Genomic DNA, 57671 nt, shown 5'->3' with positions numbered 1-57671 from the left:
CTGAGGCAGTCCTTCGCCTCCGACGAAATAGAGTGTGATCGTGCTCTGAGGATCGGCGTCCATTACTCCTACACGCATCCCATAATTGAGGCTCAGGTATTGCGCGAAGTGGGCGGCCGTCAGCGATTTGGCAGTCCCCCCTTTCTGGCTCGCGAACGAAATTACCGGGAGCGGGTCGCCGGGCTTTCTCCAAGCCAAATAGTCATATGGCCGCTTTGCGGATGCGGCCAACAGAGCTCGGATATGCATCAGATCGACGAGCGTGAATACTCGCTCTCTGCCAACATACTCACCGGCCGGAAAGTCACCATTCTCTCTGGCAAACTTTGTAAGATATTGAATGCTGACATTGAGAAAGCGGGCGCACTGCCGCATGGACCAAGATCGTTTGATCCGATTGCGAATGGTCAGGTCTTTGTTGACCGAAACCATTGTCTTATCGAGACCGCGCGAAAGGTCGTTCAAAAATTGTTCTAGGGTACCGCTCATGATACTTACCACTGCTTCCGATTCTCTTATGGAATCGATTCTGCTCATGTAGTAGCACGGTTTGGTATATGATGTATAGATATGACACTCCTATACTAAATAGACGCTCTTTATGGCCTATACCTGAGCAAGATGGGTATCTTGAATACATTCAAGATCACAGTAGTGGCGCCGCTTGGCCCCTCACTCCTCAAAGCATCCCAGCCATAATCCGCCATGGGCCGAAGCCGCGTATAAGTGATAGCCGGGCGGGCCGACCCCACGAGTTTCGACCGCACCAAGCGCACGACATTCTCGAGCGCGTAGTTGAAGTAACTCGCCCCGGTGAACCCAGCGATCGCAAACACCAGCACGGCAAACGTCCACCAGCGGATATGGAAGACGAACAGGACGATGAAAAAAATCAGGCGCGCGTCGAAGAACGCCAGAAGCGGCCGCGCCATGGCGTAGCGCCAATGCACCGTCGAGCGATAGATGTTGTATCTGTTCTCAGCCATGGTGAACCTCCAGCCCTTAACGGTTCGGCAACACGACGCTGCTGGTGAACAAGACGCCGATGATCTGGCGAGAGCGCAAAGAGATCAGCGGTCCTTTTGGGGCGCTTTGGACAAACTCCCCCGCGAGATCGTGACCAATTTCTGCGAGACCCTTGTAGAGGCCTTGCTCAATTGTTGGCGCCGGGCGGGTGACACCCGTGACACCGCCAAGATCGATCAGCGATGTGCCAGGATCTGAGAGGGCGTCGCCGACCCCCGACACGAATGCCGCCGCGACGCGCGGCGCATAACGTGCAAAAAGACGGCGATCCAGATCGGTGCGTACCGCAAGCGACTTCTGACGAGCATCGACCGCGTAGGCGGATATCGGGATCTGCGTGCCGTCTTCGAGCACAGCCGCGTTGAACCGGACGATGAGATGGGTGTCGTTCTGGTTTGCCTCGAATCCGCCGAGCAGGCGCGCGCCTCTGAGCGGCCCTTTCCTGATCTGCGCGACCACCGGGCCGGGCGTGTCGCTGTCATTGGTGATGATGGTCGAGGCGAGAACGACGTCGCCCGCGCGAATAAGCGGCTCCGAGAGGGCAGGGGCGCCCGATTGGCGCGTCCTGCCATCGCTGGTTCGGGAAGAGGTGGTGTCTTCGCTGGGAACCAGGTCTTCCTCGACGACAACTGTGACGGCCGATGGCTGAGCGCTCCACGCGCCGATCAGCCCCTGCTGCTGGGTCGCCATCAACTGGGCGAGCTGGTTGATACGGGCGTAGTCCGGGGGTTGAGACTGGTCCGGCATTGGTCGCGCTTGTTGTTGCACCGGTTGCTGGCGATCGATCACCACGGTTCTGGGTTGTTCGGTCTCGACCGGGGCGTTCGCCGGGGGTAGCGGGCGATTCGGGTTTGGCGCCGTGGCGGGTGGCTTTTCATCGATCTGACGCAGAGGCTCATCCGGTGTCGCGATGAATGACGTGTCAGACTCCTGCGCCTCGCGGGCACCGTCCTCGTTCTGCTGTCGCAAATTATCCTGATAACGTTCTGAGGTGCGCAGCTGATCACCGGCTGGCGTATCATCGACGTTCGGCGTTCCAGCCAGCCGGCTCGGGCCGATCAGTTCCGGGTTCTTCCAGAGCTCATAGCCGACTGCGCCACCGACGGCCAAAATCGTCAGCAAAGCCATGTTTCTGAATGACAAAAGCCCACCCTTGCGTACGCGGGCAACACGGCCTGCACTGGCTCGGTCCGCCGTGTCGCTCCTGTCACCTGCAAGTCCAATGTCTGCTTCATCATTGTTTTCGTTTGGGTTCTTGGACTCGCTCATTTGGAGATCCTCACTTTGGAGACGCGCCCGTTGGTGGAAATCAGCGCAACGGATGTGGGCCTGATTCGATAGGCTTTGACCTGGCCGGGCCCGGTCAGGATCCCGGAGGCGGGCGGCGAGATGATCGCATCGGCAGATTGCAGATAGATCGCGCCGTCATAGCGCCAGGCTTTGACGGCTCTGTTGTCCGTGGTGAGACGCACAGCATTGCCCGGAATGTCGGCACCGGTGGCGAAGGCCATCATCACGTCGTTTGAGGCCCGCGTCACCGGTTCGCTCTGTCGGGTCTGAAGGGGCTTTGATGCAGCGTTTGGCCCCAACCCGTGCACCGTGAAGTCGCGGCGATAATGCGTGTTGAGCGAGTTCGTGCGCACATCGAAGACCAGTGGTCGGCTTTCGCCGACGAGAGACACCACGATGTTGGAAAACCCGTGGGCGACCAGCGGCGTCACCGCCAGTTGATTCGAGCCCTCCTGCATCGCATAGACTTGGAAACTTTTTGGTTTACCGATCACGTAGGACGCGATCGGCCAGGCCGCGCCGGTCTGATCGTAAAAGGCCATGACACTGACCGTATCAGGCCCGGTCAACAGGACCTCCGGCTCCTGCGCCGAATTCAGCGTTATCCGCTTGGCATCTGTGATCGATTTTGGAAACTGACCCGATGGCGGGGTGGCGGCGGCCTTCTGGCTCTCATCAACACGCCTGCGATAGTCGCGGATCATCTCCGGGGTCATCGGGAACTGGCTCTGGATCGCCGCGCCATAGGCGGTGATCTCTTCTGGCGTCAGCGGGCGGTCGAGATCGTCCAGACTTTGCAGCAACTCTTTCGCGCCGACGATCGGGAGATCGCCAGTCGGTGTCTGCTGTTGCTGATCTGCCGGTTGTTGCCGCTGATTGATCTCGTTCTGGGTGAGGGGGTCGGCGCCGGTGGGCAGGGTCTGTTGACCGGGTGCTGGCTGACTGCCATTCTCGATGGTGACCACCGTGGTCCCATCGTTCTGACCCGGCAGGGTCGCGGTCGGACGGTTTGCGGGCTGGGGCAGGGGGGTCTGAACCTCGTTGCCGGGCGGAACGGTCTCATCACCACCCGCATCCCTCAGCACCTGTTGCGCCTGGCCAGATGAGAGCATCAGGCCGAATAAGACGGCGGCGCCGACGGTCGTCGATAGGCGAAACTGTCGCATTGATCGGAGTATATTACGCATCAGGCACCTCCGGAGGCCGCGATGAAGCGGGAGATTGCCATCGCATAGGGGGATTCATAGGTTTGCAGCCGTTCGATGTTTATGGTGATCATGAAGTTCTGACCTGTCACCTCGGAGGCGGATTGATAGGTCACGCGCAGCGGGATCTGCACGACCCATTCATAGACACCGCGGTCGTTGATGCCCTCGCGCACGATGACTGCGTTGTTGGCGACGGCGGTGGTGTTGAGGCGGCGGGCCTGCACCAGCTCGAGCATCTGGCTCTTCTGGACGGCCTCGACGAACTGGTTCCAGCCGGTGGGTTTGGTAAAATATTGCAGCGCGTTGTTGAAGTCGGCGCGGTAGTTGGCAAAATCGTAGGTCAGCGACGAGGTTACCGCCTTGACCGCGAAGTTGCTCACCTCGGCGGCTGACTGGTGCGGCTTGTCGAGAGGCACGAGTGGCAATAGCTGGCCGTCTGTCGTTGTCGCAAAATACCTTGGCTCTGGCCGGTTCACCGCAAGATAGGCGGTCGATGCAGCCAGCACGGCGGTCGACAGACCCAGACCGAGCGCGACCTTGGCCATGACCTTATAGGAAATTTCGAACGTGCGCGCCGAGCGCAGGATAGATTCAGCTGCGTTCAAATGTTCATTATCTGACAGCATCGACACACCCCGTCACTGGCTTGCGGCTTTGGCGACAGTCAGAATGTCCGGCGGCAGTTCCGAGAAGGCGAATTGTGCGCCTTGATCCGTATCAAAGAGGAAGAACGGCACGCCCGGCATCTTGTTTGCCCGCATCCAGTTGATGTTGTCGACGATCCCCTGGATGACGGCCTTGTCGGCCAGGGTCGTATCCATCTGGACGACGCCGGATGTTCCTCGGGTGTTAGAGGTCATATGAGCCATGAAGGTTTGCGCGATATCTTTGGAATGCAGGATCGACAGGGCCGTATTGAACCCCTGAACGCCGGTAACGGGAGCGAAAATGATCCGGAGGTCGACAGACCCGGATGCAATTGGCCCCTGCATTTGATCAATCGTCCACTGGCAATGCGGGCACTCCGGGTCGGTGAGCATGTAGACGACGGGCGCGCCAGGGTTCGGCGTTCCGGCAGAAAACCAGATACGCTCCTCACCGGCTTGCTTGAAGATCGTATCGATTCCTGCCTGAACATCGGCAGAGGGGTGTTCAATGGCGGTAATCGGTGCCGACAGGGTGGCAACGGCAGGTGCGTTCAGCGTTGCCGTGTCAGGCGGCCGCGGCGCTTGGGTCACGTCGCCAGATCGCAGGTTTCTCTGCAATTGATTTAACACAGGTGATGTGGCCCCAGTCGGTGCGCGCCTGGCGGTTTGCGGATTTGAATCTGGCGCCATCGCGCCTTGTGTTGAAGGCGCAGGTGTTGTTGTCCGTGCGGGTAACGAACGTGCAGGACTCGAAGTCTGAGACATCGATGCTTGTGCGATGGGCGGTTTCGCGCCCGGATCGGGCACGGTCGCTAGCAGTGCAGCCGAAATGTCCTCACCTTGTGGTCCAATGATGCGCCCGACAATTGTCAGCCCATCCTGTGTTGTCAGGGCGGTCGCGGGGTGTCCGTCTGCGTCCTTGATGGCCCAAGCCTGCATCTCGCCAATTTTCAGAAGCGGGCGCACCTCTGGGTCTGTTTTTGAGATGAGTGTTTCGATGAAGGGGGACGTTCCCGTGCAACCGGCAAACCCCTCCTTCCAGCTGTATTCCTGAGCAAGGCTTGCCGAGCCAGATCCCAGGATCATGAGGAAGGCGAGACCTGACACTGAGCTTACACGCGGCGAACGGCTTTTTTTGACAGCTTTCATCGGGAAATCCTTTTCTCGGAGGTATTTAGCAAAGGTCTTTACTGTGTCGTTTATATCGTTATATATAACGATATAGGATTAATGACCATAGCCGAGTTGCCGCAAGCCACAACACATTGGTTCGAGGCGGAAGGGAGTGACAATGTATCGGTCAGACACAGCATCAGGCGGCTCGGCACCATCACCTGTTGACGCTTTTGCCGACCGCTTTACCTTTGCCCGCCCGGCCCGGGACCGCGTTGCCGTCCACATGCGCGCCCGCGAAAGCACCGGTACCGCCTTTATCAACGGGCTGTGCAAGGTCCTGCTGACCTTCGCCGTTCTCGGTCTCGTCGCGATTGGCGGCGTCTTTGCATTCAACGCACTGGACCGGAAGACAGAAGCGGAAGAGGCCGTGGTCGAGTTTGCCTATCATCAGCAGGCCCGCGAACTCGATCAATTGCGATCCGAGGTGACTCTGCTCACCGAACAGAGCCTGGAACTGCGCTCGGAACTGGCGCTGTTGACGGGGCAGGGCGGTGTTTTGCCAAGGTTCGTTGCTCGGCTGCAGGACCAGCGCAAGGTCAACGGCGCGCATTCCAATGCCATACGGCAGCTTTATGCCACCACCGGCCTGATCGGCGCGTCGCTGCCCGCAATCGACGAAGGCGCAGCTTCCGAGAGAGCCGGTTCTCGCCCGGTACAGGTGACGCCTGTCGCGGCTCCCGTGACGGACACCCCGAAACGCGTTGTGCTGATCCCAGACGGTAACGCCGAAGCCCAGCCGAAAATAGAGGGTGGAGATGGTGAGTGATGAGGATGACAGCATATGGACGAGCTGACCGTCTTCTTCACGCGGGTGACCGACATCCTGCCACCGGCGCAGGCCTTCGTGGCAGCACTCTGTTTCGTTCTGGGCATCATCCTCGTCGTGATCGGCAGCCGAATGATGCTGGTGACGGCCGAGGAGCGCGCGCATGCCCATCACAGGCGGCACGGCTACTATCAGGCGCTGACCTACATCGTGTTCGGTCTGCTGATCATCTCCCTCGATCTGACGCTGTCCGCCTGGATCGCGTCACTTTACGGGGCAAGCAACACCACCGCGAGTGCCGCCAGCGAGATCATGGCCTATGCGCCGGAGATGCTCTCACCCGTTTCGGGCACGCCCGGCGAAGCCATCCTGATCGCACTCGTGCGGATCGCGCAATTCATCGGGCTGCTGGCGGTCGTGCGCGGTCTCTTTCTCTGCGTCAAATCGGCGGACATGCCGACCCAGGGCCTGATGGGCAAGGGCTTCATTCACATGATTGCAGGGATCATGGCGGTCGATCTGCCCCGGACCGTCGGCCTTTTCGAAAATCTCTTCTTCGGCTGAAACAAGGAACTCCTCCATGCGCAAGAAACAATCCCGCTCTCATAACCGCGTCTCTAGGCGACCCGCCATTGTCCGTTCTGCGCTCTCCCTCGGCTTTGGCACATTCTGGGCCAGCCAAACCTTCGCCCAGACGTTTGGCGACATCTTCACCGAAATGCGCTCCAGCCAGCTCGGGCCTGCGGCTGACATTCTCGGCACCATCTCCTTCGTTCTCGGCGTCGTGTTCGCGATCATGGCGGTCATGGCGATGATCAAGCGGTCGCGCAGCACCAATGACTCGTCCGTCGAGACGGGCCGCATCCTGATGCTCAGCGTCGCGGCCGCCTGCATGGTGGCGATCCCGACCTTCCTCAATGTCGGCGTCGCCTCGATCTTCGGCACCGGTGCGAACCAATCCTCCGTGGACGGTCAGCTCCGCTCGCTCAACTAAGGGGCATGTACTGATGGTCGCATTCTGGCATCAGGTCGCAGCCCATCTGGGCCGGGGAGCGCTGAAGGCCTCTCTGGACGGGTATTGCCGTCTGGAAACCGCGCATGGCGAGACAGCACTGGTGGCCGACGACGGCTCGATGATGTCGCTCTTCCGGCTCGACGGGTTCCGGTCCTTGCCGGGAGAGGAGGATGTCACCGAAGCCTGCGACCGGTTGCGGGTGGGCCTGTCGCCGTTCTTTTCCAAACCAGGACTGGCCCTGCAGTTCTGGTTCGGGCATTCGCCGGAACTTGGTACACGCGAGGTCGAGACCATCATCGATGACAGCGCCCGCGTTGCGCGTGACAATGCGCTCGACTTACATGATCTTCTGGACGAGCGCCGCAAACTGCTCCCATCCAAGCTCTATGGCGAGCGCTGTTATCTGGCGCTGTGGACACGCCCCTCCTTGCTGACGGCGGAAGATCGCAATGCCAGCCTGAAACGGCGCACGAAAGTGCTGAATGCCGCGCCACCGATCTCGCTTGGTCAGATCCCGGATACCGCGCTTGAAGGCCTGGCAATCCGCCATGACAGCTTTGTCACGGCTTTGGGGCGCGAGTTCAATTCGGCGGGTATCGCGCTCGAACTACTAAACAATTATGAGGCACTGAACGCGATCCGCAAGATCGTGGCGCCCGACACGTTGGGTCTCAACCACCCGTGGCGCGCGACATTGCCGGGTGACTATCTCAAAGCACGACTGCCGAGCCTCGGGCGCAACATCACACGCAAAGATATCTCCAATCTCGTGTGGCCAAAGCTGTCGGAACAGATCTTCACCGACCATGCCGAGGTGATCGACAGCAAGATCGTGCGCATTGGCAACACGGTGTTTTCCGGTTTCGACATCGTGCTGCCCCCCGAAATCGTTGTGCAGTTCAATGAGCTGATCAGGCGCGTGATCGCCAACGGCACCAGAATCTCATGGCGCTGTTCTATCCTGATGGAGAGCGGAGGGTTCGCAGGGCAAATGTTTCGCGAGCAGCTGGCGCGGCTGCTGGCCTGGACCGCCCCCACACATAACGGGCGCATCAAGGAGAGCTTCGAGCGTTTGCGCCAGACCGATGGTGACGGCAACACCGTCATCCGCTGGCGCGCCTCCTTCGCGGCCTGGGCACCAGCCGACGAAGTTGGCCAGCTGCGCGCCCACGTCTCATCGCTGCAGGAGATGGTAAAATCCTGGGGCAATTGCCACACCAACGCGGTTGTCGGTGACCCGCTGGACTGCGTGATGTCGTCTGTGCTTGGCCTTTCGACCGCCTCGACCGCCGAAAGCTGCGCTGCCGACCTGTTGGACGTCCTCGCCATGGCCCCGATCGTGCGGCCCGCCTGCCCGTGGCAGCGCGGGTCGATCATCTTTCGCACCGCGGACGGCAAGCCGTTCCCGTATCAACCCGGCTCGTCGAAACAGAATGCCAGCGTCGATATCATGGTCGGCACGCCCGGATCCGGTAAATCGGTTCTGATGAACGCGATCAATCTCGGCGTGGCGCTGTCGCCGCAATCCGGAAGGGGCGGGGACAACCAGGCGATCCTGCCGCGCATCGCCATCATCGATATCGGCCCGTCCTCGTCGGGCCTGATCAGCCTGATCCGCGACGCCCTTCCGCCGAACCGGCGACACGAGGCGATGTTCCACCGGCTGAAAATGGTGGACCGCGATGCCGTCAATCCGTTCGACACCCAGCTTTGTTGTCGAAAACCGTTTGCCCATGAACGCGCGTTTCTGGTGAACCTGATCGGGCTGATCTGCACACCTGAAGATGCCAACGTGCCCTATGACGGTGTCTCGCAGCTGGCCGAGGCCTGCGTCGATGAGGCCTATCGCTATTATTCCGATGAGGTCAGCCCGAAGCGCTATTCGCCAACCATGGATCGCCATGTCGATGAAGCGCTGAAGAAGCATCATTTCGAAGTCGATGAAGAGACCACCTGGTGGGAGATCGTCGACGTCCTGTTTGCGAAGAACGAGCATCATGCCGCAGCCCTCGCGCAACGCCTGGCCGTGCCGATCCTCGGCGATCTAATCCCGATCTCCAACGCAGAGACCGTGCGCGAGCCCTTTATCAAAATGCGGGTGCAATCGACCCAGGAACCGATGGTCGGCGCGTTCCAGCGTCAGATCACCGCCGCGATCAAGCAGTATGTGATCCTGTCGAACCCGACCCGGTTCGATGTCTCGGGCGCACGCATCGTTGCCTTCGATCTGGCCGGTGTGACCGAAGCGACCGGCAAGCGCGGGCGCAAGCAGACGGCGGTCATGTACATGATGGCGCGCCAGACGCTGACGTCTGACTTCTGGCTCGACGAGGACGAGATCAAGGGTTCCGATCTGCCCGACGCCGTGCGGGCACATCATCTGCTGCGCTTCCAGAACAACCGCCAGATGCCCAAACGCATCTGTATCGACGAATACCACCTGACCGGCGGACTCGGCATCCGCGATCAGGTCGTCGCAGACGTACGGGTCGGCCGCAAGGCTGGCGTGCAGATCTCACTCGCCAGTCAGCTGATCGGGGATTTCGACCATTCGATCCGCGAACTCGCCACCAACATATTCCTCTGCAACGTGCCGACCGCCGAGAGCGTGCGCACGGTGATGGACACCTATGATCTGCCCGCCAGTCTGAAACCGGTGATCAGCCGATTGAGCGGGCCGGAGCCGGGCGAGGGCGCGCCGATCGTCGCCATCTTCAAGCTGAAATCCCAGACCTATGTGCAGCACTTCTATAACCAACTCGGGCCCATCGAACTTTGGGCGCTGTCGACAACTGCCGAAGACACGGCGTTGCGCGCGATCCTCTACGAGCGGCTCGGCAGTCCCGAGGCGCGCCACATCCTCGCCCGTCGCTTTCCGGCCGGGTCGGCAAAGGCGGAGATCGAGGCGGAACTCGAGGGGCTGATGTCTTCCGGCAAGATGCTCGACGAGTCCGCACGCTCGAACGTCATCTCCCGCATGGCCGACGATCTCGCGAAAGGGGCATTTCAATGACATTGCGCGCAAGACACAGGCGGTCACCGCTCCTCGTCTATCTGGCTGCACTGCTGGTCACGTTGGGTGTGCTGTCCGCGCTTGCCGAGGACAGTCGCGAGAACAACCAGCCTGGCGGGGATATCGCGGTCCAGCAGCTCTCCTTCGCGCGCAACGATCAACAGGCGCTGAACATCGCGCGGCAAATGTATGGTCGCGATTTTCCTTACGTGAAGGCGATCCGGGTCTGGCTGGAAACGCCGAACGACGATCCCGAGCAACTGTTCCTGAAGATCGGCAAGAGCCGCAACTGCGAGACCGAGTGCTTTAACGTCGTGCTGTTCCACAACGAGAAATGGCTCGAAATCTATCGCAGGCCCGCCGTCGACGCGCTTGGGCTGTCAGTGGTCACACCGACCGGTATGCGTTCGATCCTTGAGGACGGGCGGGTCTGGACGTGGAGCGGTCAGGCCTACACGCCTCAACCCGATCAAACGGGCATGGTGGAACGCGAGGCCAATGAGGCGGAGCTGGCCCTCGTTAGCAAAGAGTTGGGGGCAAACATCGACGAGACGACGGCGACGTCTTTTGGGCCGCCCGAAGTCAGCGTCTATGAGGTCGAGATACTGCTCGGCGGCGAAAAAATCATTGTGGTGCGCTCACCCTATTATTGCGGTCAATCATTCTGTCCCGTCTTTCTGATCAACAATCTTGGTCAATCCTACCGGATGATCCAGGCGCTTGAGGGTGTGGTCGGCCTCTCCAGAACCTTACGAGACGAAAACGGCTTTCGCGGCATCGAGACGCTCAGCCGTGGCGGTGTGACGGTGATCTCGCCCTCGACCGGCGCAGTGATGGAGACGATCCCGACCCAGCCAGTTGCTATCGCAGGGACCGTTAAATGAGCCGCTTTCCCCATATCGGCTATCTTGGCATTGCGCTCGCCCTCTGGGCTGGAACCGCCCTGGCGAGCGACTATGCCGATCTGATCCGCACGCAGGAATCTGGCGGCAACTACGGAGCCTTGAACACGCAAGGCGGCACGGCGGCAGGTGCCTACCAGATCACCGCCGGGACGCTGGCGAGCCTTGGCTATGTAAACCATATTGGCGGGTCGTACGGCAGCTGGAGCAACTACGAATGGACGTCGCTGGCGACAGTACAGGGCGTCACATCCTTGAGCGGTTTCCTGACTTCACCCGCCGGGCACGCCTTGCAGGACCAGGCCTTCGACACCCTGACGACACTCAATCTTTCGGCGCTATCAACGCAAACACTGGGGTTGGTTGGTCAGACCATCAACGGCGTGACCTTCACGGAAAGCGGGCTGCTGACCGCGGCGCATTTCTTGGGAGCCGGCGCGCTCAACGACTGGGTCGCGAGCGGCTTTGATCCGACCGTGTTCCCGCAGAGCTATCTCGATGCCAACGGCTTCAGCTCCTACGCCGAGCTGCAATCGCACCTGATGAACCGCATCGGGGCCGCGTCCGACACAATGTACGCGGGCGGGACTGGTACGGGCGGCAGCTTTGCGCAGACCACAGGCTTTCCAGGCTTCGGCGCAAAACGTCCCATCCTCATTCGCGAAACACCCCCTTTCCAAGGGGAACGGACCAGTCTTGGAGGCACTCAATGACCAGACCATGCAGACATGACATGCGATACGTTTTGAGTGCGACGCTTATCGCGGGGCTGGCCATCGTGAGCGCGCCAAAAACCCACGCGCAAGTCGATGATCAAATCCTGCAACTCTTCCCGTCCGGCGGCCAGGGATGCACCGACACGGTGAAGCTGAACCTCACCAATGCGATCCGATCAGGCATCGAAGCCGAAGTCCTGCGCGGCGAAGAGGCGCTGAAAAAACCGCACTCCATCGCGGCGCTTGGATGTCTCGACAACCTGCTCGACGTCAACCTCGACATCGCGATCCAGGTGCCAAACCTGCAAGGCATCTTCCAGGCGGCGGTCAGTCAGGCGCAGGGCCAGATCTGTTCCTTCGCAGAAGGTAAGATGAACGAGCTCACCGCCCAGATCACCAATCTACTCCAGCTGCCGAGTTTCAACTTCCTGCCGATTGGCGGTCTGACAGGCAATTCGACAACTTCGATTGGCGGCGTGGATCTGAACACCGGCGGCGGTCAGGTGGGGCAGGGGGTGACGCTCAACGGCACGACGACCAGTCCGACCAATTTGGATGCGGTCTATGACCTTATCTATGGAGGCGGAAATGCCGAATAACATCCTGTCGAAAATAACGCTTGGAAAATGGATCGCGCTCGCGGTCGTTCTGGCGGCGATCGCATTCGTCTTGTTGATCCAATTCACGTCATTTCAGATCCCCAAGAGCGTGACCGAAGGCAGATCGAAACCTCAGGACCCCGCTGGAATCCAGAGCCAGGGGAGCACGGAGACGCGCACCAACCTCGATGAGGTCAACGACATCATCCGGGGCAAAAAAGGGAATGCTCGGAGCGAGGGAGTGGGAAATGACAACTGATCAACCGACGACGCATCAACCACGTGTGATGGGGAGCGCACTGTCGGTTTTTGCCGCGGCGTGGCTGTTCACGCTTTCAACGCCGGGATACGCCTTTGGCGGCTGTTCCTGTGGCGGCGTGCAAAACATCGTTCGCAGCGCGCGGATCAATGTCAACAATCACACCACGGAGGTCGGCAACTACATCGTCGACAACATCCTCAAGGGTGTGGCGCAGCTCTCGGCGTACTCCAAACGCGAAACCGAAGCCGCGAAGCGCATCGCCGAAGGACGCGACCAGAACGCCGTCCTGCTCGAGCGCCAGAAAATCCGGGCAGCGGCCGAAGGCGGCCGGTATGATCCGGCCACCTCCGCCTGCATCGATCTCTCCGGCGTGTTGAACTTTGGTGGCGGGCAAACCAGTCAGGGCGTCGGCGGTATCGACATCGCCAACCTGTCGCGCAACCGGTCCTACGGCAACGGTCCGGCCGGGGCACCGGTCCGCTCCGGCGGTCTGGCGCTCGCCCAAGAGATCAAACTTGATCGCGACACCCTGCGCAACGTCGGCGGATTTGCGGATCCGACATCCGATGTCCGGCTCTTGACCGAGGCCATCACGCTCGACACCTCCGACCAGCAGGTCGCACAGGCGTTCGCGCGGATGGTCAACAACATGGTCGATCCGCTGCCGCCGAAACCGGTCACCACCGAGGAAGCGAAAACACCGGCTGGCCTTGCGCGCATCGCCGCGCGCCAGATCGATGCGACACGCCGGTCGGCCTCGCACGCGGTCTTCACCTATCTGGGCGACATTGCAACCCCGACCGGCGGGACGGAACTTGCGAATTGGGCACGGGATGCGGCCGGGCCCGCCTATCCGAATGCTGTGGGTGACAAGGTCTCCTCGCTTCAGGCGGTCGACATCTTCGTTCATTCCCGGTTTGCCAACCCCGACTGGCATCAATCCATCGCGAAAATGTCACCTGATGCGGTGATGCGGGAGCTTCTTCTTACCCAGGCGCTCGATCTTCACGTCAACTGGATGCGCTTCGGTCTGGAACGCCGTGTGGCCGCGGTGGAAGCCGCCGCCCTGGCCTCAACCATTGACGGGACCGAGGGGGCGGGCGGCGGCGCCCCGCTCGGCAACTGACAGACAGGGCTGATCAAACATGGCGCGCAACCAGGATGACAATGAGCCAAAAAAGAGCCGTGCAAGACGCGCGGCCGGGTTCTTTGCGCGCCGTGGTGGCATTCACAGAGCCTTCGAGGCCAGTAGGTTTGGCGCGGATTTCATTTACGATCTTGCCGAACGGGTCCGGCCCAAAGCGCTGGATTCCAAAGGGCTGACAGGTCGCTACGATGACGGTGGGATCGAGCGGTTTCAGGAAATGGCCCGGTCCATGAGCGCGTCCCAGTTACAGCGGCAGTATGAAGGCTGGCGGACGCAGCGAAGCTGTTTCCTATACGCCGGGCTCGTGGCCGTGCTGGCAATCCCTGTTGGTCTCATCTTCTTTGATATCAGCCGGGTGTTTGTCCTCGGGCTTGTTGCGCTCTTTCTGTTCTCGATGTTCCGCGCGGTCCGCGCCGATTTCTTCGCCTGGATCATCGAGCAGGGCCGCTTCGGCGGGTTCTACGATTACATGACCTCGCGCCTGCCGCGCAACATGCAGATCATCCTCCCGCGCCGAAAGCGGGACAAATGAAAGCGATTCTGACCGTCACTCTGGCTTTGGGCCTGCTTCTGGCCTCCAGCGATGGCGGGTTGGCGCAGGCCATCAGTGTGCCGGACATCTTCAGCGGGCAGGGCGACGATCGCTCCAACACCTTCTTCAACCTGATCTTCGGAGACCTGTTCCCCGGGCCGACCGCGAACAACCGCACCGTCATCTCGCTCCTGATGTTGTCGTTCAACAACCTGTTCCTGGCGGTCGGCGGGCTCTTCCTGCTTTACAATATCTTTCAGGGGACGCTGGATTCCGCCCATGAAGGCATCGTGCTTGGCCAGAAATCGACGATCTGGGTGCCGATCCGAATCCTGACCGCCTTCGCCCTGCTGATCCCCCTCGACAATGGTTATAATGGTATCCAGCACGGCATCTCCTACGTGGTGCGCGCAGGCACCGCCGCGGGCACCTTCTTCTGGAACCAGACGGCCGATCTCATCGTCTCCGACGAAGTGCCTATCGTTGGCACCGATTACGTAGGCTCGGATGCGCGCTTCCTGCAGCAGCTCTGGCGCATGGAATTCTGCCGCGCGGCCTATAATTTCGAAGTCTCCAAGGGCGGCGATCTGCAACTCGTCAGCGGCGGTATCTGGTCCGACCTTGCCCCGGCCTCCGCCACCGATCTGATCGACGGATACACACCGCAGATCCTGACCTATTCCACGCCCACCATCACAAGTGCCTGTGGGTCGGTGACGCTGCCGCCCGCGACCGCGGCACTCAAACGTATCAGCCCGGCGACGAACATGGACACCATCAATACCGGCATGCGCGCTCTGATCGATGCACTCCGCACCGAGATGCGCGGCTCCGCCGAGACAGTCGTCGCGAAGATATCGGCCCGCGACACGATCGCACCGGGCGATTTCCCGAACCTCGCCGCCATGATGCGCACGTTGCGCCAGCAACATTCCGCGATCGTCAATCCGATCGTGAACCCGAGCGCGCTGTCCACCCTGGTTCAGACCGAGAGTGGGACGCCGATCAGCCTGCAGATCCAGTCCATCGGGTCGGACGGGAGCGGTGCACTGTCCGCACCAACCGCGATCGCGGGCGATCTCAAGACGGGCGGCTGGATGATGGCCGGATCCTATTACATGCTGATCAGCAAGATATCCGGCGACGCCAACGCGGTTGCGGGCATGTTTCCGACGGCAACGCCGGGCACGCTGATCTCGACGACGCTCAGCGGCGGAGTCCAGAACACGCTGGCGACCGAGCTCGGCAGGGCCTACTGGTTCCAGAGCAATGCGGACCGCGATGCGCAGAAGATATTGGCGGGGATCGGTGCGAGCTATAATGCGAGCGTGGCGGCCTGGAACGAGGCAGCCGCCAATGCCGGGCTGCGCGAGTTCATCACCGAGCGCGCCTACGCCGGGGACGATGCCTCCTCGCCGGAGAACTTCCTGCCACCACCGACCAACCTGCTGAAAGGTATCCAGCTGCTGGCCCCTGACACGATCACGGTCGATCCGATGATCGGGCTGATGGCCTACGCCTCGACCTTTCTGACCTATGCCGTGGTTGCGATCGGGGTGCTGGCGACCGCCTCCGCGGTTCCCCTGTTCGGTTCGATCCCCGCGACGCTTGCGTCGCTCACCAGCGGATTGTTCCAGATCGGCATCTTTGCCGCAATTTTCGTCGGTTTCGTCCTGCCCTATCTTCCGGCCGTCATTTGGCTGATCGCTATTCTGGCGTTCATGCTATTGGTGATCGAGGCGGTCTTTGCGGCACCGCTTTGGGCCGTGGCCATGCTGTCGATGGACGGGCACGGAATTTCGTCCAATATCTCGCGCAAGGGATGGTCTCTGCTGCTGATGCTGTTTCTCACCCCGCTCCTGATGGTGTTCGGCTTCCTGCTCGGGATGGTCCTGTTCCGGATCGCGGCTTTCTCGCTCAACGGTATGCTGTTTGCAGCACTGAGTTCACAGATGGCGGCAGATCCAGGTGCGTTTGGGGTCTTATCTCAGTTCCTGACTATGGCGGTGCTGACCGTGTTTGTCGGCTTGCTCTACGTCGTCATCATCGATTGGTCGTTCAGCCTGATCAACGTGTTTCCGGCGCGGGTCTTCAAATGGATCGATGGGATCGGTGACGATCTGGGGGCAGGGACCGCCATGACGGCGCGTGCGATTGGGGCGGGGGGAGCTTATCAAACCGGGGCTGCGGCTGGTGGCACACTTAGCCAAGCCGGCAATATCGGGTTGGCGAACAACCGCGCACGTCCACGACAATTGGGGAACAAAGCTGCCAAGGACAAGTAGCTATCGGCGAAACACGGACATCACCACCAGCGCACCCAAGCCGCCACTGTTGAACTTATGAGGCATATGCCAAGAACTACGATATCCCGCGCGGTTTACCGTCAGGTGCAAAACGAAGATGATCGATACCAATTGCAGGAAGTAAATCGGTTCCGAGATCAGATGCACAGGGATCGCGACCAAGCCGTCAACAAACCCAAAATGCTCTGAACGGCTTTCCCGCCAGGCACCGGCAAACACCTCCACTGAATCCAGCATGTGAAGCATGGCGCGCCAGAAATAGATCATCAGACCGACAGCCAGCCATTGGCCACCGAGATGTACCCAGTAGCCGATCTCGCTATGCGACTGTCGCGTCTTCTTGAGCCATTTGAACATATCAAAGTATGTCCCGGATGGTGCTTTTTTGCCAGCTTTTTGAAATGATATGTAACGTAATATTTAACGATATGCGTGATACTGGAACAATGACTAGAGCTTGATCTGACCCAGAAACCCGATCCCGGCCTGAATAATCCCAGAGACATCCGCCGCCTTGACGATCTTGCGCTGCACCAACTGCTCGGCGGACTGCGTCATCGTCCTGGCGACCAGGTTCGGATTGGAACGGCTGTCCGAAAATATCCCCTTCACGACGTTCACCCACGCCAGGGGAGGAACGCTCAAAAACCGGTCCCGCACGTTCTGATCAAAGACCAGATACTCGCGCAGCGCGACGCGTCCTTTGCCGTCTGCAGTTTTAACCAGCCTTTGCCAGATGATGAGATTGAGCGAGGTCATCAGATCGAAGGAGCGTGCCTCCTGCTCCTCCGACGGGAACAAAAAAGCCATGCGCCGGAGCGCCTCGGCGATCGATCCCGCATGTGTCGTCGTGTTCACCAGATGACCGGTGAGACAGGCTTCGATACAGGCCTCCATGCTTTCACGGTCCCGGCTCTCACCGACATTGATCACGGCAGGCGCACGCCGCATCGCGGCGCGGACACCTTCCGCGAAAGTGGGGATATTCCGGCCAACACCAATTTCCGACTGGCTGATAAAGGACGCAACATCGGCCGCGTCGGTGTTGATGTCGCGGAACGTGTATTCGATCGGGGCCTGCAGATCGATGATCTTGCGAGAACGTTGCCGGTTCTCCAGATGACACCGTGTCATCGCGGCCATGGTCGTCGACTTGCCGTGACCCGTCGCGCCGGCCACGACGATGATCCCGCTCGCTGGCTCCAACCGGTCGCGCAGCTCTTCTTCGAGCCCGACGTCATCCAGGGTCGGTGTTGTGTCGGGCAGGGCGCGCAGCGTGATCTGTACCCCGTTGGTGCCGAATCTTTGCTCACCTGTCGCATTCACCCGAAACCTCTGACTGCGTTTGCGATCAATCTTCTTTTCATAGGAAAAATCCAATGGTCGCCCGGCGCCCACAAGAGACATCGCGTCATTGGCTGACCACAGATGCGCCAGCATCGCCTGGACTTCCGTGATCAGCAGACGACGCTTCGTTGCAAGCTTCTGGTCGCCGTGCAGTTGAACTCGCATCCTCAGGTCCGCGCTGATATTTATGTCGGACGCTCCCTTCATCGCTGCCCCGACCAAAAAATGATCAAATGCCGACAGATCACTGTCGAACCGATTTGGCTCATCCTTCAGGATCGTGACCTCAGCTGCGTTCGGATCATCAGGCTCGAGATTGATCCTATCCAGATCAATCATTTCGTCACCGCATAGCGCCTCTGTAACGGCTTCCACTGGCTGGGATCGCGCACGAAACGGGCGGAGCTGACAATCTTGACCCGGCGCTCACCGATGAAAAGTTCGTCGCCGTCGCCAGCGGATCGACGCTCGCTGGACTGGATCACCAGTTCCCTGACCAACCCGGCCTGAACCATGCGCCGATACTCGATCATGCCAAGATAGTCGCGTTTCAGACGTACAAAGTTGAGTGCAAGCGCTTCGTCAGCTTGCTCGACGCCCGCCTGCCAGCCCTCGGCGGCGAAGCGGTCGAAGACTTGCTTTTCCTCCTTATCTTGCGGCAGGAAGTCATCGTCGGGATCGCTCGCCTCTTCGAGTGGGATGACAAGGTAGTCCCGCCAGGTCGGCACGATCGTGACGATGCGGCCGGGGATCTCGAGGCGGTAGAATTCATCGGCTGCCACAGCGGACTGTCCGCTCTCATCGACATTGATGGCAGCCGTGGCGCGGCTCACGACGGGGGGAAGAATGTATCCCGTCTCTCTCGGGGCGCTGTAGGAAATCCTGTTGAAGTCAAAGGTTCGGGATAGCTTTGGGCTGTCGCGTTCAAGCTGGCGCATGACTTCCCAGACCCGGTGCTGGTAGCCGGCCTGCGCCGAATAGGAGACGGCTGCTTCGCGCAAGAGATCGTAGCGCTCCTCGTCGACCGAGGTCTCATAATTCCCGCGCCGCGTGCGCGCACTGAACTCGGCGAAGTCGGCCGGAGGTCGGTTCGAGCGGTATTGGTCCGGACCGCCGATGAAGATCGGATCTGGCTCCTGAAGTTCGGAACCCAGCGGCTTGAGACTTTCGCACCCGGCCAGGACAAAGACAGCCAAAAGCGGCACCAGCGGTTTAAAACAGTGACGCATCATGTTTCCGTGTCCTCGATATGGGGCACGGGGCTGCGTTCCGGCCTGCTGTAGATGATCGTCATGGTCTTTGTGCGCTGATCGACGACCAGTTCCACCCGGTTCTTGGCTTGAAAGAGCGCCTCGCTCAGCGCGCCCATTGCGGGCAGGTTGCGTTGCACTAAGGTGATCAGGATCGGCGCGCCGGGTTTTTCGCCTTGGGCGGTGACCCGATATCCGGTCTCGAGCGCCATTCTGGAAACGAAGTCTTCGATGGGGCCGGTGAAGGCAGAATGCACGACGGTCATCAGGCGTTCGTCCGTCACGTAGTCCGGGTTCTTGAGAGTCGCGGTGCCTGTCGCGTATGGTTCCAGCACCCCATTGTAGAGCCCCGCATTGGCAATCTCCCGATCCACGACCGAGGTTTCCGCCTCTATCAGGGCGGACAGGCTGGTACTTTCAGGCTCTCTGGCAACCGTGCAGGCGGTGGCGCTCAGAAGCAGGAAGTTCAAGAATATGTTCTGGGCCAGTCGCATCCACGTCCCCATCGTTCGTCCCGTTTATCGGTGAGTTGATCCAAACCCTGTTGCTTTTATATCGTTATATATATTGATATAAAAGCACGTAAGGCAGCAACTTCATAGGTGAGCATGATGCAGACCGACCCGTTTGAGCACATTGCGCGAAAACTTGCCGCTCTTGCCGCAAAACCCGACACCAGCTTTGCGCTGCGACGATACCTTCAGTCTTCAGCAGACCGGGACATTGTCGATGTCATGAACGAAATCGATTGTCTGGCGCGCATCCTCGCTGAACACGCGCCAGAGGGCAGGGAGCCTTAGCCCCCGATCCTTTTGACCGGAATGCCCAGCTTGCGGGCTTTGTCGACGAGGTTCTCGTGAATGCCGGAGCCGGGGCAGGCGATGATGCCTTTCGGCATGGTCTTCAGGAGTTGATCGTTGCGCTTGAAGGGGGCCGCTTTGTTGTGGGATTTCCAGTCGGGCCGGAAGACCACCTGGGTGACGCCGCGGTTCTCTGCCCAGAGGCTCGCGATACGTTCTGCTCCGCTCGGTGTGCCGCCATGCAGCAGGATCATATCCGGATATTTCTCTCTCGAGCCGTCGAGGATCGTCCAGATCGCGTCGTAATCCTGATAGTCGCCGCCGGTGAAGGCGATGCGGGTGCCCTCGGGGCAGTGGATTTCGTTTTTCTTGCGGCGCTCTGCGGAGAGGAAGTTGCGGCTGTCGACCACCGAGGCTGTAAGGTTCTTGTGCGATACCCGCGATCCTGATCTTGGCATCCAGATCGAACCGGTCTCCGTGTGGAAATGGGCGGCTGAGGCGTCCCGCATCGCCTCATAGGCGTCCCGGTGCTCGACAAGTTTTTGTCCACGGTCGAGCTTGCGCTCCAATTCCAGGCTTTTGACCTCTGATCCGTCCTGACATCTCACCAGGTCGCGTTGTTCGCATTCATTCTCATCGAGCTGGCGCTCAAGGCGCGTCAGGCGGCGATGAAAGATGTTGGTGAGCGACCAGAGCATCTCTTGCAGATCCTCTTCGAGCTGTGTGTCGGCGAGAAGCATGTGGCTTGCCTCGACCATGGCGGTGATGGCGGCCTCGGTCTGGTCCTCTTCGGGCAGGGGGCGGTGATCATGTTCGTCTGCGGGGGGGGTCGCGCCGTAAAGGGCGAGATCGTCGAGGACGCTGGCTGTGGCGCTTGAGGCGGGGGTGAAGGTGGAAGATGCGAGGGTCATGGGCTTGGGTCCTTTTGTTGGCTTTGGGTTTCGTCCTGATCCGATTTGGATGGGGCGATAACAGGACCGTCAGCAGCCCGGCTGCACCCGCAGGGCCGTAGCACCGCGCAGGACGGGCAGGGCGCGAAAATTTGTCCCGCGAGGAATGGGCGCGCCCCGCGCCCAGGGGAAATTTACGGGGTCTGCCCGTTGCGGCTGGGATGAGGGCGCCTTTGCGCCCGACCTGCCGGTCCATCGACCCGGACATCCAAACGGAACAGGACGTCAACGCCGCGGCCTGAAGGGCCACGCCCTGTCCCTCCCTGCCTTCCGGCACCCCTTATGAGGGCCAGAGATCATGCTCGGAGGCTTGTGCGTCGATGAGGGCCACCAGCCGACGACGCAGTTCCGTGACGCCGCACTCGGCTAAGTCCAGATTGAAGTCGTTTCGCTCCGGAGTCAGGACAACCGGTTCGATCCCGTCCGCATCGGCGCGATCTGCAAGGCGGAATGCGGCGCGCGCGCCGGTCTTGTCATTGTCGCGCGCGATCCAGAGGCGCTGGATCGAAGATGGATAGTTGAATGCGGCGAGATGGTTTGCTGTCAGGCAGGAGACCAAAGCCGCGCTTGGTAGCGCCGTGCCGACGGACAGGGTGTTCTCTAACCCTTCGCCGACGAGAAGGTCGGTGCAGTTGGCCCATTTGCCGAACCGGACCCCGTTGCCATGCAGGCGGCCCAGCACACGTTTCGGAGCCTCGATGTCGGCCAGACTACCCGTCTCGAAGTTGAGAAAGACGCGCGAACATCCGGTGACCCTGCCCGCGTTGTCCGTGATTGCGGCGAGGAGCGCCGGGATTTCCAGACGTGTGCCGTCCTCGGCTCTGAGATAGACGCCCCGATGAAACGCGAGCGCCGGTCCGAACCGGGCGATACCGCGACCGCGCAGATAGGCCTCGGCCAAGGTGTTATTGATTGGCCCGCCATAAGAAAACAATCGGCGTCCTGCCGCCTGACGATTTGAAACCGCTGCCGGTTCGTCACGGCTCGGCCCGTCATTTGGCATCACGGGTGCCTCGCCGAGATAGTCAGTGGCCTGCCGCAACAGGTCTGGGTAGGCCACCGGCTCAAGCTGATGTTGCAAGAGATCGAGCAGGTCGCCATATTCCCCCGTCGCATGATCCACCCATTTTCCGGCTTGCCGTCCACCATGGGCTTTAAGCCGTACCGCAAGGCTGCGTCCCCTGGCGCCGGTGACGTCCGCCATCTGCCAGAAATTGCCGACCTTGCGCCCATTCGGAAACCAGTACCGGCAGAACGCTTCCGTGTCTCGGGCGAGACCGCTTGCAATCGCACCCGGATCCAGCTTTGCAAACCTGGTCATGCCGCACTTCTTTCTCCGGTTCCGGCCGCCGTGATCTTGTGTCGCGTCATGATCTGGTCGACGACATTGGTATCATCTGTCGGGACGAACAGCCGCGTCGCCCAGGAGATGATCTCGGTGAAGCATCCCATCGCCTTGTAGCTTTCCAACGCGGCACCATTGTAACCAGTGAGTTCCAACCGATACGCGCTCATCACCCGCGACCGGCGCAGAGTGAGACCGCCGGAGAGCGGCAGGCTTTGGCCACGTTTGAGGACGGCATCGAAGATTTCAGCGGCGGTGAGCTCGACCGAACAATCCAACCCAAGGGCGGCATAGACATTGGCCATCTGGTCCTGCGTCACCATACGTCCGATGGCGCGTTCACCGTCCTCGGTTTGCAGGCGATAGATGCGCATGTTGTCGGTGGGCAATCGGTCCCAGATTGGCAGCAACAGGCCCGAGATCAGAGTAAGTTTCGAGATGGACGTTTCCGGCACGGCGTCGACTTCTTTCGACCACGCCCGTTCGAACTCGAAGTCGTTGACCTCCTCCCAATGGGAGGCTGGCAGTTCGAGCTCCAGCATCCGGTCGGTCGCCATAGGGCGGCGCAACTCGACCCGGGCGATCGGTTCGCCCTCTTCGGTCATCAGGCTGGAGGTCGGTACAAGCACAGCCGCGCGTTCGGATTTTCGATTGAGCATCAGCCGCGCGCTCGACGATCCCATGCAGAACTCCTTGACCTTCTCGAGGGAGAGCGGATGGTTGCGGTCTGTACGCTCAACGGTCAGGGCCGTCGCGGTCGCACCCGTGGCCGCGTGCTCAAAGATCACCTTGCGGTCGATGATCTCGAATTTCTCGGCGCGCAGTGTCTCAAGGCCGACTTCATAGGTGCCCGCCGCGCTCGCATCATCAATGATGGCTTCGAGCAAGCCACCGAAACACTCAAAGATCGCATCCTGCATGTCGATGGTCAGGGCCAAACAGCGGTTGAGGAATTGTTGGATCGGCGGCAGTTGCTCTTTCAACGTGCCATCGCCGTCCATCAGCGAAAGTCCCGTCATCTCCTCGAACCGGGTCTGCGAGCAGGCGCTGATCCGGCCTTTGGTCAGATCCCAGAAGAAATTGCGCAGCGCCTTGCGGGCATAGGCACTTTCGAGATTGTCCTCGGCGCGGAACATGTTCTGCCCGCCAGTCTCGCGCTGCCCCTTGGTGATCGCCCCGAGCGTGTCCAGCCGCCGTGCAATCGTCGACAGGAATCGCTTTTCGCCTTTGACGTTGGTGGCACAGGGACGGAACAGCGGCGGCTGCGCCTGATTGGTCCGATTGGTACGCCCCAGACCCTGGATCGCGTTGTCTGCCCGCCAGCCGGGTTCCAAGAGGTAATGCACCCGCAGCCGCTGGTTCTTCACGCCGAGATCAGCATGGTAGGACCGCCCCGTGCCGCCCGCGTCCGAGAAAATCAGGATGCGCTTGGCATCATCCATGAAGGCCTGGGCCTCACCGATGTTGGACGACCCCGGCCGGTTCTCGACCTTCAACCGTTGATCCCGCGTGCGGACGATGCGCCGGGAACGTCCTGTGACCTCGGCGACCTGATCCTTGCCGAAATGCCAGAAGATCTGATCCAGCGCGCCTTGCACCGGTGCCAAAGCTCCGAGCCGTTCGACCATGGCATCGCGTTTGCGCGCAGCCTCGCGGCATTCGATCGGGTTCCCGTCACCATCAAGCGCCGGCCGGGATTTGAGATTGCCATCCTCATCCGTGTAGGGTTCAAACAGCTGGGTCGGAAAAGAATGCATCAGATAGTCGACTACATATTCGCGCGGTGTGATGTCGACATGCAGATCATGCCATTCAGAGGCCGGGATCTGCGCCAGCCGACGTTCCATCAACGCCTCACTCGTCGAGACGATTTGCACAACCGCCGACGCGCCGTTCTGAAGATCGCTCTCAATGGATTTTATCACGCTCGGGCATTTCATCGCGGTAATCAGATGGTTGAAGAAACGCTGCTTGTTGCTCTCAAAGGCAGAGCGCGCCGCAGCTTTCGCCTGAACGTTGAGCGTGCTGCCGTCTGCCGTGACGCCGACTGCCTCGAGCGCCGCTTCCAGATTGGTATGGATCACCTGGAACGCCTCGGCGTAGCTGTCATAGATATCGCGCTGTGCCGGTGTCAGTTCATGCACCAGCATTTCATATTCGACGCCCTCATAGGACAGGGAGCGCGCCAGATAGAGACCGAGGGCTTTCAGGTCGCGCGAAATAATCTCCATCGCCGCGATCCCGCCCGCCTCCATATCCGCGATAAACTGTTCGCGCGTGGCAAAGGGTGAATCTCCGGTTGCCCAGAGACCGAGGCGAGAGGCGTAGGCAAGATTGCCCACAATGGTCGCGCCAGTCGCCGAGACGTAAAGCACGCGCGCATCGGGCACGAGGTTCTGCAGTTTGAGGCCGGCCAGACCCTGTTGCGACGCCTTCCTGTCGCCCCGCCCGCCCTCCTTGCCCTTCTCACCGGCGGCGTTGGCCATGGCATGGGCCTCATCGAACGCGATCACACCGTCGAAGTCTTTTCCAAGCCAGGCCGTGACCTGATCGAGCCGCGAGGCTTTGAGGATGTCGCCCTGTTGACGCTCGGCCGTGCGCAGCGTCGCATAGGTGGCAAAGAGGATGCCTTGCTCAAACCTGATCTCGGAACCTTGCTTGAATCGCGACAGGGGCACGATGTCAGTTGCCCGCCCACCGATGGCCGTCCAGTCGCGTATTGCATCCTCAATGAGCTTATCGGATTTGGAGATCCAGACCGCACGTTTTCGACCGCGTAGCCAGTTGTCGAGAATAATGCCTGCGACCTGACGACCCTTGCCGCATCCCGTGCCGTCGCCCAGAAACCAGCCTTTGCGCAGCTGAAATCCGTTTTCAGATTCCGCCTCGCAGGCGACGAGACCCTGGTCTTCGGCGTCATGGCGAAACCAGCTGGAAAGATGTTGCTCATGGGCTTCGCCCGCATAGATGATGCTCTCAAGCTGCGCATCGGACAGCGCGCCATCCGTGATCAGGGATGCGTGGATTTTAGGCCGGTAAGAGGGCGTGGGCGGGGCGACCGAGGCCATGGCCGCCGATTGCACAAGGGCGGTTGGATGCGGTTGGGCGTTCTCGATCGTGATCGACTGGACCTCATAGCCTTCATAGAGCGCTTCGGTGAGCCGGGTTGATTTCTCGGCCCAGACCTTTGGCAGATAGGCGATCTCGCTCGCCTCCATCTGATCAAACGGATGCCGGGCCTTTTCCGCCTCATTGGCACGTATCTGGCTGCGGGCTTTGTCCCGCAAGGATTGGATTGAGGACGAGCGCGCGGATGAGGAAGAGGTAGGGGCCGTTGTCCGATCTGTTGGTTGGTTCTCTCGATCATTCACCAATCGTGACGGGCAATGGGCCTGCACCAGAGCCAGCAGCGCCTGCGAACTTTCGGCCTGTTCGTGGTAGGCGGCGTTCTGATCTTGCGTCAGTCCGCCACGCTTGTCGATGACCGTGAGCCGGGTTTCGGTGGTTGTGCCGTGGCGGGCATAGACGCGGCCTGCGATCGGCGCGGAGAACCGGATCGACGCGCTCTCACTGATGCGTTTGAAGGCGGATCGGAACGCGGTGTTTGCCGGTGAAAAGTTTGCGCCGGACACAACGACCAACCGACCATCCGGTTGCAACCGGTCCAATGAGGAGAGGACATGTTGGCCCATGGCGGGTTTGTAGCGGCCTTCGACACCGGGCGCGGCCGAGAAGGGCGGGTTCATGACGATGATATTGGGCGTAATACCCCCTTCAAGCCGATCATCTATAGAACCGGCATCGTGATGACTTATGGCTGCATCCGGGAAAAGCCTGCTCAACAGATCAGCGCGGGTCTCATCGATTTCGTTAAGGTGAAGTTCGGCGCCCGCCAATTGTGCGTAGATGGCCAGGAGGCCGGTACCGGCTGAGGGTTCCAGTACCACATCGTCTTCCCGGATCTGCGCGGCCTCGGCGACAATCGCAGCCAGGGGCAGTGGCGTCGAAAATTGCTGCAACTTTTGCGACCTCTCGCTGCGGCGGGTGTGTGACAATGCGAGGCCAGCAACCTTTTCGACTACGCCCAAGAACTTTGCGGGCGCGGCGCATTGGCGGCGCATCAGCGCGCCATATTTGAGCAGCAACAGGATCTGCGCACATTCGCCTGCCTCATATCCATCCTTCCAGACCCAGGCACCCGATGTATCAGTGCCACCGAAGGCGATCTCCATGGCGTCGCGGACGCAGGCCTGATCGAGGGCCTTGCCCTGTTCAAAATGCGGAAGAAGATGATTGGCCGCCTGAAGGAGGGAAGCGGCACGCGACGGTGTGATTTCAGCAGGGATATCAGTCATGGGAAAGCTCCGGGTTGAAGGGTTTCGACCCTTCCCGACGATCTCTCTCTCACACCGGGGAGGGCTTGCCCTTCCCAAAACCCTCCCCTTGCTCTTACCGGCAGCATTGCGCCGGATTGCGGGGGAGCAACCCGTGCGGGTCGCTCTCCAGCCCTTATGGCGAGATAGCAGACGGCTACCCCGCCTCCAGCCCTATTCGGTCGCCGCGACTGGTTGGGGATTCAGACCGCTGACATCAATCCGGCCTTTGCCGATTTCGACAGTGATGATCTGATCCTGGCGGCGCAGCCAATAGAGCTCACGATCTATGACGCGGGTGATCGCATTGATTTCTGCGTCAAGGCTCGTTTCCAACATGTTGATCGCAAGGTCCTCGGCCTCGTCGCGGAACCAGCGCTCTTGTTGATCATAGGACCCGGCCTCGGCATCGTCAGATGGGCAGAACAGCGCGTGTTCCAGAAAGTCGACCAGATCGGCGCTCGTCGCCTTTGAAGATTTTGTAACCGCGATATCGACGTCATCGAGCCCCCAATCGTCCTCGCCAAAGATCAGCCAATCGGTCGCCAGGGTCCACGCCTCGGAATAGGTCGCGTCCGCCAAGATGCACTGGATTTCCAACTGATCGGGCCGCTCGGTCATGGTGAGGCGTTTGCCCGGCGCGACACAGAAAGTGTCTGTGTCACCGATAACGCGGTATTCCTTGACCGAAAGTCGGGTCAGCTGTTCATACCACTCATAGCCCGTGAATGCGGGCTTGGGATCATAGAGGCGAGTTTCAACACGCTGCGCGGAGAGCGCATAGGCGAGGTTCTGTTCTTCAATCGCACCGCCCTCACTGTCGTAAATCACATCGTCGGCCGTGATCGTCTTGACCGCACCCAGACTGGTCTGATCACGATCGGCATGGCTGGGTTTGAATTCACGCAACATCATCGCGGCTGGCAGCAGGTCGATGCCAAGCGCGGCTGCGCGCCTGAAATTGTCATAGGAAAGCGAATGTGCCCCAGCCTCCTTGATCAGCTGATAGAAGAGCAGACTGATATGGTTGCGCAAATCGTCCATGAAGGCGTTTTCGACGATCTCTTTTCGCGCCGGGAGAACCAGTTTGAGACTTGCGCAATGGGTGACATCCAGCCGCGCGTAATAGGTCCGGTGGAATTCCTGGGACAGGCTTGGCAATCGCGCATGCAATGTTACGCCATGGAAGTTGATGATTTCGCTGTTGCGGAACCCGACCGTGCTGCTTTCGTAGATGCCAATGCGGATGCCGTTCCATTCCTCAATATACTCGGCATCTGCCAGAAAATCCTTGCGCGAGGCGATGACGCCATCGATCATCACATCTATCGGCAGATACCGCGCGGCGTGGTTGGCGGCCGGGACAAAACTCTCGTTGGGTTTGATGGCGATCAGGATCGTCGTGCCATCATGGTTCGGCGGTCCCTCGCTACACGTGATCGGAACCTCTCCACCGAAGCTCTCGGGCTCCGCGTCTATCATCCAGGACCGGCACGTGCCGTGTTTCTGGGCGATGATCCGCACGCGGCGACCTGCCAGCGAGAAGAACCCCATACCGGCAGCGTCTTCAATCGACTGCACGTCATTCTCCCATGCGCTTTGCCCCAGAGTGAAGAGGTCTCTGGGATCGCTGAGGCCCGGTCCGTTGTCGATCAGGCAGATGACAGGGCCGAGGTCAGGATAGTCGATCTGGCTGACGGAGATCTGTGTCGCACCGGCCCGTCGGGCATTCTGAAAGAGCTCGGCAAAGATATCGTCGAGGGTGGCGTTGAACAGGCGCGATACTTTGGAAATGGCGTCGTCGGCGACGCAGGCGTGAAAGGATGTGGGGTTCTTCATGGCGAGGCTCCTTGGAACGGGGTGACGCCCTCCCGGAAACTCTCTCTCAAACAGGGGGAAGGCTTGCCCTTCCCCAAACCGCCTTTTGCTCTTTGTGGCGGGCAGCCCCCCAGGCGACGCGCACGGGCCGTGTCAATTCACCGACGATTTGGCCTCAGCCAGGCAATAGCCGTCATAGTCGCCAAGAAACCCCCAACATGACGCGACCTCGTCGTCATCTTTTTCGACGATGAATCCGTAACAATTGCCGGTCAGATAATGGTCGTAGGTCTGGACCTCCTGGCGCAGATGGTCGGCGATCCTGGTGCGCAAATTCTTTGAGACGCGGGTGACGCCGTAGTCTTTGCGGATATCGTCCAGCGTCACATAGATATAGCCGACCTGGCCGGAATCCCAAAGGCAGTGAAAGCCCGTCGTGTTCATGGTGATACCGCTGTGATCATAGAGATAGAGCGGCAGGATGACGGCGCGCCTCGACGCCCGCTCGATCAGCGCATTCATCGGCAGGTCGGTGTCGCCATCCAGACCGCAAAGATCGACCAACAGGTCGCGCGGATCTTCGCGGTCATGCTTGTCACCGAGCATGTAACGGCGGTGCCAGCAGGACATTGTACCGAGATTGTCGTAGTCGCGCGGGTTTTCCGGATCGGGATCGGGGACGATCTTGATCGTGTGATCGCGATAGGTCTCTTCATGGATCGGGGTGCCCATCATCGTGCTCCTAGGGTTGTGTGTGAAACGAAAAAGGCCCGCCATACTTGGCGGGCCCTTGGGCCGGATCGTTTGACCTGCCCGTGTCAGGCGGCGGCGTTCTCACCTTTTGGTGATTCTTCAGCGTCGAGCTCTTCCTTGGTCCTGAGGTTGAAATAGAGGTTTCCGGTGGCCTTGCTGAAACCGGGAGGTTTGCGCGGTGCCAGACAGCGGACCGACGCGTTGCAGCCCTCGCCATGTTCCATCGCGAAATGCGTGACCTGATCGACAAGATCGCCCATCCCGGCCGCCGTCAGCTCTTTGGTCGGATAGGTTCCGCCGAAGAGGTCGTATTTGGTCACAACGAAGTTGCCGTCCTTGTGTGCGGGATAGAGGGTAACTTTGAAATCGCAGGGTTTAGCCATTTTCGTGGCCTCCGTGACGGGCGGGACCGGACCATCCGGCCCCTTGTGAAACCCGTCAGCGGGGAAGGGCCGTCCTCGATCATGAGGACGGCCCAGATATCACCAGGCAGTTGCGTGGTTCAGTATTCGGACGGGAACAGAAGCGTCAGAACACGGCGCGTGCGCGCGGGATCGGTCGGTGTCTCCGCGCCGTACTCAAAATTCTCGTCATAGAGATCGAATTTGAACCAGACCCGTTCAGCTTCGACCACGAGCACGCCCATCTCGTGCAGCCCGTAGGGATCACTGTTGGCATCAAAGGCATCAAAGGCGACGAGCGCTTCGATGAGAGCTGTGCGGAATTCGTCGCTCCGGGCAGCGATGCCTGCCGTCATGACGAGCTTACCGGGCGGAACACCGGCCAATTTGACAGATCCGGTGATAGACGTTCGGAACGCATCGTTCTGTTTTGCAATGATCGCGGCCGTCGCGGGATTGGTCACGTCGTCTTCGGCATGTGGGGCATCGCTTTGAGGTTCGTGGTTCATGGTCTTTCTCCTGTGCCGGAACGGCCGACCCATTCGGCCCGAGGTTTCCCGACAGTCGGACAGGACCGCCCCCGACCCTTCAGAGGGCTGGGAGCGATCCAGAGTATTGATGGTTTGGTGACTGGTCAGGCCGCGTCGGTCATGAAGGCGGGCAGGGCGTCTGATCCCGCCGAAGTCGCCTTGGCATCGTCCTCATCCGAGTCCGGTGTCGCGTGATCAGTCTCCGCTTCGCCAAACGCCATTCCGTCTGGAAGCCAGCGAGATGTCTTCGTAGCGGTCTCCGCTGTCAGACCGGCGGCCTCTTGCGGTGTGTCGCAGAACGCCTGCTCCATGGATTTTGCGATCTCCGCCTTGCGCAAACCCGACTTGTCGTCAGCCCAGCGGTCGTCGATCAGCGCCTTTGCCGTCTCAAACGCGTGGTCTTTTTTCACACGACCCCAATAGCTATCCGCCGTCGGACGCCAGCAGGCGGCAACATCCACGTTGAGACGGGAACCGATCGCTTCGATCACAACGGTTGCACCGGTATCGTTGGCAAGCTGCTGGTTGAGCGCATAGGCCGCACACCAGGCAAAGATCGCCTGCTTGTCGCGTTCCGGAAGCGCCAACAATTGTTCGATATCTTTCGGCGCTTTAGCCTCCATCCAGGCAAGGTTGAGACCGTCATTGAGCGCGTCAAGCATGCGCGCCGCAACGGTGTCCTTGAGGACCTCGCGCGATCCCGTCGTCATCGCGGGCCGGAGCGAAACGTCCAGTGGTGCACCAATGCCGCTGCGCCCGAACACGCCCCGTGCCATCGTGTAGAGCATGGCATCATAGGCTGCGCTGTAGTCAGCCGCCAAATGCGCCCGCAGGATCTGATGACGCGTGGCCCGCAGATCGTCAGCGAGTGATTGCGGAATACCCTGTGCCTTGCGGGCTGCGGTCGTCGCATCGACTGGCATGTCCGGACGACGCATCGTGGCGGGAAGTTCAATCGCTGGTCCTGCGGGAATGCAGCCATCTTCGTCAGATGTTTCGCTATCCCCGTCATCCGCCGCAATTGTTTCAGCTGGTCTGGGAATGTCTTCTGGTCGCACCAATCCGGTTTCCAGGCGCGGCTCGCCATTGTGACTGATCGTCACGACACATCCGGCGATCCTGTAGTCGTCGTCGGTATAAGCGACGTTGGCCTCTTCGATCGTCTCGATTTCGCGGATGCGATTCCAGATCCGGTCTTCTTCCGCCTGTTGCTCCTCTGTCCACGTCGCCTCATCATAATTGCTTTCCAAGGCGTCCTGGCGCTCCTGCAATGTGGCAAGTTCGGTCGCGAGGTCAGGATCGGGATCGAGCGGTTTGGGATAGACTCGCCCATAGGGGCGAAAGCTATCGTAGTCGGTCTCCAGATGCGCCTCGGTCCATTTCCAGATCTTGGCGGCCTCATCCGCCAGCCCCTGAAGTTTGTCCTGCGCCAGGCTCTCGAGCAGATTTGGATCCTCCAGATGCATAGCGTCGCGCTCAGAAAAGAGGTCCTCAATGACCGATCCACCCGCCTCTTTGTAGGCGTCGATTCCGACGAAGAGGGCGAGTTTGGACGACCCCGAATAGGATTTCTGGGTCAGATGGTTTCGGATCGAATGCGGCGACGGACTGTAATGTTGCTTGACCGCTTCCCAAGCCTCAACCTGACGCGCATGATCGTCGGTCAGTGTGAACGCCATGACGCAATCGAGCGACATCTCACCGTCGCGGAACAGCTGCATGAGGTCCGGTGCGACACTGGCAAGCTTTAGGCGGCGGCGGACGAGATCGTTTGTAATCCCGAACTGCTTTGCGATCTGATCTTCGGTGCGCCCCTTTTTGCGCAGAGCGGCAAAAGCCCCGAACTGATCGGCTCCATGCATCGCCACGCGCACCATGTTTTCGGCAGCGGACGTGTCTTCCGCCTGATCGGATTCCTCGACCGAGCAGGAGACCGGATGGTCGGGCTTGATGATCTTGTCCTCAGCCAGCTTGTTAAGTGCTGCGAGACGCCGCCCGCCGGCATGAACATGGAACTTTGCACCCATCTTGTGGACAATGAGGTTCTGTTTCAGTCCGGTCTCCTTGATGCTGGCATAGAGTTCGGCATCTTCGGCCTCGGTGGCTGATGTCTTGCGGACGTTCTTCGGGCTGAGCACCAGCTTGTTCAGCGGGACCATTTGCGATTCCGCCTCAGGCAGGGCGGTGGTCACGGCGGCCTTGGGCTTGATAGCTGATCTGGATTTGGGGTTGGTCATCGGAAAGCTCCCTTTCGGAGCCGGACCGGGAGAGCCTCTCTCTCCCTTCAAAGCCCGGCAACCCGGGCTTGCCTTCCTCTTCCTCTTCGCGGCACCAGCCACATACACCGACCATCGATCTAAGCCCGCCGTCGGTGCGTTCTGCACTTGGACAGCCTACTTCGCATGGATGGATTTTAACCTCCATTTCGTGGCAAACTGCCGACCGTTATCTTATTACACTACGTCAGCAGAATTCTGAGCTAAACGACATTTCGCTAACCGCCCCAGCGCCTCTCCTGCTCGCTACCGCCCTTTCTGCAGTGGCCGTAGTGGCGATGTTGGTCGAACAATTAACATTCGCGGCCTCGGGTGGAGCGCGTGGTTCTCTCAGTAAGTTGGCTGACGTTGATGTTCTGGGTCTATTACTCAGTTTTCATCATCGCACCGGGCGCAGGCTTCAATTCCCAAAGTGAGGTTTTAGAGAAATCACTTGGGCCACAGAAAAGGGGCTGTGCCAATGTCACGACAAACGCGGATTGCCCCTGCCGAGGGATACAAAAACCCTCGGCAAATGCGATCTCATGGATCAGGCTTCGCTCGCACCAAGCGTGCCGATCTTCAGGTCGATGGTCTTTTCAGTGCCACGGCGCAGGATCTGCAACGCGACTTGTGCGTTTGGTGCTGTTTCTGCGACGGCGCGAGTCAGATCGCGCAGTTCCGATATGTCTTCACCATTGAAGGACAGAATGATGTCGCCCGACTGGAGTCCTGCGGCCTCGGCAGGGCTGTCGCCTGACACGATTTCCACCACTGCGCCACGGGGGCCATCATAACCAAGGACTGAAGCTACTTCGTCAGACATGGGCTTGATCTGAACGCCTAACCAGCCGCGCGTGATCGTTCCGTCATCAGCAAGATCATCGACAATCCGCTGAACCATGTCGGAAGGAACGGCAAAGCCAATACCCACCGAACCGCCGTCCGTTGAGAAGATTGCAGTATTGACCCCGATTACTTCCCCGTCCGCGTTGAACAGCGGGCCGCCGGAATTGCCACGATTGATTGCCGCATCGGTCTGGTTGAAGTCGTCATAGGGGCTCGAGTTGCTGTTACGCGACGTGGCGGAAACGATGCCTGATGTCACTGTGCCGCCCAGTCCGAAAGGGTTGCCGACCGCGATGGAGACCTCCCCTCACACTCAGTGCTTGTGCATATTAATTTATGTCACTGTCCATTGTGATAGCCGGTCACCAACACTGCGGCCGCTTTCCCGCTCTACTTCGCTTAGAATTAGCAGTCTCAGATTTTAGCCTATTGTCCCGAAGTCAAAGAACACCGTCAGTCTACATCCTCTATCGTGGCTTAGTGGGTCCGGAATGTTCCCCGAGCATCTGCACCGCCGGTCGGCGGCGCAGATCAGCGTTGGCAGGTGTAGAAGCCACGATATCCAGCGCGCAAGCCTGCATCAAGTTCTAGGACGAGGTTGGCCTCGGTTGGCTCGCCATTGGCGACATTCAGACTGTCCGTCTCATTCGGCGCGCTCAGGCGTATCGTAATGCCCTCCGCCGTCAGTACCCGTCCCGCTTCATCGGCCTCAAGTCGGACCAGATCGCCGCTGAGCTTGACCAATGCCGCCACCGTGCCATCCACACGACCGATGATGACAGATGCAGGGCTTTGCGTGGTATAGTTGAAGGTACAGGCGGCACCATCTGGAAAGAGCTGTGCGATTTCTTGCTGGGTCACAAATTCTGGATCGACGATGGATACTTCTGCGGTCGCAAGCGCATCTTGAAGCGAGACGATCCCCGCTGGGCCATTACTGCTTTCTTCTCTGATTTTACCCGATGCCTCGATTTCATTGATGAGATAGCGCATTTCGGCAATTTCTTTGTCCTGCGCAAAGATGATCTCGTCGGCCAGCTTGCGCACGCGCGCATCTTGGATATTGGCGCGGCCCGATGTCATGATGGCGATGGAATGGTGCGGAATCATGGCGCGCATGTAGCTGGTATCGCCCACAGTGCTCTGGCTGCGCACCAGCCAGAGCGAACCGACAAAGGCAATAATTGCGCCGACAGAGATCGCGGCGTTGATCGCCTTGTTCGAATACATCGACAGCATGAACGCTAGCATGATGATCGCCATCGTGGCGCCCATCAGGATCGCCATGTAGGCGCGGGTTTCGGACCAGAAAATATGGGTCCAGAGGAACGTGTTGAGATACATCAGGATGAACATGACGACCGTCGAGGTCGCGATCATGGCGGCAAATCTCCAGTATGACATGATAAATCCTTTTGTTATCGCATTAAGAAGTTGGGTTTGATGCCCGAAAAGTGAACGTGAAACCAGCTTCCAGCGCTGGAGGGTTCCAAAGTTTTATGAGATTTTTGTGCCTCACAACCCCGGTCAGTGATTGCGCCGTGTCGTGACGAGGAAGATCGTCGAAGCCGAGCAGCTGATCAAAAGAAACCCGTTCAGCGCTTCGATGCCGGCGAGAAATCGAAGATGACCGGTTGGATAAATATCGCCGAGGCCAAGCGACGTGTAGTTCACGACCGAAAAATAGAAGAAATCCATGACCGAATTGACATTTTCCTGCTCGAAACCGCCAATTCCTATCCATTCACCCAGAATGAAGCCAATGGCATACAGGCCAGCTTCGGCGACATGCGCGGTCGCCAAAACATAAAGAGCGACCACAAGACCATGCATGCCTATGATATCGTTGCGGTCGGTAAAGTTCATGGCGAAAGCCATTGCACGCGCATGCAGCACTCCACACAATCCGAAAAGCACGACGGCCAGTAACCACGCTACGATCATGTTCAGCAGGCGCCCTAGCCGGTCTCTTTCAGATGCAGACTTTGCTGCTTCGACGCCAGATCGGCAAGGATCGGGCAATCGGGGCGGTGGTCACCCGCGCAGGCATCGACCAAGGTTGCGAGGGTCGCGCGCATTTCGATCAGCTCCGCGATCTTGTCGTCAATCCGGCTTAGATGCTCCTCAGCGATCTGCTTGACCTCGGCACTCTCGCGGTCGGTATCCTCATATAGCTTGATCAAGCCGCGACAATCTTCGATGCTGAAGCCAAGCGCGCGGGCGCGGCCAAGGAACGCCAGCTTGTGCACATCGCTGGCGTGGAACATGCGATAGCCGTTGGCGCTTCGCAGGGGTTTCACGAGGCCGATATCCTCGTAGTAGCGGATCGTTTTGGCGGGCAGGCCCGACCGGGTGGCGACATCTCCGATATTCATTCTAAGCTCCTCATTCGGCGGCTGCAGGGGAAAGAGCGGCGCTGGCGCTGGCCTCTGCGGTTTCCTTCATGGCGGGGCGGACCCGGCGCAAGCGCAGCGCATTGGTCACCACGAAGACCGAACTGAGTGCCATCGCACCGGCCGCCAGAACCGGCGACAACAGCAGGCCGAACGCAGGATAGAGAACGCCTGCCGCAACCGGGATCAGCGCCACATTATAGCCAAACGCCCAGAACAGGTTCTGGCGGATGTTGCGCATCGTGCGGGTCGAGACCTCGAACGCGTTGACGACACCGCGCAGATCGCCCGACATCAGCACCACGTCAGCGGATTCGATGGCGACATCGGTACCGGTGCCGATGGCGATACCGACATCGGCATGGGCCAGCGCCGGCGCGTCGTTGATCCCGTCCCCTACGAAGGCGACCGCCTTGCCACCTGCGCGCAATTCATCGAGCGCAGCAACTTTGCCATCGGGAAGAACGCCCGCAATGACGTGGTCGATGCCGGTCTCGCGCGCGATGGCCTCGGCCGTCTCGCGCTTGTCGCCGGTGATCATCGCCACCTTCAGCCCCAGATCGTGCAGCGCCCGGATCGCGGCGGCGCTGGACGGTTTGACCGGGTCTGAAACCGCGATGACAGCGGCAACCCGTCCGTCGATGGCAGCAAAAAGCGCGGTGCGGCCCCGGTTGGCGAGGTCCGTCTCGGCATCTGTCAGCGGGCCCGGGTCCAGCCCTTCGCGCGCCATCAGGCGGTCGGCCCCGATCAGAACGTCGCGCCCCGCGACCTGCGCGCGCACGCCGTAGCCGGTGATCGACTCAAAGCCATCGACCGTGTGGCGCGCCGCGCCCTCGGCCTCGGCGGCCCTGACAATCGCCTCGGCGATGGGATGTTCGGACTGCGCCTCGACCGCTGCCACCAGCGCCAGAACCTCGGCGCGCCCGAACCCGCCGGCCAGCACCATATCGGTCAGTTCCGGGCGTCCCTCGGTCACGGTGCCGGTCTTGTCCACGGCCACCACGCCGACGCCGGTCAATTGTTGCAGCGCGTCGCCCTTGCGGAACAACACGCCCATTTCGGCGGCGCGTCCGGTGCCGACCATGATCGAGGTCGGCGTGGCGAGGCCCATCGCGCAGGGGCAGGCAATGATCAGCACCGACACGCCCGCCACCAGCGCATAGGAGAGCGCCGGGGATGGGCCGAGGATCAGCCAGACCAGCACCGTCAGCGCGGCCAGCGCCATAACGGCGGGCACGAACCACAGCGTGATCCGGTCGACCATGCCCTGAATCGGCAGTTTCGCGCCTTGCGCCTCTTCGACCATGCGGATGATCTGCGCCAGCGTCGTGTCAGCCCCGACGCGGGTCGCGCGGAACTGGAAACTGCCGGTGCCGTTGACGGTGCCGCCGGTGACGGGATCGCCCTCGGACTTGGCGACGGGCACAGGCTCGCCGGTGATCATGCTTTCATCTACATGGGCGCTGCCTTGGGTCACCTCGCCATCCACCGCAATACGCTCGCCGGGACGCACGAGAAGGATAGCCCCCGTGCTGATCTGCTCGATCGGAACATCCTGCGCCTCACCATCCACCAGAACCCGCGCGGTGCGGGCCTGAAGCCCCAGCAGCTTCTGGATCGCTGCGCCGGTGCGGCCCTTGGCGCGGGCCTCCATCCAGCGGCCCAGAAGGATCAGCACCACGATCACCGCCGCTGCCTCGAAATAGACTGCACGCGCGGCTTCGGGCAGCAGAGTCGGTGCGAAAAGCGCGACAAGCGAATAGAGATACGCCGCCGAGGTGCCAACGGCGACCAGACTGTTCATGTCAGGCGCGCCCTTGAAAAGCGCCGGAAAACCCTTGGTATAGAAGGCGCGGCCGGGCCAGGCCAGAACCACGGTGGTCAGCAAGAACTGGATCATCCAGCTGGCCTCGTGCCCGATGGTGCGCCCGATCAGATCATGCGCACCCGGCACGACATGCGCGCCCATCTCCAGCAGGAAAACCGGCAGCGCCAGCACGGCGGCAAGCAGGGTCTTGCGGGCCAGAGCGCGGGCCTCCTCGGTCTTGCGCGTGCTCGCGTCCTCCTGGGCCGCGGCATCCGCCGGGGTCGCCGGATAGCCCGCTTCCCTTGCGGCGCGCAGCAAATCGTCCAGACTGACCGCGCCCTCTGCATAGGTCACGGTGGCTGTTTCCGATGCGAGGTTCACGTTCACGTCCCAAACACCCGGCACCGCCGCCAGCGCCTTGTCGACGCGCCCCACGCAGGAGGCGCAGGTCATCGACGCTATGTTCAGCCGCACCGTCTGGCTGCGCGCGGGATAGCCGGCCGTGTCCAGCGCGGCCACGATTTCGGCCACCCGCTCCGGCGCATCAACCTGCGCCTGAACGGTCTCGCTGGCGAGGTTCACGCTGACATCGCTGACGCCCGGAACGGCCATCAGCGAGCGCTCGACGCGCCCGACACAGGACGCGCAGGACATGTTCTGAACCGACAGCCGGACGGATTGTGAAACTGACATGGGAAACTCCTGCAAGTACTTCCTCATTGAGATAAGGGTTCCGCCTGCTGGAAGGTCAATAGGTCAGGTAAATTCTTTTGGCCATAACATTCAACCCTTGACCTTCCTGTGCGGGAACGCCCCATCTGTCAGGCGATGCAAAGGAGACTCCCATGACCAGATTTGATGTTCCTGAAATGAGCTGTGGACACTGCACCGCAACGATCGAAAAGGCGATCAAGGCGATAGACCCAACTGCAAAAGTGACCTGCGATACCGGCACGCGCAAGGTCGACGTCGAAAGTGTCCTGAACGAGCGCGCCCTGACCGAGGCGATCCGCAACGCCGGATATGACGTCAAGACGGTCGCGACGATCTGAAACCAGACTGGCGCCCGAACCTACGGGCGCCAGTCCAGCGTTGTCAGTTTCGCACTCGCTCATTCGCCGTCGCGAGCTTGATCGACCAGTGCCTCCAGCTGATTTTGCTCGACGAAGCCGGGGACAAGATTGTCGCCGATCACAAATGATGGCGTGCCGTTGAAACCCAAAGCCTGTGCCAGCCGCATAGATTCGTCGATATGATCCTGCACATCTGATGCCTCCATGTCGGACCGCAGCCTGGCGATATCGAGGCCGATCTCTTCGGCAACACGCAAGACCGAAGCTTCCCCTGCGGGTTCATCCATCTCCATCAGAGCCCAGTGCAAGTCATCGTATTTGTCTTGTTCACGTGCCGCCAGAGCTGCCTTGGCGGCAAAGATTGATCCCTCGCTCAGTATCGGCCACTCGCGAAAGACGAGCCGGACATTCGGGTCCGCCTCGATCAATCCTTCCACTTCGGACATGGCCTTGCGGCAATAGGGGCAGTTGTAGTCGAAAAACTCCACGACCGTGACATCGCCATTGGGGTTGCCCAGCACCGGCGCATTCGGGTCCTGTTCCAGTAGTTGGCGCTGGTTCTTCAAAACGTCTGCCCCTGCCTGTGCCTGAGCCGCGGACCGCTCTTGTTCGAGAATCTGCACTGCTTCCATTACAATCTGCGGGTTCTCCCGGATTGCCTCAAGTGCCAGCTCCTTGACGCGCTCCTCGCTCAGCTCCTGAGCGAGGACGGGAAATGGGGCTAAAAAGATGCCCAGAATAAACGTGGTAGGTCGAAGTAATTGCATGGTCAGTTTCCTTGTTGCTGGCGCTCTGCGTCGCTGCGAGCAGCCTGGACCTCCAGCTGTCGGTCAGGCCAAGTGGATTTGATGAAGGCGAGGATGTTTCGAATCTGAGGGTTCGTGAGTTGATCGCCGAATCCGGGCATGCCGCTTGTAAAATCCACTCCCTGACGGGCAAGAGCTGCCTTCCCGCCCAGTTTGGTGTAGTCGAAGAGAACGCTGTTGGAATGGTGCCAGGTATGGCCCGTTTCATTATGCGGCGGCGCGGGGAAAATGCCTTCCGGGCCAGCCGATCGCCAATCGGGCTGCCCTTCGAGATTGGCCCCGTGACAAGCCGCACAATAATCTTGGTACAGCCGGTCCCCCTCGGCGAGATCGAAGGGTTGCCCAGGCGTGGACGTCAAAGTCTGCCCTGTCGCAATTGCCCAAACACCGGCGGTGCCACCCAAAGTGAGGATCACCAGCCCACCGAGGATCACAGTTTTTCCCATCATGTCACTTTCAGCCAGGTCATCATGCCCGATGCCGCATGGCTGAGCACGTGACAATGAAACAGCCAATCGCCGGGGGCGTCTGCGACAAACGCTATTGTGCGTGTTTCGCCACCGAACATCAGGCTCGTGTCGCGGAAGGGGCCGAGGCCGCCATCCTTGCCGATTTCGCGGAAATGCAATCCGTGCAGATGCATCGCATGAGGGAACGAAGTGTCGTTGTAGATCTGCAATTTAACCGTTTCGCCGCGAGATACCTCGACAAGTGGCGTGTCGGTCATGCCAATCGTTCCGTTGAAGGCCCAGAATTCGTTCGCCTCCACCAACTGGCGAAAGCTCTTTCGTTCGCCGTTCAGGATCGCAGCATCCAGCGTGCCCATCGCGCCGCCTTGCATGTTCAGCCGTGCCGTCACGGCGCTGTCGATGCCGGGTATTTCCATCCGCGGATTCCGGGGCAGTGGGGCAGGGGCTTCGCAGCGGGCGACGGCGGCCCGTCCGATGACAGGAAAAGCCACTTGCGAGATGCCTTCTTGATCTTCAATGCGCACGAGATGGGCGGTCTCATTCGCTGCGGCAGTCACGTCCACGATCAGATCCGCCCGCTGACCGGGGCCGAGGATCAGGGTCTCTGCCAAAGGCTTGGGCTGCGCCAGCGGCATCCCGTCGAGCGCGATCGTCCATCCCTCCATTCCCGCCAGTGCCAGCTCGAATATCCGGGCATTGGCCGCATTGATGAGCCGCAGGCGCAAGCGCTCGTTTTGGCGCACGTCGAGCGAGAGGTCGTGGCGTCCATTGGTGGCGATGAAATTGCCGCGGCGGCCCGCGTGGCTTCGATCATGGCGCGAGGTGAAATCTGGATCAATTTGAGCAGTTTCAGGGTCGAGAAGCCAATCGTCGAGGATCAGCACCTGCTCGCGGTCCACATCCGGCGGCTCGGACTCTTCGACGATCAACGCGCCATACAGACCGCGCGCCACCTGCTCGGCGGATCGATTATGCGCGTGATACCAGTAGGTTCCGGCATCCGGCACGACGAAATCATAGTCAAAGTTCTGCCCCGGTTCCACGGCGGGTTGCGTCAACCCCGCTACGCCGTCCATCGCGTTGTCAATTCGGATGCCGTGCCAGTGGATGGAACTGGCCTGCGGCAACTCGTTCACAAACGAGCGTTGCAGGCGCGCACCTTGAGCGAGCCGCAATTCAGAGCCGGGCATCGCGCCGCCGTATCCCCATATTCCGGTTTCAGGATAAGGGCTTGGCGCAAGCTGGATGCTTGCCTTGCGCGCCTTGATCTGTGCAAATCGCGGCGTCGCTGCATGAAGTGACGTCGGCAAAGCAAGACCCGCAGTGGCGGCTACACCCGTCAGGAGAAAGTTTCGTCTTGTCGGCATGGAGCATCCTGTCATTCGGTCGGGAGTTCCGGAAGCGCGTCGCGGCCGTGCATGAATCACGGCGTCTATCGCTCGCCAATCTCCTAATCCGGTTCGGACTTGTCATCCGGTCTCGTCGCGCATGAGACAATGTGAGAGGTTCAAAAAATTCCGTTCTCTTTCTGGAGCGCGCGAATGTATCGCGCGATCAATTTCACATCACCATCGGTCACCCCCTTGACCGGCGGCATGTCCCCGAAACGCCAGTGATGCGCGCGCACGCCATTCTTGGCCGCCAGCACAAACGCCTTGTCGGAATGGTGGTTGGGTTCGTAGGTCTTGTGTACGAGTGGCGGCGCGACGCCGTTCTTACCAGCTGCATTGGTGCCATGGCATTCGGCGCATTTCGCCTCGTAGGCGCGCTTGCCCATTTGTGCATCGGTCGTCAATTGTGTCGGCAGCGACACCTCTACAATGGGGGCGCCTTGACCCAGATCGCTCGTATCCGGTGGCACCATTGAGTGCCCAATGCCTTGCGGGGTTTGTTGAGTCATATTCCAATAGACGACGCCACCGCCCAGAACGAAAAAAGCTATGATAGCTAAAAATGTCTTATTCATTTGCCCTCTGTTTCAGATGAGTTTTACCTGGGTTCCCACCGGCGTTCTGTCGAACACTTCGATGATCTGCTCGTTATAGAGGCCAATGCACCCGCTTGATGATTTGCGCCCGATCTTGCGCGTGTCTCCGGTACCGTGAATCCGATAGTATTTCCAACTCAGATGCATCGCCCGAACACCGAGCGGGTTTTTCGGCCCGGCCGGGACATATTTTGGCAAAGTCGGGTCGCGTTTCAGCATGGACGGCGTGGGCGCCCAGTCCGGAGCATCGTCCTTGTAGACGATTTCACTATACCCCCGCCGTGTGAGTTCGTCGGTCATCGGTACCGAGGTCGGATAGATGCGCATCTCTCCATCTGCCGTCCAGTGCTGGAGAACGCGTGTCGTAGTGTCCGACAACAGGATGCCCTTGCCGAGGCTGTCGAAATGATCCCGCCAGTCATGCAGCAGAAAAGACGACATGTTCCTGCGAACCGGTGCAACCTCCTGCGCGCTCAATATCGATGGTGCTGCCAGGGCGACAAGGCCGCCGGACGAGGCGAACAGAAAGGCCCGCCGAGCGATCGTTTTGTTAGATGCTGCACACATGAGTTGCCCCCTTTCGGTTCTTTTCCCTCTGGTGATACCGGATAAACCACCTTCCACCACTGGAGGGTCAAGAGTTGCGCAGGTGACAAGACAGTGAACTTTGTATCGGTTTGTAACATTGACCTTCCCGTGGTGGAATCTCGTAAGCGTCGCAGGGGCACGATGGAGATTCGAATCATATGGAGATTGGAATCATGAAGATAATTGAAACGCGGGAAAGACGTCAAACGTCCGATATGATCATGAAATATGGAATGTGTGCCTGCTGCGTGATCATGGTTGCGCCGGTTATCTTGTATTTTGCCGAGGGTGGATTCTCCGGCGGCATGCTGAACAGCGCCATCGTGTTTGCGCTCTTGCTTGTCTGTCTCGGGGCTCATTTCGCAATGCATCGCTTGATGGGAAAATCCTGCCACGGCGCAGCGAAGGGTGAAGAAGCTGTGACTGCGAAAACTCAGATACCGATTGGTCAGACAGTTGCTCCTGAGTAAGCGACAATTGGGTTTCACCCTTCGCTTCCATACTGTCGCTCCTTTGGTTTTCGTGGCACTTGGTGCCTGTTCTCAAACTTTCGGGACATGCAATCAGGGCGTTGCCAATACACTGTCGACTCGTGGCCCGTCATCCCAACTTTCGGAGGGATGCACGGCGCAAGAGACCAACGCGAATGGAGTGTCAGTAGTGGTGTGTGCTGACGGTCGCGAAGGGTTTATGGTTGTGCCTTCTGCAGAGCTTTGACCGCAGGTCGATATGGGCAGTTTGAAAAATGGAAATAAACTGATGGATGCCGATATGAAGCAAGCTCAGCCGCGGGTGCGCCTTCCTGTGTTCACTTGGCTGTTTCTGGCTCTTGGGCTGATCTTGCCTATGCAGGGGGTAGGGGCTGCAAGTTCCGACATTTTCTCCAGCACATCCGTTTCCGCCCAACTTATCTCGGCCGAGAATGGGGTCGGACCGGATACAGGCTCGATCTCGGCTGGGTTGCATCTCAAGCTCGGGAAGGGTTGGAAAACCTACTGGAAATCACCGGGCGAGGTGGGCATTCCGCCATCGATCGACTGGACTGGGTCGGAAAACATTGAGGATGTCGATTTTCTCTGGCCCGCGCCCGAAAGATTTGACGCGTTCGGGATCGAGAATTTCGGCTATCACGACGAGGTAGTGTTTCCGCTGCGGATCACGCTTGCGCAGCCTGGTGAGCCGGTAGGATTGGCGGCAAGTGTGAACGTGTTGGTTTGCTCCACGGTGTGCATTCCGCAGGATTTCAAACTGCAATTGAAGCTACCCCGGGCCAGCGGAATCGATAAGAACGCCGCAACCCTGATTTCCGCCTATGCAGACAAGGTGCCCGACAACGGCGCGACCAGCGGTATCTCGGTCGAAACGGCCCATCTGAGCCGCGACATGACCGCGCTGACTGTAACCGCCCGCAGCGTTCGCCCTTTCAACCGTCCGGACGTGTTTCCCATATTGGGCGATGGCACGGCCTTCGGTCAGCCAGATATCCGACTGGGTGACGGTGGCCGTTTGCTATGGGCCCGCCTGCCTATACTGGCGGCAGCCGACGATCCGCAGCAGTTGAGCGTTACGGTGACAGATGGCGATCGCGCAGCAACCTTCGCACCTGTTTTGACAGACGCCGCCGTCCCACCACCCTTCACTCTGGAGCGCGCGGGGCCCGGGTTGGCCGATCTTGCCTGGATCGCTGCGATCGCCTTTCTGGGCGGTCTCATCCTCAACGTGATGCCTTGTGTCCTTCCGGTGTTGTCGATCAAACTTGCCTCTGCGATGCAGGCGCGTGAACAGTCGCGTGTCCGCGTTCGGGCGGGATTTGCCGTCTCAGCCCTCGGAGTACTGGCGTTCATGTGGGTTCTTGCGGCCGGAACGCTGGTCGCGCGGGGATTTGGCTTGACCGTGGGCTGGGGGCTGCAATTCCAGAACCCCGCTTTTCTGACGCTCATGGCCGTCATTCTGGTTGTATTTTCTGCAAACCTTTTCGGCGCGTTCGAGATTGCCCTTCCCTCGTCGATGCAGACGCGGCTGGCCAGGGCGGGCGGCGGGCGCGGCTATGGCGGGGATTTCGCCACAGGAGCTTTTGCGGCCATTCTTGCCACGCCCTGTTCGGCACCGTTTCTGGGCACGGCCGTTGCCTTTGCGCTGGCTGGGCGGCCCGTCGATATAGCGGTGATTTTCACGGCGCTCGGGCTTGGGCTGGCGTTGCCGTATCTCATCGTCGCGACCTTTCCCGGCATGATCGGACGGCTTCCAAGGCCGGGCCGATGGATGATCTGGCTGAAACTGGTGCTAGGGCTTGCTCTGGCGGCGACGGCTGTCTGGCTCTTTTGGGTGCTAAATGGCGTGGCCGGCATATGGTCGGCGTCATCAGGTGCGGGGGTGAGTGCAATCATCGTCGCACTTCTGTCCTTGCGCCGCGGGTCTGTGGTTTTGCGGGGATCAGCGGTGATGATCTTGGCTGGGGTCGCTCTGGTGCTTACCAGCTTTCTATCGCAAAGCGATGTGCCGACAAACCGCGTCGCCACAGACTGGACCGCCTTCGAAAGATCCGCGATCGCCAGACACGTCTCGCGAGGCGAGGTGGTATTCGTCGACGTAACCGCCGATTGGTGCCTGACCTGCAAGGCCAACAAGGCGCTGGTGCTGGACCGCGAGCCTGTCGTCTCGGCCCTGCGCGCGCCGGGTGTGATCGCGATGCAGGCGGACTGGACGCGGCCAGACGAGGCCATTTCTCGCTACCTCGAGAGCTTTGGCCGCTACGGGATTCCATTCAACGCAATCTATGGGCCGGGCGCGCCGGAAGGTATCGTCCTGCCTGAGTTGCTGACAGCACAGGGGGTGTTGGAGGCCTTGCAGGACGCGGCGAGGGTGCGCGTAGAGGCAAAGCGATGAGCCACTTCAATCACTCTTTGCACGACCTGACAATCTGGCTTTTGGGTGGGCGAATCGATGTAGGCAAACGTCTTGCAATACCTCTCGCCGAGGACGTTTCCCGACCCTTCGTCATCTGCAGTCGGAACGAGATGGCCGCTGTGACAACTGCCCGCCAGATCGGACCCTCGGCTACGGCACTTGGGATCGACACATCCGCCACCTGCGCTGCGACAAGGATTACCATTCCTGTCGGTTTTTGAGCGCTGGCGCTTGGGCTCGTTTCGACCAGTTTTGCTTATTTCGGTATCTCGATCGCACTCAAGGCCCTGAATGAAAATGCTTATCCTCTGGTGGACAGCATCGTATGTCACCCATCGTTGCGAGTACGCTGGGAATTTAGACTTTCGGAGAAATGTCGGCGAAGGGCGTAATCTATGGCGGCGGTCTGTTGCTGGCAGCCGGGTTTCTGCTGACGCCGGTGAGTATCATGTACCTGCCGCCAGCGCGGTCACGGCGAACACTATCGCTCCCCATTTTGTCCTCTGATATTCTTCACTCTCGATTAATTGGGCTTTTCCCATGGCGGTGGTCGAAGGGAGCGCGCCGATCCGCATCGCCGCGCCCCATGTTGCGTCACTTCATCTGGGTCACTGTCAGCTTGCCGTCGATGCGATCCGCGACAAATTCGATCTCCTGACCTTCCGACATGCCAGCAATCATCGCCTCATCGGCGCGGAACACCATTGTCATCGCGGGCATGTCGAGGCCGACCAGCGGGCCATGAATGATGGTCACCTTGCCCGCCTTGGCGTCTATCTTCTTGATCGTGCCAGTGGTGTATTCCACATCCGCCTGCGCCATTTTATCGCCCACGATGATCGGCCCTTGCATGCCGGATTCGTAATGGCCGGGGATCAGGCAGGCGAATTCGAATGTGCCTGCGTTGGCAAAGGTCCAGACCACTTCGCCGGACGCGCCCGCGTCCAGACGGACGGAATTGGGATCGTCATGCTCCATGTCCATCCTGGCCATGAGTTCCTTGTGCTTGGCATTGCCGTCAGCCGTGTCGAGCACGAATTCATGCTCAAGCGCGCCCTCATTCGTGATGTTGAAGCGGATCGTTTCGCCCTTGACAAACGTCATCTCGCGGGGGGCAAACAGCATTTCGCCGTCGTCGGTCTCGCTCATCGTCACGTCGATGGTCCGGTCGATCGATGCCGCATCGCCCGGCATCCCGATCGGCATTGCAGGCATGTCGCCATCGTGGCCACCGTCGTGGCTGCCCGACGCGAACGCCGGAGCGGTGAGAGTGAATGCCAGTGCAGTTGTCAGAAGGAGGTTTTTCATCAGTTTTTCCTGTGATTTCAAAATGGAAGAGAGCAGAAGAGCAGATCAGCCCTTCGAGGTTGGCTTGGGGGTAATCACGGTTTTCGGGCTGTTGTTGGAGGCAAATTCGGGCAACTCGCCCGTCCATTCATAGGCCTGCTCACCCGGAGGGTTCTCATACCAGCCGGGGTCGGAATAATCGTCCGCATCGATGCCGTCCCGGACCTTTACGACCGAAAACATGCCGCCCATCTCGATCGGGCCATAAGGCCCCCAGCCGGTCATCATCGGGACGGTATTGTCGGGCAGCGGCATTTCCATCTTGCCCATGTCGGCCATTCCAGCCGTGCCCATCGGCATGTATTCGGGCTGGAACTGGCGGATCTTCCGGGTCAGCGGCTTCTTGTCGACGCCGATGAAAGTCGGCACATCGTGGCCCATCGCATTCATCGTGTGGTGCGATTTGTGGCAATGGATCGCCCAGTCGCCGAGATGGTCGGCGGTGAACTCGTAGGCGCGCATGGCGCCCACGGGGATGTCGATGCTGACCTCGGGCCATTGCGCGGCCTCCGGCACCCAGCCGCCATCGGTGCAGGTGACCTTGAAGTCGTAGCCGTGCATGTGGATCGGGTGGTTCGTCATCGTCAGGTTGCCGACGCGCACGCGCACCCGGTCGCCCTTGTTCACGACCAGAGGGTCGATGTCGGGGAAGATCCGGCTGTTCCAGGTCCACAGATTGAAATCCGTCATCGTCATGATGCGCGGCACATATGTCCCGGGATCAATGTCGAAGGCGTTCAGCATGATCAGGAAATCGCGGTCCACCGGCATGAAGGTCGGGTCCTTCGGATGGACCACGAACATGCCCATCATTCCCATCGCCATCTGCACCATCTCATCGGCGTGCGGGTGATACATGAAGGTGCCGGATTTGATCAGGTCGAACTCGTAGACATAGGTTTTGCCCGGTGGGATGCCCGGATGGCTGAGCCCGCCGACACCGTCCATGCCAGACGGCAGGATCATGCCATGCCAGTGAACGGTCGTGTGTTCAGGCAGCCTGTTGGTCACATAGATGCGCACCCGGTCGCCTTCGACCGCCTCGATCGTCGGCCCGGTCGACTGGCCGTTATAACCCCACAGATGCGCGATCATGCCATCGGCCAGCTCGCGTTCTACGGGTTCGGCAACGAGGTGGAATTCCTTGATGCCGTTGTTCATCCGGTGCGGCAGGGTCCAGCCGTTGAGCGTGACGACCGGATTATAATCCGGCCCAGAGGATGGGCGCGGCGTGATCGCCGTGGCGGCGCTGTCCATCTGGGCGGCTTCGGGCAGGCCCATATTCGTGGTCTTGCCCCATGCCTGCGAGGACACCAGTGCGGCCCCTGCGGCGCCGGCCCCGAGTAGTTGACGTCTGTTCATCATGTCATCGTCCTTTCAGTGTCCTGCGCCGCCACCGGCGGCAAGTGTCGCACCCTCTCCAACGGCACCGCCGCTGCCTGCGCCGCCGCCATAGATCGCGGCGGTCAGATCAGCCTGAGCCATGAAGAATTCACGTCTTGCATTGGCAGATTCCAGCGATGCGGCGAGCTTCTCGCGAACGTCCGCCAGCAGCTCGAACGTGCTGGTGATCATGCCGTTGTAGGACAGCAGGCCCTCCTCCTCGACGGTGTTGCGCAGTGGCACCAGAACGTCGCGGTAGTGCCGCGCGATCTTGTAGGAGGCGTGATAGGCAGCCTCTGCGCCGCGTGCTTCGGAGCGCACATTGACGGCCTTTTCGGCAAGGACGTTGGCCGCCTGCAGATAGGCCAGCTCTGCCTTGCGCATCCGCGCCTCGCCGGTGTCGTAGATCGGAATGGCGAACTCCAATTCCAGCTGCGGGGTGGTTTCGGTGCTCGTCCCGCCATCCTCTGCCTCGCGCTCGGCCTCAAAGCCGGCGATGAGTTCGAGGTCTGTCACCAGCCGGGTCTGGTCAGTCAGTCCGAACGCCGCCGCCTGCGCCTCAAGACCCAGCTTTGCCACGCGCAGATCGAACCGATTTTGCAATGCCTTGGCCTCGACATTGGTGATCCGACGGGCAGAACGCGGCAATGCGGGCAAGGCATCGGGCACGTAGTAGTCCACGTCGGCCCCCCAAAGCCCCATCAGCCGCGTCAGGTCTTCCTTGGCGCGTATCGCATTCAGCCGCGCCTGCGCCAGTTGCCCCGCCAATTCGGCGTTGAAAGCCTGCTCTCGCGCCTGCCCGGCCTTGTTCAGTGCGCCGGTTTCCCCCAGCTTGCGCGCCAGTTCGGACCCCGCATCCGAGGTCGCTTTGGCGCGCTTGAGATAGCTGACCGTCTCAAAGGCGGCGACGGCATTGATCCATGCCTGCCGTGTCTGGTTGGCCAGCGTCAGCGTGTCATTCGCCGCCGTCAATTGCGCGGTGCGGAAATTCACATCCGCCAAGGCGACCCGCTGCTTGCGCGTTGTTGCGTCCAGAATGTTCGCGCGGAACAGTCCTTCGATCGCCCGGTAAGCACCGAGTTCAGGCGCACCGATCCCCAGGACGCCGATCGACACAATGGGGTTCACTGGCGTCGCCTGCTGCCATGCTTCGGCGGCGGACAGGCCCACATTCGCATAGGACGCCTGCAGTCCTTTGTTGTTGAGAAGGGCGGCCTGAACGGCGGTATCGGCCGAAATCGTCTTGCCCTGCACCATGCCCTGCACCTCACGGGCCAATGCGTCGTTCTGGGCCTGTGTTTGCGCGAACGCGGTGCGCTTGCCGATGGCGGCCGAGGTCTGGCCCGACACTGTGGCAAAGCCTGCGTTGGGATCGGTGTAGGCGCCCGGAATGGCGGTGGCGCAGGCGCCGAGGACCAACGGGAAACCAAAAATAACTGGGAGGCTCTTGAAGCGCATCAATTGCCCTCCGACTGTTCTTGGTTGACGGATCGCCAATCGCGCGGGCCGGTGGGGCCGCGATAAATGTATCCTGCCAGCGGGTCCTGATATTTGACTGGCGAGGATACTGCCGTGTTGGTGACCGCCTGCTGCGCCGTCACGTCAGGCAGCGGTGCAGGCGCGTTGGCACATGCGCCAAGCGCGAGGGCCGAAGCCCCCATAGATAAAAGGATTTTCATGATGATAACCTGATGATGGACGTCGAGTTCACGCACGGTCATGCGCAAAGCGAAAAACCCGCTAAGGGCTTTGGGTCAGATCAGGTATAATGGGGGCCGCAAAAAACCGGTCGGTTCAATCGAGTCCGGCTGGGCGAGTACCATCAGGTATTTGTCACGCGTAGCCTGTTTAACGAAAGGGATATCGGTATCGTCAAGGACAACCGAAACGCAGAGTCCATTGCAACACTGGCCAGACGCCTGGTCCTTTTGATCCGCTTGGGAAGCAGACCCGCTGGCACCATGCATAGATTCTGACGAAGCGGCCTCATGCGCATGTTTCGGAACGGCTTGATCGGAACTGACGGACGCGGCGTGGTGATCGCCGTGTATGCCAGAGGCAGCGTGGGTTGCAGAGGATGGCAAGAACATCAAAGCGCAGATGATCGCAAGGTACGAGAGGGCCTTGAGACATGCAGCAATGGTTTTTTTGGGCTTCATACGCTGCGTTTTGAGGGTAAAACGGGGCAGCTGTCAATTCATTTGAGGGCGGCGGCCACCAAACTTTTCGTGAGGCCATTTTGCCAAGCGGCCTTGTTCGGGACCGTCCTGTGAACGTGTCGGAGCGAACCGGCGCCTTAGCCCGATCCTGCTCAATGCGCGCCAGCACATCCAGAATGTTGGATTGATTGGTTCCTTGAGACATTGATGTTTCCATCTGCTGGCAAGCAATGGGACAGACGTAGGACAAACCAGACATTGCAGCGCATCTTTGTCGGTATGAATAACGCGGTCGCAACAACGGTTCATCTCAGCGCGGGATAGAGAACCACTTTCGTCATCAGCGGAACGCGCAGATAAAGCTCGACCATCTGATCGTTGATCAGCCTCGCGCATCCGTTCGAGACCCGGCGCCGCAAGGTTGAGGGATCATTGGTGCCGTGAATCCGCAGAAACGTGTCACCGCGTTCGGGCGTGAACAGATAAAGCGCCCGGGCGCCAAGCGGATTGTTCAGCCCTCCGGGCATTCCGTCCTTCCATTTGGAGTAAAGCTCGGGCTCACGGCGCAGCATTCCCGGTGTCGGCATCCAACTGGGCCATTCCTTCTTGGCACCCACATAAAATTCACCTGCCTCATAGAGGCCCGGCCGTCCGATGCCGACCACATAACGCAGTGCCCTGTTGTCCGGCAGCGTCCAGTAGAGCGCGAATTCATCGGGGTTGACGTGTATTTCATACGGCGCAAAGCTGCCCGCGATGGGCACGGCCCTTGGCAGCAATTCTTCTGGTAGATTGTAGTCTGGCACCTGCTTTACCGGGTGGGCTGCTGCGTTTCTCACTGAAAACGCCGTTGCCGCCGTCGCAAGCCCTGCAATGAATTCTCTTCGCTTCATGCTCGCTGCCTCCACTTCACTGTTCGAGACCGGTCAACGCCTCTCGTATGGTCTGTCTGCGAGGATCATCATCGGGCAAGGTTTGCGCCAACCTCTCCGCTTGATGATAGGCTACCTGCGCCTTTTGTGTGTCGCCCAAGACCTGATAGGCGCCGGCCAGCCGCAGCCACCCGTCCAGATCATCCGGCGTGTTTTCCAGTCGGTCCGCCAATCGATCGACCATCGACCGGATGAACGTATCGCGCTCGCTCTGGCTCATCTCGGCGGCCGCGGCCATGTCGTCCTCGGTCGGCCCTGATGACGGGGCAGCGTCCATCGGTGCGATGGGGGCCGGTCTGACAACGTCACGTCCAAGCGTTTCGCCGATGCGATTGGCCTGTGCGACGAAAAGCTCCACCCAGGATTCCGATCCTGTCGCGCCATTCAACCGGGCAAGGAGCAGGTCGTGCGCCTCTTCGCCGTCGCCCGCCTGATCAAGCGCGATGGCCTCATAGTAGGACGCAGCAGGATTCGCCGGGTCCATCTGTCGTGCGCGGGCGATGACGGTGCGGGCATCTGGGGTCACGATGCCACCCTCGGCTACAATCAGCGCCTCGGCGTATTGAGACAAAATCGCCGAGGTCACATCTTTGCGCTCGGTGACATTTGCGATAGCTGCCGCCGCGTCGGAATAGCGTTCCATACGCATGTATGTCTGCGCCAGCAGCATCCAGCCCTCGGTTGGCCCGCCGTTCGGGTCATTTTTCAACCGCTCCAGCAGGCGCTCCGTCAGATCGGTGATTTCGACCCTCTGGGTGCGCTCATCTTCACGGTCAGCGAAGGTCATGCTGGACATTTGCGGCGAACCAAGTGACGCATAGAGCGCCCCAGCGGTCGCAGGAACGGCGAGGGCCACGACCACCAAAAGTGCCCGACCGCTCTTGATCCCATCCATGCGTTTGGTTTCTGGGAGACGGGAAAGCGCCAGAAGACGGCGCTTGATTTCGACACGGGCTGCCTGGGCGTCAGCTGCGGAAATCAAGCCGCGCTCGTGATCAGCGTCGACCTCGCGCAGCTGATCGGCAAGGATCGAGACCGAGCCGGCCTGACGGTTGGCTATCCTTGTTTTCGCACCGAATAACGGCAGTACCATGAAAAGCGCGGCCGCGACGGCCAGCGCAGAAAAAATACCCCAGAGCATCATGGATCACTCCTGTTTTCTTGCGCCAGAAGCTCAGCGACGGCGGACTCTTCGGAGTCGCTCAGGGCTTCATTCGGGCGGCGCGTCCGAGCACGGGACAGAACTAGGATGCATACCCCTATCCCGAAGAGCAGAAAAACGCCCGGGGCGAGCCAGAGCGCGTAGGTGGACGGCTGGAACGGCGGCTTGAGAAGGACGTAATCACCATAGCGGGCCTGGATGAAGTCGAGCGCCTGCTGGTTTGTATCGCCTGCAATCAGCCGTTCCCGGACCAGCAGGCGCAGATCGCGCGCGACGCCGGCGTTCGAACTGTCAATATTCTCGTTCTGGCAGACGACGCAGCGCAGGTCTTGCGAGATATCCCGCGCTCGCGCCTCCAGCACCGGATCGTCCAGTATCTCGTCCGGCTCGACCGCCGCCACAGCAAAGGGCAGGATGAAAAGTATCAAGGTTGCGAACAGCGTTTTGCGTATCATGTGCGCGGCGCCTTTGCAGCGCGGGCCTCTGCCAGCGCCGTAGAGAATTCCGCTTCTGCTTCGGGCCCGACGACCGGACCGACATAGCGGTAAAGGACGGTGCCAGCGCCGGAGACGATAAAGGTTTCAGGCACGCCTGAGATACCCCATTCGATTCCAGCCCGCCCGTTCAGGTCCGATCCTATCCGCTCATAGGGGTTGCCCAGTTCATCCAGCCAGGCAAGGGCGTCCTCGGGCTTGTCCTTGTAGTTGATGCCCATGAGCCGTACGCTGTTGCGTTCGACCATCCGCGTCAGAACCGCGTGTTCGGCTCGGCAAGGCACGCACCATGAAGCAAAGACATTCACCACCACCGGCCCCGGATTCCCTGTCAGATCCGCACGGGCAAGACCGGGAATATTCACGCCCGCAACAGGCGCCAGATCGAATTCGGGAACCTGCTGGGAAATGAGAACCGAAGGGATTGCGTTTGGGTCCCGATCAGGATTCAATCCCCAAAGAAAGAAGCCGCCAACCATCAGCGCGATCAGGATCGGTAGGGTTGCGAGAATACGTGTCATGAGCTCACTCCGCTGGGGTCGCTTGTGCGGCAGGTGTGATCGCACGTCGCGGAACGCCCACCCGCAATCGTCGGTCAGACAGTGAAAGACCTCCGCCGAGAACCAGCATTGCGGCACCGATCCAGATAAAATTTACCAGCGGCTCATAGAGAATACGCAAGGTCCAAGCACCGGACGCGGCTGTGTCTTCCGAAGCCGGTTCGGCCAGAGAGGCGTAAAGATCGCCTGCGAGTGTCGAACGGATGGCGGATTCGGTCGTGCTGCTCTGTGCAACCGGATAGAACCGGCGCTCGGGGAACAGTATCGTCACAGGCTCCTCATCACGGGTTACTGTAAGTGTGCCTCGATCGGCGACATAATTAGGTCCCTGAACGCGCTCGACCCCGTCGAAGCGGACATCAAAGCCCGCAATCGCGATTTCGGCCCCGGGTTGAACGAAGACGATTTCCTCCGATTTCCATGCGCTCGACCCGATGAAACCAAGCATTGCAACTGCCAGACCGGCATGGGCCAATGTCATGCCGTGAGATGATCGCGGCATATTGCGGGCCCGGCGCATCGCATCTCCAAAAGGCACCTCAAAAAGCCTGATGCGGGTCGTCCACTCGCGTAGCGTCGCCAGCAATAGCCAGACAGCGATTGCAACCGACAGATAGGCAAGGACAGGTCCGCCCTCGGTCAGATACCAGACGGCGAGGCCCGATAACCCTGCAAGCACCGCGACAAAGCGAAGGCGCTGAAAGATTCCCTTCAGGTCTGCTCGTTTCCAGGACAGAAACGGACCAAAACCCATGACAACAACAAGCGGCAGCATCATCGGAATGAAAGCCGCATTGAAGAAGGGCGGGCCGACCGAAATTTTGGTGCCGACAACAGCTTCCATGAAAAGTGGATACAGCGTGCCAAACAGGACCGTACCTGTCGCAGCCCCCAGAAGAAGGTTATTGACGAGCAACCCAGCCTCGCGGCTGATTGGCGCGAAGAGTCCGCCCCCCTCCATCGCTGGCGCGCGCCATGCGTAAAGCCCGAGAGACCCGCCGATGGAAACACCTAGCAGGCCGAGAATATAGAGCCCACGTTCGGGGTCGACCGCGAAGGCATGAACGGATGTGAGCAATCCTGAGCGCACAATGAACGTGCCCAGCAGAGACAGTGAGAAGGTGAGGATTGCCAGAAGGATCGTCCAGCTTTTGAAGGCGTCGCGTTTTTCCGTCACGATGGCCGAATGCAAAAGCGCCGTGCCCAGAAGCCAAGGCATGAAACTGACGTTCTCAACCGGATCCCAGAACCACCAGCCACCCCAGCCCAGTTCATAATAGGCCCACCACGACCCCAGAGCGATACCGGCCGTCAGGCTCATCCACGCGGCCAGTGTCCAGGGGCGAACCCACCGCGCCCAAGCCGCATCAACCCGCCCTTCAATCAGCGCTGCGACGGCGAAGGAGAAGACGATCGAGAAACCGACATAGCCAAAATAGAGCAGCGGTGGATGCATCGCCAACCCAACATCCTGCAAAAGCGGATTGAGATCATTGCCATCAAGCGGCGGAGGGAAAACCCGCTCGAACGGGTTGGACGTGAGTATCAGAAATGATAGAAATCCGGTGCTGATCCACGCCTGAACCGACAGCGTTCGCGCCTTGAGCGCATCCGGAATATTCGACCCCAGAAGCGCGACACCGGCACCGAAGGTCGCCAGTATCAAGACCCAGAGCAACAGGGAGCCTTCATGGCTCCCCCAGGTGCCCGCGACCTTGTAGAGCATCGGTTTGAGTGAGTGGGAATTCTCGACCACATTCACAACCGTGAAATCGCTGACGATGAAGGACCGCATGAGGGCCAGGAACGCGATGCCGATGAAGACGAACTGCGCGACCGATGACGCGCGCGCACTTCGCATCCACAGCAGATTGCCATGCGCAGCACCCAGGATGGGCAAAATGCTTTGAACCACCGCAATCATAAGCGCGAGAGCGAGAGCGAATTGCCCAATTTCCGGTATCATATTTTATCTCAAATGTCAGGTTATGAGGAAGCGTACGACTGTCCAGTGCTGGAAGGTCAACCGAGCCTTTGCTTGCAGACCTCACATTATTGTCAACAGCCCCGATCTTCTCGCAATTTCAGCGCTCCAGGTTCGCCTTGCGCCGCTCGTATTCGTCTTCTTCAATTTCGCCCCGAGCGTAGCGTTCCTTCAGGATGTCGAGCGCACTTGAACCAGACGGCGCGTCGGATCGGCCCGAGAAGCTTCGAACGCCCAGCACGATCAATCCGATGATCACCCCCCAAAAGACCAACATCATCAGACCGCCAAGCAGCCCGTGGCCTCCGCTCCACATCATATGCCCATATCCTCTGCTCCAGTCGCCGTCCGGGGTTGCGGACGCAACATTTGCGTAAGCCGTCATCGAGATTGAAATTATCGAAAAAGTGAGGTGTTTCATGTTGCTCTCTCGTATTAGCCGAACCTGTTGCTTGCCGGGCCGAAGGCCTTTTCCGCTGGATCATGAGGGGCACAAACCGGCCCCTCATGATCCGAGGCAAAATCAGTGTCCGGAGAACGCTATCTTACCGACCATGCCGCCTTCGAGATGGCCCGGCACGTTGCAGGCAAATCCCATTTCGGTCGTGTCGGTAAAGGTCCAGACCACCTCAGCGGTCTGACCGGGCTCCAGGAGGACGCTATTGGGGTCGTTATGCATCATGCCGCCTTCCATCATCTTGGCATGATCGAGCTTTTTCATCGTCATCATGCCGGATTTCATCATGTCCTTCATCTCATCCTTGTGATCCTTCCACATGGCCTCGGTGCCGAGATTGAATTCGTGGATGATGTTTCCGTCGTTGCGCACGACGAACTTGATCGTCTCGCCCTTCGCGACTGAAACGGACTTGGGCTCATACTTCATCTCGTCCATGCTGACCTCGATCACGCGGTCGACCTTGTCCGGATCGCCAGCCTTGCCGATGGACGAGCCGTGCCCTGCACCCGCCATTGCTGATCCTGCAAAAAGGATGAGTGCAGTCGTTGCTCCGATAGATTTCATAAACGTCATGTTGTGTTCCTTGACTGTGTTTTGATCTGCTGGGGCAGATGATGTCGCATGCCGCGAAACCCCTTCCCCGACGTTGTGAAACGAAATCATTCCAGCGCAGGAGGATCAACTCACCCGGCGCGCTTTTAATGTAATCAAGTGTAAGCTTGCAATTTCCGCGGGTCTGACCGATTTTCCGGCGATCGGCAGGCGTCGATGTTGATGGAGTGGCATGACACAGCGGCACAGCATATTCTGGGGATGGCTTCTGGCTGCGATCTTAATGTTTGCGGCATCGTTTCCGCATATGTCGTTCGCACGTGCCCAGCCGGATCATTCCCAAGGCGCGCATCAAGCTGTGCCAGCTTCAAGCAGCTGTGGTTTTGCCATGACATCGCATGAGAAGACTGGTGGTTGCGCATCCATGACGGCGCATTGTTCGCCCTTACTGCCACAGCCATTTCTACTGCCGGCACAGATGCGCATGCAGATTTCGGTCGAGTACGATTTCGACGTCGTGGCGCCTTATAAATTGGCGTCTTTTAGCGAGACACCGCCTCCGCGAGGCTGATCCGTGTCGTTTTGGATCCCGTCGAATAGGCAGCCCAAACGGAACATACGCAACCCTTTGCATCACTCGGACGCGCCTTGACGCGACATGATCATTTGCAGGGCTGCAATCATCAGCACGCTACGCGGCGCAAATGCACCGCTTTCAAATCAAATCTGAAAGGACCGGAGATGAAACCCATCCCCCTTATCAAGACGGCCATCCTGGCCGCCGCGCTCGCCGTATCCGGCAGCATGGCGCTGCCCGGCACCTATAATGTCAGCGTCGACAAGATCCGCATAGACACCGGAGAGTTCAAGAAGACCGGCATCGGCTATAACCGCAGCCAGACCCCGACCGTGCTGCGCTTCAAGGAGGGCGAGCAGGTTACGATCAACGTCACCAACAACCTGCGCGAAAGTACCTCGATCCACTGGCACGGGCTGATCCTGCCGTTCCGGCAGGACGGCGTTCCGGGCATCAGCTTCAACGGGATCGCGCCGGGCACGACGTTCACCTACCAGTTTCCGATCCAGCAGGCCGGCACCTACTGGTTTCACAGCCATACCGGTTTTCAGGAGCCTGATGGAGCTTTCGGCGCAATCGTGATCGAGCCGAAGGGCGGCGAGAAGACGCGCGCCGACCGCGATTATGTCGTGCAACTGACCGACAAGCATCCGCACGATGGCAGCCGCATTTTCCGCAATCTGAAAATGTCGGCCGACTACTACAACCGCGCGCAGCGCACGCTGGAGGATCTGGTGCGCGACTCGCGCGAGGA

Annotated in this window: 54 protein-coding genes and 1 pseudogene (1 of these 55 running past the window's edge); 16 read left to right on the top strand and 39 right to left on the bottom strand. The window is 59.8% G+C overall.

Going from position 1 to position 57671, the window contains the following annotated elements; translation table 11 throughout:
- The 6 genes from DC366_RS16000 to DC366_RS19685 all read right to left on the bottom strand — a co-directional run.
- Positions 1-489: the 5' end (the start) of a ParA family protein gene (locus DC366_RS16000; protein WP_207768742.1), read on the bottom strand. The gene continues 870 nt to the left of window position 1, outside the view; the window shows 489 of its 1359 coding nt (coding positions 1-489); its start codon is at positions 487-489; its stop codon lies off the left edge, out of view.
- A 110-nt stretch (positions 490-599) separates the two neighbouring features.
- On the bottom strand, positions 600-986 hold the full coding sequence (gene icmT / locus DC366_RS15995) for an IcmT/TraK family protein (protein WP_108693226.1): 387 nt from the start codon (positions 984-986) through the stop codon (positions 600-602).
- A gap of 16 nt (positions 987-1002) precedes the next feature.
- Entirely contained in the window at positions 1003-2295 is a 1293-nt protein-coding gene (locus DC366_RS15990; protein WP_108693225.1) for a DotG/IcmE/VirB10 family type IV secretion system protein, read from the bottom strand.
- Complete coding sequence (locus tag DC366_RS20330; protein ID WP_243405171.1) at positions 2292-3503, bottom strand: DotH/IcmK family type IV secretion protein; 1212 nt, start codon at positions 3501-3503, stop codon at positions 2292-2294. Before DC366_RS20330 ends, DC366_RS15990 begins: the two co-directional genes overlap by 4 nt.
- On the bottom strand, positions 3503-4150 hold the full coding sequence (locus DC366_RS15980) for a type IVB secretion system apparatus protein IcmL/DotI (RefSeq protein ID WP_108693224.1): 648 nt from the start codon (positions 4148-4150) through the stop codon (positions 3503-3505). Before DC366_RS15980 ends, DC366_RS20330 begins: the two co-directional genes overlap by 1 nt.
- A gap of 12 nt (positions 4151-4162) precedes the next feature.
- Positions 4163-5320: a thioredoxin domain-containing protein gene (locus tag DC366_RS19685; protein ID WP_133176224.1), complete on the bottom strand. Its 1158-nt coding sequence runs from the start codon at positions 5318-5320 to the stop codon at positions 4163-4165.
- 142 nt (positions 5321-5462) lie between these two features.
- Between DC366_RS19685 and DC366_RS15970 the strand changes: the two genes are divergently transcribed.
- The 11 genes from DC366_RS15970 (at position 5463) to DC366_RS15920 (ending at position 16584) form a co-directional block, all read left to right on the top strand.
- Positions 5463-6113 carry a hypothetical protein gene (locus DC366_RS15970; RefSeq protein ID WP_133176223.1) on the top strand — a complete coding sequence of 217 codons (651 nt, stop codon included), beginning with the start codon at positions 5463-5465 and terminating at the stop codon, positions 6111-6113.
- Positions 6114-6128: 15 nt separating this feature from the next.
- Positions 6129-6677 (top strand): hypothetical protein, encoded by a 549-nt coding sequence (locus DC366_RS15965; RefSeq protein WP_108693221.1) that lies wholly within the window; start codon positions 6129-6131, stop codon positions 6675-6677.
- A 16-nt stretch (positions 6678-6693) separates the two neighbouring features.
- A complete protein-coding gene (locus DC366_RS15960; protein WP_113913371.1) occupies positions 6694-7107 on the top strand; it encodes a hypothetical protein in 414 nt (137 codons plus the stop codon).
- Positions 7108-7228: 121 nt separating this feature from the next.
- A complete protein-coding gene (locus tag DC366_RS15955) occupies positions 7229-10141 on the top strand; it encodes a putative type IV secretion/conjugal transfer ATPase (protein ID WP_207768741.1) in 2913 nt (970 codons plus the stop codon).
- The gene (locus DC366_RS15950; RefSeq protein ID WP_108693218.1) at positions 10138-11025 is read left to right on the top strand and encodes a hypothetical protein; all 888 of its coding nucleotides are present in this window, start codon (positions 10138-10140) and stop codon (positions 11023-11025) included. The genes DC366_RS15955 and DC366_RS15950 overlap by 4 nt, the downstream gene beginning before the upstream one ends.
- Positions 11022-11756, top strand: coding sequence for a hypothetical protein (locus DC366_RS15945; protein WP_108693217.1), 735 nt, complete (start codon positions 11022-11024; stop codon positions 11754-11756). The genes DC366_RS15950 and DC366_RS15945 overlap by 4 nt, the downstream gene beginning before the upstream one ends.
- 20 nt (positions 11757-11776) lie before the next feature.
- On the top strand, positions 11777-12358 hold the full coding sequence (locus DC366_RS15940) for a hypothetical protein (RefSeq protein ID WP_108693216.1): 582 nt from the start codon (positions 11777-11779) through the stop codon (positions 12356-12358).
- Complete coding sequence (locus tag DC366_RS15935; protein ID WP_133176222.1) at positions 12348-12617, top strand: hypothetical protein; 270 nt, start codon at positions 12348-12350, stop codon at positions 12615-12617. The genes DC366_RS15940 and DC366_RS15935 overlap by 11 nt, the downstream gene beginning before the upstream one ends.
- Entirely contained in the window at positions 12607-13746 is a 1140-nt protein-coding gene (locus DC366_RS15930) for a conjugal transfer protein TraW family protein (RefSeq protein ID WP_133176221.1), read from the top strand. The genes DC366_RS15935 and DC366_RS15930 overlap by 11 nt, the downstream gene beginning before the upstream one ends.
- Positions 13747-13765: 19 nt before the next feature.
- Positions 13766-14299, top strand: coding sequence for a hypothetical protein (locus DC366_RS15925; RefSeq protein ID WP_108693213.1), 534 nt, complete (start codon positions 13766-13768; stop codon positions 14297-14299).
- A gap of 59 nt (positions 14300-14358) precedes the next feature.
- Complete coding sequence (locus tag DC366_RS15920; protein WP_165802935.1) at positions 14359-16584, top strand: DotA/TraY family protein; 2226 nt, start codon at positions 14359-14361, stop codon at positions 16582-16584.
- Here the strand turns inward: DC366_RS15920 and DC366_RS15915 are convergent, their stop codons facing one another.
- The 4 genes from DC366_RS15915 to DC366_RS15900 form a co-directional block, all read right to left on the bottom strand.
- On the bottom strand, positions 16585-16962 hold the full coding sequence (locus tag DC366_RS15915; RefSeq protein WP_108693211.1) for a hypothetical protein: 378 nt from the start codon (positions 16960-16962) through the stop codon (positions 16585-16587). It lies immediately after the preceding gene.
- A gap of 93 nt (positions 16963-17055) precedes the next feature.
- On the bottom strand, positions 17056-18291 hold the full coding sequence (locus tag DC366_RS15910; RefSeq protein ID WP_108693210.1) for a type IV pilus twitching motility protein PilT: 1236 nt from the start codon (positions 18289-18291) through the stop codon (positions 17056-17058).
- Positions 18288-19184 carry a type IV secretory system conjugative DNA transfer family protein gene (locus DC366_RS15905; RefSeq protein ID WP_207768740.1) on the bottom strand — a complete coding sequence of 299 codons (897 nt, stop codon included), beginning with the start codon at positions 19182-19184 and terminating at the stop codon, positions 18288-18290. The genes DC366_RS15910 and DC366_RS15905 overlap by 4 nt, the downstream gene beginning before the upstream one ends.
- The gene (locus DC366_RS15900) at positions 19181-19696 is read right to left on the bottom strand and encodes a DotD/TraH family lipoprotein (protein ID WP_165802934.1); all 516 of its coding nucleotides are present in this window, start codon (positions 19694-19696) and stop codon (positions 19181-19183) included. The genes DC366_RS15905 and DC366_RS15900 overlap by 4 nt, the downstream gene beginning before the upstream one ends.
- Positions 19697-19810: 114 nt before the next feature.
- Between DC366_RS15900 and DC366_RS15895 the strand changes: the two genes are divergently transcribed.
- Positions 19811-20002 (top strand): hypothetical protein, encoded by a 192-nt coding sequence (locus DC366_RS15895; RefSeq protein ID WP_108693208.1) that lies wholly within the window; start codon positions 19811-19813, stop codon positions 20000-20002.
- Here DC366_RS15895 and DC366_RS15890 read toward each other — a convergent pair.
- From DC366_RS15890 to DC366_RS15830, 13 genes and pseudogenes are all read right to left on the bottom strand, one after another.
- Complete coding sequence (locus DC366_RS15890; protein WP_108693207.1) at positions 19999-20913, bottom strand: DUF2493 domain-containing protein; 915 nt, start codon at positions 20911-20913, stop codon at positions 19999-20001. The genes DC366_RS15895 and DC366_RS15890 overlap by 4 nt on opposite strands.
- A gap of 319 nt (positions 20914-21232) precedes the next feature.
- Entirely contained in the window at positions 21233-22273 is a 1041-nt protein-coding gene (locus tag DC366_RS15885; protein WP_108693206.1) for a DUF7146 domain-containing protein, read from the bottom strand.
- Positions 22270-26652, bottom strand: coding sequence for a strawberry notch family protein (locus DC366_RS15880; protein ID WP_108693205.1), 4383 nt, complete (start codon positions 26650-26652; stop codon positions 22270-22272). Before DC366_RS15880 ends, DC366_RS15885 begins: the two co-directional genes overlap by 4 nt.
- 192 nt (positions 26653-26844) lie before the next feature.
- Positions 26845-28509 carry an ATP-binding protein gene (locus tag DC366_RS15875; RefSeq protein WP_108693204.1) on the bottom strand — a complete coding sequence of 555 codons (1665 nt, stop codon included), beginning with the start codon at positions 28507-28509 and terminating at the stop codon, positions 26845-26847.
- A gap of 132 nt (positions 28510-28641) precedes the next feature.
- Positions 28642-29223 (bottom strand): hypothetical protein, encoded by a 582-nt coding sequence (locus tag DC366_RS15870; protein WP_243405170.1) that lies wholly within the window; start codon positions 29221-29223, stop codon positions 28642-28644.
- A gap of 83 nt (positions 29224-29306) precedes the next feature.
- Positions 29307-29624 carry a hypothetical protein gene (locus tag DC366_RS15865; protein ID WP_108693203.1) on the bottom strand — a complete coding sequence of 106 codons (318 nt, stop codon included), beginning with the start codon at positions 29622-29624 and terminating at the stop codon, positions 29307-29309.
- Between the two features lie 119 nt (positions 29625-29743).
- Positions 29744-30151 carry a DUF3768 domain-containing protein gene (locus DC366_RS15860; protein ID WP_108693202.1) on the bottom strand — a complete coding sequence of 136 codons (408 nt, stop codon included), beginning with the start codon at positions 30149-30151 and terminating at the stop codon, positions 29744-29746.
- Between the two features lie 125 nt (positions 30152-30276).
- On the bottom strand, positions 30277-32409 hold the full coding sequence (locus DC366_RS15855; protein WP_108693201.1) for a ParB/RepB/Spo0J family partition protein: 2133 nt from the start codon (positions 32407-32409) through the stop codon (positions 30277-30279).
- A gap of 568 nt (positions 32410-32977) precedes the next feature.
- Positions 32978-33583: pseudogene (locus DC366_RS15850) on the bottom strand (S1C family serine protease); the annotation flags it as partial.
- A 224-nt stretch (positions 33584-33807) separates the two neighbouring features.
- Positions 33808-34680 (bottom strand): DUF305 domain-containing protein, encoded by an 873-nt coding sequence (locus tag DC366_RS15845; protein WP_108693199.1) that lies wholly within the window; start codon positions 34678-34680, stop codon positions 33808-33810.
- A gap of 123 nt (positions 34681-34803) precedes the next feature.
- Positions 34804-35220, bottom strand: coding sequence for an ion channel (locus DC366_RS15840; protein ID WP_108693198.1), 417 nt, complete (start codon positions 35218-35220; stop codon positions 34804-34806).
- A 14-nt stretch (positions 35221-35234) separates the two neighbouring features.
- Positions 35235-35651 carry a Cu(I)-responsive transcriptional regulator gene (gene cueR / locus DC366_RS15835; RefSeq protein ID WP_108693197.1) on the bottom strand — a complete coding sequence of 139 codons (417 nt, stop codon included), beginning with the start codon at positions 35649-35651 and terminating at the stop codon, positions 35235-35237.
- A 10-nt stretch (positions 35652-35661) separates the two neighbouring features.
- On the bottom strand, positions 35662-38169 hold the full coding sequence (locus DC366_RS15830; RefSeq protein ID WP_108693196.1) for a heavy metal translocating P-type ATPase: 2508 nt from the start codon (positions 38167-38169) through the stop codon (positions 35662-35664).
- 152 nt (positions 38170-38321) lie between these two features.
- On the opposite strand from DC366_RS15830, the gene DC366_RS15825 reads away from it, so the two are divergent.
- Positions 38322-38528: a heavy-metal-associated domain-containing protein gene (locus tag DC366_RS15825; protein WP_108693195.1), complete on the top strand. Its 207-nt coding sequence runs from the start codon at positions 38322-38324 to the stop codon at positions 38526-38528.
- 59 nt (positions 38529-38587) lie between these two features.
- Here DC366_RS15825 and DC366_RS15820 read toward each other — a convergent pair whose 3' ends face one another.
- The 5 genes from DC366_RS15820 to DC366_RS15800 form a co-directional block, all read right to left on the bottom strand.
- Positions 38588-39316, bottom strand: coding sequence for a DsbA family protein (locus DC366_RS15820; protein WP_108693194.1), 729 nt, complete (start codon positions 39314-39316; stop codon positions 38588-38590).
- A 2-nt stretch (positions 39317-39318) separates the two neighbouring features.
- The gene (locus tag DC366_RS15815) at positions 39319-39804 is read right to left on the bottom strand and encodes a c-type cytochrome (RefSeq protein WP_108693193.1); all 486 of its coding nucleotides are present in this window, start codon (positions 39802-39804) and stop codon (positions 39319-39321) included.
- A complete protein-coding gene (locus DC366_RS15810) occupies positions 39801-41192 on the bottom strand; it encodes a multicopper oxidase family protein (RefSeq protein ID WP_108693192.1) in 1392 nt (463 codons plus the stop codon). Before DC366_RS15810 ends, DC366_RS15815 begins: the two co-directional genes overlap by 4 nt.
- A gap of 140 nt (positions 41193-41332) precedes the next feature.
- A complete protein-coding gene (locus DC366_RS15805; RefSeq protein WP_108693191.1) occupies positions 41333-41791 on the bottom strand; it encodes a c-type cytochrome in 459 nt (152 codons plus the stop codon).
- Between the two features lie 12 nt (positions 41792-41803).
- Positions 41804-42379, bottom strand: coding sequence for a L,D-transpeptidase (locus tag DC366_RS15800; RefSeq protein ID WP_108693190.1), 576 nt, complete (start codon positions 42377-42379; stop codon positions 41804-41806).
- Between the two features lie 194 nt (positions 42380-42573).
- On the opposite strand from DC366_RS15800, the gene DC366_RS15795 reads away from it, so the two are divergent.
- Complete coding sequence (locus tag DC366_RS15795; protein WP_165802933.1) at positions 42574-42870, top strand: DUF2933 domain-containing protein; 297 nt, start codon at positions 42574-42576, stop codon at positions 42868-42870.
- A 259-nt stretch (positions 42871-43129) separates the two neighbouring features.
- Positions 43130-45286 carry a protein-disulfide reductase DsbD family protein gene (locus DC366_RS15790; protein ID WP_243405169.1) on the top strand — a complete coding sequence of 719 codons (2157 nt, stop codon included), beginning with the start codon at positions 43130-43132 and terminating at the stop codon, positions 45284-45286.
- A 615-nt stretch (positions 45287-45901) separates the two neighbouring features.
- Here the strand turns inward: DC366_RS15790 and DC366_RS15780 are convergent.
- From DC366_RS15780 to DC366_RS15725, 11 genes are all read right to left on the bottom strand, one after another.
- On the bottom strand, positions 45902-46615 hold the full coding sequence (locus DC366_RS15780; RefSeq protein WP_108693188.1) for a copper-binding protein: 714 nt from the start codon (positions 46613-46615) through the stop codon (positions 45902-45904).
- A 45-nt stretch (positions 46616-46660) separates the two neighbouring features.
- Positions 46661-48019: a multicopper oxidase family protein gene (locus tag DC366_RS15775; RefSeq protein ID WP_108693187.1), complete on the bottom strand. Its 1359-nt coding sequence runs from the start codon at positions 48017-48019 to the stop codon at positions 46661-46663.
- A 12-nt stretch (positions 48020-48031) separates the two neighbouring features.
- Entirely contained in the window at positions 48032-49495 is a 1464-nt protein-coding gene (locus DC366_RS15770; protein WP_108693186.1) for a TolC family protein, read from the bottom strand.
- Complete coding sequence (locus tag DC366_RS15765) at positions 49495-49758, bottom strand: hypothetical protein (protein WP_108693185.1); 264 nt, start codon at positions 49756-49758, stop codon at positions 49495-49497. The genes DC366_RS15770 and DC366_RS15765 overlap by 1 nt, the downstream gene beginning before the upstream one ends.
- 743 nt (positions 49759-50501) lie before the next feature.
- Positions 50502-51089, bottom strand: coding sequence for a L,D-transpeptidase (locus DC366_RS15755; protein ID WP_108693183.1), 588 nt, complete (start codon positions 51087-51089; stop codon positions 50502-50504).
- A gap of 16 nt (positions 51090-51105) precedes the next feature.
- A complete protein-coding gene (ccmI, locus tag DC366_RS15750) occupies positions 51106-52272 on the bottom strand; it encodes a c-type cytochrome biogenesis protein CcmI (RefSeq protein ID WP_207768739.1) in 1167 nt (388 codons plus the stop codon).
- Positions 52269-52745 carry a cytochrome c-type biogenesis protein gene (locus tag DC366_RS15745; protein WP_303626302.1) on the bottom strand — a complete coding sequence of 159 codons (477 nt, stop codon included), beginning with the start codon at positions 52743-52745 and terminating at the stop codon, positions 52269-52271. Before DC366_RS15745 ends, ccmI begins: the two co-directional genes overlap by 4 nt.
- A complete protein-coding gene (locus DC366_RS15740; protein ID WP_108693182.1) occupies positions 52742-53305 on the bottom strand; it encodes a DsbE family thiol:disulfide interchange protein in 564 nt (187 codons plus the stop codon). Before DC366_RS15740 ends, DC366_RS15745 begins: the two co-directional genes overlap by 4 nt.
- Before the next feature lie 4 nt (positions 53306-53309).
- Positions 53310-55310: a heme lyase CcmF/NrfE family subunit gene (locus DC366_RS15735; protein ID WP_108693181.1), complete on the bottom strand. Its 2001-nt coding sequence runs from the start codon at positions 55308-55310 to the stop codon at positions 53310-53312.
- Positions 55311-55428: 118 nt separating this feature from the next.
- Positions 55429-55749: an SHOCT domain-containing protein gene (locus tag DC366_RS15730; RefSeq protein WP_243405168.1), complete on the bottom strand. Its 321-nt coding sequence runs from the start codon at positions 55747-55749 to the stop codon at positions 55429-55431.
- Positions 55750-55851: 102 nt separating this feature from the next.
- On the bottom strand, positions 55852-56361 hold the full coding sequence (locus DC366_RS15725) for a cupredoxin domain-containing protein (RefSeq protein ID WP_243405167.1): 510 nt from the start codon (positions 56359-56361) through the stop codon (positions 55852-55854).
- Positions 56362-57081: 720 nt separating this feature from the next.
- Here DC366_RS15725 and DC366_RS15720 point away from each other — a divergent pair.
- The coding region (locus DC366_RS15720; protein ID WP_165802932.1) for a multicopper oxidase domain-containing protein at positions 57082-57671 on the top strand (590 nt) is incomplete at its 3' end.

The sequence above is a fragment of the Pelagivirga sediminicola genome (genome assembly GCF_003072125.1).
Classification (GTDB): Bacteria; Pseudomonadota; Alphaproteobacteria; order Rhodobacterales; family Rhodobacteraceae; genus Roseovarius; species Roseovarius sediminicola.
Note: the sequence above shows the minus strand (reverse complement) of the source record. Positions and strands in the feature narration are given on the sequence as shown.

Excerpts from the sequence above, each read along its gene's own strand:
- icmT (WP_108693226.1), bottom strand. The coding sequence starts at position 986 with ATGGCTGAGAACAGATACAACATCTATCGCTCGACGGTGCATTGGCGC.
- DC366_RS15825 (WP_108693195.1), top strand. The coding sequence starts at position 38,322 with ATGACCAGATTTGATGTTCCTGAAATGAGCTGTGGACACTGCACCGCA.
- DC366_RS15935 (WP_133176222.1), top strand. The coding sequence starts at position 12,348 with ATGCCGAATAACATCCTGTCGAAAATAACGCTTGGAAAATGGATCGCG.
- DC366_RS15780 (WP_108693188.1), bottom strand. The coding sequence starts at position 46,615 with ATGAAAAACCTCCTTCTGACAACTGCACTGGCATTCACTCTCACCGCT.
- DC366_RS15880 (WP_108693205.1), bottom strand. The coding sequence starts at position 26,652 with ATGACTGATATCCCTGCTGAAATCACACCGTCGCGTGCCGCTTCCCTC.
- DC366_RS15830 (WP_108693196.1), bottom strand. The coding sequence starts at position 38,169 with ATGTCAGTTTCACAATCCGTCCGGCTGTCGGTTCAGAACATGTCCTGC.
- DC366_RS15910 (WP_108693210.1), bottom strand. The coding sequence starts at position 18,291 with ATGATTGATCTGGATAGGATCAATCTCGAGCCTGATGATCCGAACGCA.
- DC366_RS15990 (WP_108693225.1), bottom strand. The coding sequence starts at position 2,295 with ATGAGCGAGTCCAAGAACCCAAACGAAAACAATGATGAAGCAGACATT.
- DC366_RS15795 (WP_165802933.1), top strand. The coding sequence starts at position 42,574 with ATGAAGATAATTGAAACGCGGGAAAGACGTCAAACGTCCGATATGATC.
- DC366_RS15745 (WP_303626302.1), bottom strand. The coding sequence starts at position 52,745 with ATGATACGCAAAACGCTGTTCGCAACCTTGATACTTTTCATCCTGCCC.
- DC366_RS15870 (WP_243405170.1), bottom strand. The coding sequence starts at position 29,223 with ATGATGGGCACCCCGATCCATGAAGAGACCTATCGCGATCACACGATC.
- ccmI (WP_207768739.1), bottom strand. The coding sequence starts at position 52,272 with ATGATGCTCTGGGGTATTTTTTCTGCGCTGGCCGTCGCGGCCGCGCTT.
- DC366_RS15905 (WP_207768740.1), bottom strand. The coding sequence starts at position 19,184 with ATGATGCGTCACTGTTTTAAACCGCTGGTGCCGCTTTTGGCTGTCTTT.
- DC366_RS15820 (WP_108693194.1), bottom strand. The coding sequence starts at position 39,316 with ATGCAATTACTTCGACCTACCACGTTTATTCTGGGCATCTTTTTAGCC.
- DC366_RS15860 (WP_108693202.1), bottom strand. The coding sequence starts at position 30,151 with ATGAACCACGAACCTCAAAGCGATGCCCCACATGCCGAAGACGACGTG.
- DC366_RS15840 (WP_108693198.1), bottom strand. The coding sequence starts at position 35,220 with ATGATCGTAGCGTGGTTACTGGCCGTCGTGCTTTTCGGATTGTGTGGA.
- DC366_RS15730 (WP_243405168.1), bottom strand. The coding sequence starts at position 55,749 with ATGAAACACCTCACTTTTTCGATAATTTCAATCTCGATGACGGCTTAC.
- DC366_RS15805 (WP_108693191.1), bottom strand. The coding sequence starts at position 41,791 with ATGAATAAGACATTTTTAGCTATCATAGCTTTTTTCGTTCTGGGCGGT.
- DC366_RS15755 (WP_108693183.1), bottom strand. The coding sequence starts at position 51,089 with ATGAAGCGAAGAGAATTCATTGCAGGGCTTGCGACGGCGGCAACGGCG.
- DC366_RS15865 (WP_108693203.1), bottom strand. The coding sequence starts at position 29,624 with ATGGCTAAACCCTGCGATTTCAAAGTTACCCTCTATCCCGCACACAAG.
- DC366_RS15895 (WP_108693208.1), top strand. The coding sequence starts at position 19,811 with ATGATGCAGACCGACCCGTTTGAGCACATTGCGCGAAAACTTGCCGCT.
- DC366_RS15855 (WP_108693201.1), bottom strand. The coding sequence starts at position 32,409 with ATGACCAACCCCAAATCCAGATCAGCTATCAAGCCCAAGGCCGCCGTG.
- DC366_RS15875 (WP_108693204.1), bottom strand. The coding sequence starts at position 28,509 with ATGAAGAACCCCACATCCTTTCACGCCTGCGTCGCCGACGACGCCATT.
- DC366_RS15735 (WP_108693181.1), bottom strand. The coding sequence starts at position 55,310 with ATGATACCGGAAATTGGGCAATTCGCTCTCGCTCTCGCGCTTATGATT.
- DC366_RS15770 (WP_108693186.1), bottom strand. The coding sequence starts at position 49,495 with ATGCGCTTCAAGAGCCTCCCAGTTATTTTTGGTTTCCCGTTGGTCCTC.
- DC366_RS15925 (WP_108693213.1), top strand. The coding sequence starts at position 13,766 with ATGGCGCGCAACCAGGATGACAATGAGCCAAAAAAGAGCCGTGCAAGA.
- DC366_RS15890 (WP_108693207.1), bottom strand. The coding sequence starts at position 20,913 with ATGACCCTCGCATCTTCCACCTTCACCCCCGCCTCAAGCGCCACAGCC.
- cueR (WP_108693197.1), bottom strand. The coding sequence starts at position 35,651 with ATGAATATCGGAGATGTCGCCACCCGGTCGGGCCTGCCCGCCAAAACG.
- DC366_RS15940 (WP_108693216.1), top strand. The coding sequence starts at position 11,777 with ATGCGATACGTTTTGAGTGCGACGCTTATCGCGGGGCTGGCCATCGTG.
- DC366_RS15765 (WP_108693185.1), bottom strand. The coding sequence starts at position 49,758 with ATGACCGTGCGTGAACTCGACGTCCATCATCAGGTTATCATCATGAAA.
- DC366_RS20330 (WP_243405171.1), bottom strand. The coding sequence starts at position 3,503 with ATGCGTAATATACTCCGATCAATGCGACAGTTTCGCCTATCGACGACC.
- DC366_RS15950 (WP_108693218.1), top strand. The coding sequence starts at position 10,138 with ATGACATTGCGCGCAAGACACAGGCGGTCACCGCTCCTCGTCTATCTG.
- DC366_RS15725 (WP_243405167.1), bottom strand. The coding sequence starts at position 56,361 with ATGACGTTTATGAAATCTATCGGAGCAACGACTGCACTCATCCTTTTT.
- DC366_RS15775 (WP_108693187.1), bottom strand. The coding sequence starts at position 48,019 with ATGATGAACAGACGTCAACTACTCGGGGCCGGCGCCGCAGGGGCCGCA.
- DC366_RS15960 (WP_113913371.1), top strand. The coding sequence starts at position 6,694 with ATGCGCAAGAAACAATCCCGCTCTCATAACCGCGTCTCTAGGCGACCC.
- DC366_RS15810 (WP_108693192.1), bottom strand. The coding sequence starts at position 41,192 with ATGCCGACAAGACGAAACTTTCTCCTGACGGGTGTAGCCGCCACTGCG.
- DC366_RS15945 (WP_108693217.1), top strand. The coding sequence starts at position 11,022 with ATGAGCCGCTTTCCCCATATCGGCTATCTTGGCATTGCGCTCGCCCTC.
- DC366_RS15930 (WP_133176221.1), top strand. The coding sequence starts at position 12,607 with ATGACAACTGATCAACCGACGACGCATCAACCACGTGTGATGGGGAGC.
- DC366_RS15900 (WP_165802934.1), bottom strand. The coding sequence starts at position 19,696 with ATGCGACTGGCCCAGAACATATTCTTGAACTTCCTGCTTCTGAGCGCC.
- DC366_RS15885 (WP_108693206.1), bottom strand. The coding sequence starts at position 22,273 with ATGACCAGGTTTGCAAAGCTGGATCCGGGTGCGATTGCAAGCGGTCTC.
- DC366_RS15980 (WP_108693224.1), bottom strand. The coding sequence starts at position 4,150 with ATGCTGTCAGATAATGAACATTTGAACGCAGCTGAATCTATCCTGCGC.
- DC366_RS15790 (WP_243405169.1), top strand. The coding sequence starts at position 43,130 with ATGGGCAGTTTGAAAAATGGAAATAAACTGATGGATGCCGATATGAAG.
- DC366_RS15915 (WP_108693211.1), bottom strand. The coding sequence starts at position 16,962 with ATGTTCAAATGGCTCAAGAAGACGCGACAGTCGCATAGCGAGATCGGC.
- DC366_RS19685 (WP_133176224.1), bottom strand. The coding sequence starts at position 5,320 with ATGAAAGCTGTCAAAAAAAGCCGTTCGCCGCGTGTAAGCTCAGTGTCA.
- DC366_RS15740 (WP_108693182.1), bottom strand. The coding sequence starts at position 53,305 with ATGACACGTATTCTCGCAACCCTACCGATCCTGATCGCGCTGATGGTT.
- DC366_RS15815 (WP_108693193.1), bottom strand. The coding sequence starts at position 39,804 with ATGATGGGAAAAACTGTGATCCTCGGTGGGCTGGTGATCCTCACTTTG.
- DC366_RS15970 (WP_133176223.1), top strand. The coding sequence starts at position 5,463 with ATGTATCGGTCAGACACAGCATCAGGCGGCTCGGCACCATCACCTGTT.
- DC366_RS15800 (WP_108693190.1), bottom strand. The coding sequence starts at position 42,379 with ATGTGTGCAGCATCTAACAAAACGATCGCTCGGCGGGCCTTTCTGTTC.
- DC366_RS15845 (WP_108693199.1), bottom strand. The coding sequence starts at position 34,680 with ATGTCATACTGGAGATTTGCCGCCATGATCGCGACCTCGACGGTCGTC.
- DC366_RS15965 (WP_108693221.1), top strand. The coding sequence starts at position 6,129 with ATGGACGAGCTGACCGTCTTCTTCACGCGGGTGACCGACATCCTGCCA.